Annotated in this window: 48 protein-coding genes (1 of these 48 only partly in view); 21 read left to right on the forward strand and 27 right to left on the reverse strand. The window is 63.2% G+C overall.

The window, feature by feature from the left end; all coding sequences use genetic code 11:
• Positions 1 to 221: the 5' end (the start) of a class I SAM-dependent methyltransferase gene (locus BLT65_RS15680; RefSeq protein WP_091778993.1), read on the reverse strand. The gene continues 973 nt to the left of window position 1, outside the view; only the first 221 of its 1194 coding nucleotides appear in the window; its start codon is at positions 219 to 221; its stop codon lies beyond the left edge, outside the window.
• A gap of 13 nt (positions 222 to 234) precedes the next feature.
• Between BLT65_RS15680 and BLT65_RS15685 the strand changes: the two genes are divergently transcribed.
• From BLT65_RS15685 to glmS, 5 genes are all read left to right on the forward strand, one after another.
• The gene (locus tag BLT65_RS15685; RefSeq protein WP_042314068.1) at positions 235 to 1065 is read left to right on the forward strand and encodes an SDR family oxidoreductase; all 831 of its coding nucleotides are present in this window, start codon (positions 235 to 237) and stop codon (positions 1063 to 1065) included.
• Between the two features lie 107 nt (positions 1066 to 1172).
• Positions 1173 to 1568 carry a dihydroneopterin aldolase gene (locus BLT65_RS15690; RefSeq protein ID WP_042314071.1) on the forward strand — a complete coding sequence of 132 codons (396 nt, stop codon included), beginning with the start codon at positions 1173 to 1175 and terminating at the stop codon, positions 1566 to 1568.
• A gap of 3 nt (positions 1569 to 1571) precedes the next feature.
• The gene (ttcA, locus tag BLT65_RS15695; protein WP_091778932.1) at positions 1572 to 2576 is read left to right on the forward strand and encodes a tRNA 2-thiocytidine(32) synthetase TtcA; all 1005 of its coding nucleotides are present in this window, start codon (positions 1572 to 1574) and stop codon (positions 2574 to 2576) included.
• Positions 2577 to 2706: 130 nt separating this feature from the next.
• Positions 2707 to 4068: a bifunctional UDP-N-acetylglucosamine diphosphorylase/glucosamine-1-phosphate N-acetyltransferase GlmU gene (gene glmU / locus BLT65_RS15700; protein ID WP_091778934.1), complete on the forward strand. Its 1362-nt coding sequence runs from the start codon at positions 2707 to 2709 to the stop codon at positions 4066 to 4068.
• A gap of 60 nt (positions 4069 to 4128) precedes the next feature.
• The gene (gene glmS, locus BLT65_RS15705) at positions 4129 to 5946 is read left to right on the forward strand and encodes a glutamine--fructose-6-phosphate transaminase (isomerizing) (RefSeq protein ID WP_042314078.1); all 1818 of its coding nucleotides are present in this window, start codon (positions 4129 to 4131) and stop codon (positions 5944 to 5946) included.
• Between the two features lie 137 nt (positions 5947 to 6083).
• Here the strand turns inward: glmS and BLT65_RS15710 are convergent, their stop codons facing one another.
• The gene (locus BLT65_RS15710) at positions 6084 to 6896 is read right to left on the reverse strand and encodes a class I SAM-dependent methyltransferase (RefSeq protein WP_042314080.1); all 813 of its coding nucleotides are present in this window, start codon (positions 6894 to 6896) and stop codon (positions 6084 to 6086) included.
• A gap of 679 nt (positions 6897 to 7575) precedes the next feature.
• Here BLT65_RS15710 and BLT65_RS15715 point away from each other — a divergent pair.
• Positions 7576 to 7842 carry a hypothetical protein gene (locus BLT65_RS15715; protein WP_035991600.1) on the forward strand — a complete coding sequence of 89 codons (267 nt, stop codon included), beginning with the start codon at positions 7576 to 7578 and terminating at the stop codon, positions 7840 to 7842.
• A 575-nt stretch (positions 7843 to 8417) separates the two neighbouring features.
• On the opposite strand, the gene BLT65_RS15720 is transcribed toward BLT65_RS15715, so the two are convergent.
• Both BLT65_RS15720 and BLT65_RS15725 read right to left on the reverse strand, forming a co-directional pair.
• A complete protein-coding gene (locus BLT65_RS15720; protein WP_091778936.1) occupies positions 8418 to 9569 on the reverse strand; it encodes a Gfo/Idh/MocA family protein in 1152 nt (383 codons plus the stop codon).
• A gap of 30 nt (positions 9570 to 9599) precedes the next feature.
• A complete protein-coding gene (locus BLT65_RS15725) occupies positions 9600 to 10790 on the reverse strand; it encodes a phytanoyl-CoA dioxygenase family protein (protein ID WP_091778938.1) in 1191 nt (396 codons plus the stop codon).
• Between the two features lie 128 nt (positions 10791 to 10918).
• Here BLT65_RS15725 and BLT65_RS48415 point away from each other — a divergent pair, with 128 nt between their 5' ends.
• Positions 10919 to 11044, forward strand: coding sequence for a hypothetical protein (locus tag BLT65_RS48415; RefSeq protein ID WP_279634453.1), 126 nt, complete (start codon positions 10919 to 10921; stop codon positions 11042 to 11044).
• A 60-nt stretch (positions 11045 to 11104) separates the two neighbouring features.
• A complete protein-coding gene (locus BLT65_RS47220; RefSeq protein ID WP_167306491.1) occupies positions 11105 to 11269 on the forward strand; it encodes a hypothetical protein in 165 nt (54 codons plus the stop codon).
• A 10-nt stretch (positions 11270 to 11279) separates the two neighbouring features.
• Here BLT65_RS47220 and BLT65_RS15730 read toward each other — a convergent pair whose 3' ends face one another.
• Together BLT65_RS15730 and BLT65_RS15735 are read right to left on the reverse strand one after the other, a co-directional pair.
• A complete protein-coding gene (locus BLT65_RS15730) occupies positions 11280 to 12230 on the reverse strand; it encodes a GGDEF domain-containing protein (protein ID WP_042314092.1) in 951 nt (316 codons plus the stop codon).
• A 296-nt stretch (positions 12231 to 12526) separates the two neighbouring features.
• On the reverse strand, positions 12527 to 14113 hold the full coding sequence (locus tag BLT65_RS15735; protein WP_091778940.1) for a sensor domain-containing diguanylate cyclase: 1587 nt from the start codon (positions 14111 to 14113) through the stop codon (positions 12527 to 12529).
• Positions 14114 to 14335: 222 nt separating this feature from the next.
• On the opposite strand from BLT65_RS15735, the gene BLT65_RS15740 reads away from it, so the two are divergent.
• From BLT65_RS15740 to BLT65_RS15745, 3 genes are all read left to right on the forward strand, one after another.
• Entirely contained in the window at positions 14336 to 15649 is a 1314-nt protein-coding gene (locus BLT65_RS15740) for a YbfB/YjiJ family MFS transporter (protein WP_425273129.1), read from the forward strand.
• A gap of 269 nt (positions 15650 to 15918) precedes the next feature.
• Positions 15919 to 16113: a hypothetical protein gene (locus BLT65_RS46460; protein ID WP_143036518.1), complete on the forward strand. Its 195-nt coding sequence runs from the start codon at positions 15919 to 15921 to the stop codon at positions 16111 to 16113.
• The gene (locus BLT65_RS15745) at positions 16110 to 16376 is read left to right on the forward strand and encodes a hypothetical protein (protein WP_042314100.1); all 267 of its coding nucleotides are present in this window, start codon (positions 16110 to 16112) and stop codon (positions 16374 to 16376) included. The genes BLT65_RS46460 and BLT65_RS15745 overlap by 4 nt, the downstream gene beginning before the upstream one ends.
• Positions 16377 to 16434: 58 nt before the next feature.
• On the opposite strand, the gene BLT65_RS15750 is transcribed toward BLT65_RS15745, so the two are convergent.
• On the reverse strand, positions 16435 to 17388 hold the full coding sequence (locus tag BLT65_RS15750) for a DMT family transporter (protein WP_091778942.1): 954 nt from the start codon (positions 17386 to 17388) through the stop codon (positions 16435 to 16437).
• A 340-nt stretch (positions 17389 to 17728) separates the two neighbouring features.
• Between BLT65_RS15750 and BLT65_RS15755 the strand changes: the two genes are divergently transcribed.
• A complete protein-coding gene (locus tag BLT65_RS15755; protein WP_009769951.1) occupies positions 17729 to 17938 on the forward strand; it encodes a hypothetical protein in 210 nt (69 codons plus the stop codon).
• A gap of 137 nt (positions 17939 to 18075) precedes the next feature.
• On the opposite strand, the gene BLT65_RS15760 is transcribed toward BLT65_RS15755, so the two are convergent.
• On the reverse strand, positions 18076 to 18363 hold the full coding sequence (locus tag BLT65_RS15760) for a hypothetical protein (protein WP_007747873.1): 288 nt from the start codon (positions 18361 to 18363) through the stop codon (positions 18076 to 18078).
• A gap of 99 nt (positions 18364 to 18462) precedes the next feature.
• The gene (locus BLT65_RS15765) at positions 18463 to 19218 is read right to left on the reverse strand and encodes a Mut7-C RNAse domain-containing protein (RefSeq protein WP_091778944.1); all 756 of its coding nucleotides are present in this window, start codon (positions 19216 to 19218) and stop codon (positions 18463 to 18465) included.
• A 101-nt stretch (positions 19219 to 19319) separates the two neighbouring features.
• Here BLT65_RS15765 and BLT65_RS15770 point away from each other — a divergent pair, with 101 nt between their 5' ends.
• Complete coding sequence (locus tag BLT65_RS15770) at positions 19320 to 20189, forward strand: NAD(P)-dependent oxidoreductase (RefSeq protein ID WP_091778946.1); 870 nt, start codon at positions 19320 to 19322, stop codon at positions 20187 to 20189.
• Between the two features lie 127 nt (positions 20190 to 20316).
• The gene (locus tag BLT65_RS15775; RefSeq protein ID WP_091778997.1) at positions 20317 to 20964 is read left to right on the forward strand and encodes a LysE family translocator; all 648 of its coding nucleotides are present in this window, start codon (positions 20317 to 20319) and stop codon (positions 20962 to 20964) included.
• A gap of 53 nt (positions 20965 to 21017) precedes the next feature.
• On the opposite strand, the gene BLT65_RS15780 is transcribed toward BLT65_RS15775, so the two are convergent.
• Complete coding sequence (locus BLT65_RS15780; RefSeq protein ID WP_091778948.1) at positions 21018 to 22307, reverse strand: MFS transporter; 1290 nt, start codon at positions 22305 to 22307, stop codon at positions 21018 to 21020.
• A 94-nt stretch (positions 22308 to 22401) separates the two neighbouring features.
• On the opposite strand from BLT65_RS15780, the gene BLT65_RS15785 reads away from it, so the two are divergent.
• The gene (locus BLT65_RS15785) at positions 22402 to 23331 is read left to right on the forward strand and encodes a LysR family transcriptional regulator (protein ID WP_091778950.1); all 930 of its coding nucleotides are present in this window, start codon (positions 22402 to 22404) and stop codon (positions 23329 to 23331) included.
• Positions 23332 to 23542: 211 nt separating this feature from the next.
• Here the strand turns inward: BLT65_RS15785 and BLT65_RS15790 are convergent, their stop codons facing one another.
• From BLT65_RS15790 to BLT65_RS15815, 6 genes are all read right to left on the reverse strand, one after another.
• Positions 23543 to 24403 carry an OmpW/AlkL family protein gene (locus tag BLT65_RS15790; protein ID WP_091778952.1) on the reverse strand — a complete coding sequence of 287 codons (861 nt, stop codon included), beginning with the start codon at positions 24401 to 24403 and terminating at the stop codon, positions 23543 to 23545.
• A 155-nt stretch (positions 24404 to 24558) separates the two neighbouring features.
• Positions 24559 to 25806: a DUF2957 domain-containing protein gene (locus tag BLT65_RS15795; protein ID WP_091778953.1), complete on the reverse strand. Its 1248-nt coding sequence runs from the start codon at positions 25804 to 25806 to the stop codon at positions 24559 to 24561.
• Positions 25807 to 25938: 132 nt separating this feature from the next.
• Complete coding sequence (locus BLT65_RS15800) at positions 25939 to 27348, reverse strand: DUF2957 domain-containing protein (RefSeq protein WP_091778954.1); 1410 nt, start codon at positions 27346 to 27348, stop codon at positions 25939 to 25941.
• A 486-nt stretch (positions 27349 to 27834) separates the two neighbouring features.
• Positions 27835 to 28782 carry an N-acetyl-gamma-glutamyl-phosphate reductase gene (argC, locus tag BLT65_RS15805; protein WP_042314117.1) on the reverse strand — a complete coding sequence of 316 codons (948 nt, stop codon included), beginning with the start codon at positions 28780 to 28782 and terminating at the stop codon, positions 27835 to 27837.
• Positions 28783 to 28950: 168 nt separating this feature from the next.
• The gene (locus BLT65_RS15810; RefSeq protein WP_091778956.1) at positions 28951 to 29526 is read right to left on the reverse strand and encodes a flavodoxin family protein; all 576 of its coding nucleotides are present in this window, start codon (positions 29524 to 29526) and stop codon (positions 28951 to 28953) included.
• 137 nt (positions 29527 to 29663) lie between these two features.
• The gene (locus tag BLT65_RS15815; RefSeq protein ID WP_091778959.1) at positions 29664 to 30290 is read right to left on the reverse strand and encodes a YbhB/YbcL family Raf kinase inhibitor-like protein; all 627 of its coding nucleotides are present in this window, start codon (positions 30288 to 30290) and stop codon (positions 29664 to 29666) included.
• Positions 30291 to 30554: 264 nt separating this feature from the next.
• Here BLT65_RS15815 and BLT65_RS15820 point away from each other — a divergent pair, with 264 nt between their 5' ends.
• Positions 30555 to 31262, forward strand: a complete 708-nt coding sequence (locus BLT65_RS15820) for a response regulator (protein WP_042314124.1) — start codon at positions 30555 to 30557, stop codon at positions 31260 to 31262.
• Between the two features lie 117 nt (positions 31263 to 31379).
• Here the strand turns inward: BLT65_RS15820 and BLT65_RS15825 are convergent, their stop codons facing one another.
• Positions 31380 to 32066 carry an orotate phosphoribosyltransferase gene (locus BLT65_RS15825; protein WP_035991642.1) on the reverse strand — a complete coding sequence of 229 codons (687 nt, stop codon included), beginning with the start codon at positions 32064 to 32066 and terminating at the stop codon, positions 31380 to 31382.
• A gap of 343 nt (positions 32067 to 32409) precedes the next feature.
• On the opposite strand from BLT65_RS15825, the gene BLT65_RS15830 reads away from it, so the two are divergent.
• Complete coding sequence (locus BLT65_RS15830) at positions 32410 to 33642, forward strand: MFS transporter (protein ID WP_091778961.1); 1233 nt, start codon at positions 32410 to 32412, stop codon at positions 33640 to 33642.
• A 297-nt stretch (positions 33643 to 33939) separates the two neighbouring features.
• Positions 33940 to 36225 (forward strand): NADP-dependent malic enzyme, encoded by a 2286-nt coding sequence (locus BLT65_RS15835; protein WP_091778963.1) that lies wholly within the window; start codon positions 33940 to 33942, stop codon positions 36223 to 36225.
• Between the two features lie 70 nt (positions 36226 to 36295).
• Here the strand turns inward: BLT65_RS15835 and BLT65_RS15840 are convergent, their stop codons facing one another.
• Entirely contained in the window at positions 36296 to 39901 is a 3606-nt protein-coding gene (locus tag BLT65_RS15840) for an indolepyruvate ferredoxin oxidoreductase family protein (RefSeq protein WP_091778965.1), read from the reverse strand.
• Between the two features lie 344 nt (positions 39902 to 40245).
• Between BLT65_RS15840 and BLT65_RS15845 the strand changes: the two genes are divergently transcribed.
• The gene (locus tag BLT65_RS15845) at positions 40246 to 40431 is read left to right on the forward strand and encodes a hypothetical protein (RefSeq protein ID WP_091778999.1); all 186 of its coding nucleotides are present in this window, start codon (positions 40246 to 40248) and stop codon (positions 40429 to 40431) included.
• 154 nt (positions 40432 to 40585) lie between these two features.
• On the opposite strand, the gene hppD is transcribed toward BLT65_RS15845, so the two are convergent.
• Positions 40586 to 41683 carry a 4-hydroxyphenylpyruvate dioxygenase gene (gene hppD / locus BLT65_RS15850; protein ID WP_091778967.1) on the reverse strand — a complete coding sequence of 366 codons (1098 nt, stop codon included), beginning with the start codon at positions 41681 to 41683 and terminating at the stop codon, positions 40586 to 40588.
• Positions 41684 to 41833: 150 nt separating this feature from the next.
• On the opposite strand from hppD, the gene BLT65_RS15855 reads away from it, so the two are divergent.
• Entirely contained in the window at positions 41834 to 42349 is a 516-nt protein-coding gene (locus BLT65_RS15855; protein ID WP_042314137.1) for an Lrp/AsnC family transcriptional regulator, read from the forward strand.
• 76 nt (positions 42350 to 42425) lie between these two features.
• On the opposite strand, the gene BLT65_RS15860 is transcribed toward BLT65_RS15855, so the two are convergent.
• The 8 genes from BLT65_RS15860 to paaA all read right to left on the reverse strand — a co-directional run bounded on the left by BLT65_RS15860 (position 42426) and on the right by paaA (position 48837).
• The gene (locus BLT65_RS15860; RefSeq protein WP_091778969.1) at positions 42426 to 43091 is read right to left on the reverse strand and encodes a GNAT family N-acetyltransferase; all 666 of its coding nucleotides are present in this window, start codon (positions 43089 to 43091) and stop codon (positions 42426 to 42428) included.
• A gap of 262 nt (positions 43092 to 43353) precedes the next feature.
• The gene (locus tag BLT65_RS15865; RefSeq protein WP_091778971.1) at positions 43354 to 43983 is read right to left on the reverse strand and encodes a TetR/AcrR family transcriptional regulator; all 630 of its coding nucleotides are present in this window, start codon (positions 43981 to 43983) and stop codon (positions 43354 to 43356) included.
• Between the two features lie 17 nt (positions 43984 to 44000).
• Positions 44001 to 44816 (reverse strand): DUF1835 domain-containing protein, encoded by an 816-nt coding sequence (locus tag BLT65_RS15870; protein ID WP_208545772.1) that lies wholly within the window; start codon positions 44814 to 44816, stop codon positions 44001 to 44003.
• A gap of 203 nt (positions 44817 to 45019) precedes the next feature.
• On the reverse strand, positions 45020 to 46108 hold the full coding sequence (gene paaE, locus BLT65_RS15875; protein ID WP_042314144.1) for a 1,2-phenylacetyl-CoA epoxidase subunit PaaE: 1089 nt from the start codon (positions 46106 to 46108) through the stop codon (positions 45020 to 45022).
• 1 nt (position 46109) lies between these two features.
• On the reverse strand, positions 46110 to 46673 hold the full coding sequence (gene paaD / locus BLT65_RS15880) for a 1,2-phenylacetyl-CoA epoxidase subunit PaaD (RefSeq protein ID WP_091778975.1): 564 nt from the start codon (positions 46671 to 46673) through the stop codon (positions 46110 to 46112).
• A gap of 28 nt (positions 46674 to 46701) precedes the next feature.
• A complete protein-coding gene (paaC, locus tag BLT65_RS15885) occupies positions 46702 to 47505 on the reverse strand; it encodes a 1,2-phenylacetyl-CoA epoxidase subunit PaaC (RefSeq protein WP_091778977.1) in 804 nt (267 codons plus the stop codon).
• Positions 47506 to 47514: 9 nt separating this feature from the next.
• On the reverse strand, positions 47515 to 47799 hold the full coding sequence (gene paaB / locus BLT65_RS15890; protein ID WP_007733491.1) for a 1,2-phenylacetyl-CoA epoxidase subunit PaaB: 285 nt from the start codon (positions 47797 to 47799) through the stop codon (positions 47515 to 47517).
• A gap of 39 nt (positions 47800 to 47838) precedes the next feature.
• Positions 47839 to 48837, reverse strand: coding sequence for a 1,2-phenylacetyl-CoA epoxidase subunit PaaA (paaA, locus tag BLT65_RS15895; RefSeq protein ID WP_042314150.1), 999 nt, complete (start codon positions 48835 to 48837; stop codon positions 47839 to 47841).
• Positions 48838 to 48996: 159 nt separating this feature from the next.
• Between paaA and BLT65_RS15900 the strand changes: the two genes are divergently transcribed.
• Positions 48997 to 50259 carry an SGNH/GDSL hydrolase family protein gene (locus tag BLT65_RS15900; protein WP_091779001.1) on the forward strand — a complete coding sequence of 421 codons (1263 nt, stop codon included), beginning with the start codon at positions 48997 to 48999 and terminating at the stop codon, positions 50257 to 50259.
• The last annotated feature ends 374 nt before the right edge of the window (positions 50260 to 50633 follow it).

Here is a 50633-nt window from a genome sequence, read left to right on the forward strand (position 1 = left end):
TCGCTGCCATCCTCCGCGCGTCGTCCGAACTTGATCGCGCCGCCGCTGTAATAGCCCAGTCCCGGCGCGTACAACGCGCGCTCCATGTAGCGATCGAACGGCATCCAGCCGCCGTTTGCGTCGATCTCCGCGCGAATCTGCGAAACCAGCGCTTCCGACTGCGCGAGCGCGGTCGGGCCGGGAGCAGGTAAACTATCGGGTTGGTGAGCTTTCGGATTCATCCCCGCATTGTAAATGACCGCCTCGAACGATACTTTCGCCGCCAGCGGCCGTCCCGACCGGCCCGCCCGCACCGTGCTCGTCACGGGCGGCGGGCACCGGATCGGCCGTGGACTGGCGCTGGGCTTTGCCGCGGCGGGCTGGGACGTGGCCGTGCATTACGGCTCGTCGAAGGCGAAAGCCGACGAGGTCGTCGCGGAAATCGCCGCGCTCGGGCGGCGCGCCGTCGCGCTGAAGGCGGATTTGTCCGTCGAGGCGGAAGTGGAGCGGCTCGTCCCCGATTGCACGGCGGCGCTTGGGCGTCCGTCGTGCATCGTGAACAACGCGTCGATGTTCGACGAGGACACCGCGCTCGACGTCGGCTATGCGAAGCTGCTGCATCTGACGTCGATCAACGTCGGCGCACCGCTCGTGCTCGCGCGGATGTTGCATGAGGTCACTCCCGAGGCGGCGCGTCACGACGAGTCGCTGCGCGCGGCCGTCATCAACGTGCTGGACCAGAAGCTGTACAACATGAATCCGGATTACCTGTCATACACGCTGTCGAAGGCCGCGCTCGGCACGGCGACCGTCGCGCTTGCGCAGGCGCTGGCGCCGAAGGTGCGCGTGGTCGGGCTCGCGCCCGGCCTCACGCTGCAATCCGGCGATCAGACCCCGGAAAGCTTCGCGGCCGCGCACAAGGTGACGCCGCTCGGCCATGCGTCGCGCGTCGAGGATCTCGTCGCGGCGGCGCTGTATCTCGCGGATGCGCGCGGCGTCACAGGCACGACGCTGGTTGTCGACGGCGGCCAGCATCTCGTGCCGCTGCCGCGCGATGTGATGTTTTTGACGGGCGCCGACCGCTGACCCACGGTTAGCCGTCGTTAGACGTTGCGCCCTCCGGCGCGCTGCACAGCGCGCCCAATTGCAACTGCGTGCGGGTTCGCACGCACCATTTTTGTACTGGAACGAACATGTCTGCCGCTTTGCTTCATCCCCGGCTCGCTGATTGCCGCCGGCTCTTTCTGCGCGATTACGAGGTGCACATCAACATCGGCGTGCATGACTTCGAAAAGCGCGGCGAGCAGCGCGTGGTGATCAATGTCGAACTGTTCGTGCCGCTCGCGCTGTCCACGCCCGTCGAAGACAAGCTGCGCGAAGTCGTCGATTACGACTTCATGCGCTCGACCATCGCAAAGCGCGTGAGCCAGGGGCATATCCATCTGCAGGAAACGCTCTGCGACGACCTCGCGAAAGCGCTGCTCGCGCATCCGCAAGTGCGCGGCGTGCGTCTGTCGACGGAAAAGCCCGATGTTTATCCCGACTGCGATGCCGTGGGCGTCGAAGTCTTCCATATCAAAGAGGTCTGAGCGATGAACGCTCCCGAAACGCTGACGGGCGTCGACGCGGCCGCGCCCATTGCCGAAGCTCAAGCTGAAACCGCCGAACCCAAACGCGCGCTCACGCGTCGCGAGCAGAAAGAGGCGTACGAGAACAACAAGCTGTTCAAGCGCCTCGCGCGCCAGGTCGGTCAGGCAATCGGCGACTTCAACATGATCGAGGACGGCGACAAGGTGATGGTGTGCCTGTCGGGCGGCAAGGACAGCTACGCGATGCTGGAGATCCTGATGCGGCTGCGCGAGCGCGCACCGATCAACTTCGACATCGTTGCGGTGAATCTCGACCAGAAGCAGCCGGGCTTTCCCGAGCACGTGCTGCCCGAGTACCTGAGCAAGCTCGACATTCCGTTTCATATCGAGAACCAGGACACCTACAGCATCGTCAAGCGGCTCGTGCCCGAGGGCAAGACGACGTGCTCGCTGTGCTCGCGCCTGCGGCGCGGCATTTTGTACCGCGTGGCGGGTGAACTCGGCGCGACCAAGATCGCGCTCGGCCATCATCGCGACGACATCCTGCAGACGCTGCTGCTGAACATGTTCTACGGCGGCAAGCTGAAGGGCATGCCGCCCAAGCTGCAATCGGACGATGGCAAGAACGTCGTGATCCGGCCGCTGGCGTATGTGAAGGAAACCGATCTCGAGAAATACGCGGAACTGCGTCAATTCCCGATCATCCCGTGCAACCTGTGCGGCAGCCAGCCGAATCTGAAACGCGCGGAAATGAAGGCGCTGATCCGCGAATGGGACAAGCGTTTTCCGGGGCGCGTCGACAACATGTTCAACGCGTTGACGAACGTCGTGCCTTCGCATCTGATGGATCACAAGCTGTTTCCGTTTGCATCGTTGCGCGCCACGGGCGAAGCCGATGCGCAAGGCGATATTGCTTTCGACGAAGAGCCGTGTTCGACCGATTCCGCACCAGAAGGGATAGAGCCGACATCGCAAACGATTTCCTTCGTGCAATTCGACGATATTTGACGTTTTACCCATCCCGCAAATCCTTTTAAAACAGGCATTTGCGGGGTGATTTCGATCTGGAGGGCCACGTTGCAGTCACACTCAGCGTGCTAGAATCGCCCACTCCAAACTCGTCAAATACGCCCACGTCATGAACATCGTGATTCTGGCGGCAGGCACCGGCAAGCGCATGCGCTCTGCACTGCCAAAGGTGCTTCATCCCCTGGCCGGTCGGCCGCTTCTTGCTCATGTCATCGACACCGCTCGCACACTGAATCCGACGCGTCTCGTCGTCGTGATCGGTCATGGCGCGGAACAGGTGCGCGAAGCCGTCGCGGCGCCTGATGTGCAGTTCGCATTGCAGGAACAGCAGCTCGGCACGGGACACGCGGTACAGCAGGCGTTGCCGCTGCTCGATGCGTCCGCGCCGACGCTCGTGCTGTACGGCGACGTGCCGCTCACGAAAACGAGCACGCTCAAGCGTCTGACTGATGCGGCGGGCCACGACGGCTACGGCGTGCTGACCGTCACGCTCGACGATCCCACCGGTTACGGCCGCATCGTGCGCGATGCGCAGGGCAAGGTGGAGCGCATCGTCGAGCAGAAAGACGCGACGCCGGAACAGCAGCAGATCGCCGAGATCAACACGGGCATCGTCGTGATGCCGACGAAGCGCCTCGACGGCTGGCTGTCGTCGCTGAAGAACGACAATGCGCAGGGCGAGTTCTATCTCACCGACGTGGTCGAACTGGCGATCGAAGCGGGCATCGAAGCCGTCACCGCGCAGCCTGACGAAGAATGGGAAACGCTGGGCGTCAACAGCAAGCAGCAACTCGCGGAACTCGAACGCATCCATCAGCGCAACGTCGCTGACGAACTGCTCGTCGCGGGCGTGACGATCGCCGATCCGGCGCGTATCGACGTGCGCGGCACGCTCGAATGCGGCCGCGATGTATCGATCGATGTGAACTGCGTGTTCGAAGGCAAGGTCACGCTGGCCGACAACGTATCGATCGGACCGAACTGCGTGATCCGTAACGCAACGGTTGGCGCGGGCACGCGCATCGACGCGTACACGCATATCGAAGGCGCGCAGGTCGGCGCGCAGGCCGTGCTTGGTCCGTACGCGCGGTTGCGTCCGGGCGCAACGCTTGCGGACGAAACGCACGTCGGCAACTTCGTCGAAGTAAAGAACGCGGTGCTCGGACGTGGCTCGAAGGCGAATCACCTGTCGTATATCGGCGATTCGGACGTCGGCGCGCGAGTGAACATCGGCGCGGGCACGATCACCTGCAACTACGACGGCGCCAACAAATTCCGCACGGTCATCGAAGACGATGTGTTCGTCGGCTCGGATACGCAACTGGTGGCGCCCGTGCGCATCGGCCGCGGCGTGACGATCGCGGCGGGCACGACGGTCTGGAAGGATGTCGAAGAAGGCCTGCTGGTGCTCAACGAAAAGACCCAGATAGGCAAGACGGGCTACGTGCGCCCGACGAAAAAGAAAAGCTGAAGGGAACCGCGCGTGCGAGGCGCGCGCCTCGACCCCTAACTCTGCAAAGGACCATTGAATATGTGCGGCATTGTCGGCGCTGTTGCGCAGCGAAACATCGTTCCCGTTCTGATCGAAGGACTGCGTCGCCTCGAATATCGCGGCTATGACTCATGCGGCGTCGCCGTGCTGGCGAACGGCGAGCCGAAGCGCGCGCGCAGCGTAGCGCGCGTCGCCGATCTCGACGACCAGGTGCGCGAGACGCGCCTCGAAGGCGCGACAGGCATCGCCCACACGCGTTGGGCCACCCACGGCGCGCCCGTCACGGACAACGCGCACCCGATCTTCTCGCGCAACGAACTGGCGCTCGTACACAACGGCATCATCGAGAACTACGAGTCGCTGCGCGAGATGCTGCGCGGCAAGGGCTACGAGTTCGTCTCGCAGACCGATACGGAAGTGATCGCGCATCTGGTTCATAGCCTGTATCGCGGCGATCTGTTCGCGGCCGTGCGCGAAGCGACGGCGCAACTGCATGGCGCATACGCAATCGCCGTGCTGCACAAGAACCAGCCGCATACGGTGGTGGGCGCGCGTCAAGGTTCGCCGCTCGTCGTCGGCCTCGGCGAGGGCGAGAACTTCCTCGCATCCGACGCGCTCGCGCTGGCGGGCAGCACCGACCGCTTCATCTTCCTCGAAGAAGGCGACGTCTGCGAACTGACGCTGGAAAAGGTGCGCGTGTTCGATCGCGACGGCAATCCCGCCGATCGCGAAGTGCGCCAGGTGGCAGCCTACGGCGGCGCGGTCGAACTCGGACCATATCGCCACTTCATGCAGAAGGAAATCTTCGAGCAGCCGCGCGCGATCACCGACACGATCCCGCAAGCCGATGCATTCGATGCGTCACTGTTCGGCGAAAACGCGCAGAAGGCGTTTTCGGAAATCGACAGCCTGCTGATTCTCGCGTGCGGCACGAGTTACTACTCGGGGCTGACGGCGAAGTACTGGCTCGAATCCGTCGCGAAGATTCCGACGCAGGTTGAGATCGCGAGCGAATACCGTTATCGCGATTCGGTGCCGAACCCGAAGGCGCTCGTCGTCGTGATTTCGCAATCGGGCGAAACGGCTGATACGCTCGCAGCGTTGAAGCACGCGCAGTCGCTGGGACACAAGCACACGCTGTCGGTGTGCAACGTCGGCACGAGCGCGATGGTGCGCCTGACGGAACTGTCGTTCCTCACGCACGCGGGCCGCGAAATCGGTGTCGCGTCGACGAAGGCCTTCACGACGCAGCTGGTCGCGCTGTTCGTGCTCGCCATGACGCTCGGCAAGATGCGCGGTCATGTCAGCGCAGCGCAGGAAGCGGACTATATCCGCCAGCTGCGTCACTTGCCTGCGGCGCTCAATAGCGTGCTGGCGCTGGAGCCGCAGATCATCGCGTGGTCGGAAGAGTTCTCGCGCAAGGAAAACGCGCTGTTCCTCGGCCGTGGCCTGCACTATCCGATCGCGCTGGAAGGCGCGCTCAAGCTCAAGGAAATCTCGTACATCCACGCCGAGGCTTATCCGGCGGGCGAGCTGAAGCACGGGCCGCTGGCGCTCGTGACGGAAGCGATGCCGGTGGTGACGGTCGCGCCGAACGATGCGCTGCTCGAGAAGCTCAAGTCGAACATTCAGGAGGTGCGCGCGCGCGGCGGTCAGCTGTACGTGTTCGCGGATGCCGATACGAAGATCGTCAACGATGAAGGTATCCACGTGATCCGCATGCCGGAGCATTACGGCTTGCTGTCGCCGATCCTGCACGTCGTGCCGCTGCAGTTGCTCGCGTATCACACGGCTTGCTCGCGGGGCACGGATGTGGATAAGCCGCGTAATCTCGCGAAATCGGTGACGGTGGAGTGAGGTAAGTGGCTTTGTGTTGATGTTGTTGTTGCTGTAACCGCCTCACCTGCGTTCTGGATACGGTGCCGCGTTCGCGGACGTATCCAGAACCAGTCAAATCTCCTTTCTCTTCCCCTGGTGTTTCCCTCGCGCGGCCCTCAAGGCTTCGTCGCATAGGCCAGCACGCACGGCATCGGTATGCGTACCTCATCCTCACTGGCATAGGCCGCCGCGCCTTCGCGCACCGTCTTGCTGATCGCGGCCAGCGCATCCGGCGTCTGCGCATTCAGAATCGCCGAAACCCGCACGCCGCCGCGCAACAGCATCTCGAACAGCGCATCGGGCGAGGGCGCATGCAAGGTCTGCTCCACTTCCTCGATGCGCGGCTCGCGAAAGCCCGCCGCCAGCAGTACACGCTCGCACTCCGCCCAGTCGCTGAATCTGAAGAACGGCGGCCCGGGGGGCAATTGGACGTCCATCCGGCCGTGCGCCTCGATCGCCTTCAGCACGATCGAGAAACCGACGGCCTTGTCTTGCGACGCCCATACCGTGAAGCCGACCTTGCCACCCGGCCGAAGCACGCGGAACGCTTCCTCGATCGCCTTCTCGGGATGCGAGAAATGCAGCATGCCGAAGCTGATGCCGACGGCATCGAAATCATCGTCGGGAAACGGCAGGTCTTCCGCGCTGCCGATGCGAAACGTCAGCGCGGGATAGATGCGCCTCGCCTGATCGACCATCGAATCCGCGAAGTCCACCCCGACGACATCCGCGCCGCGCTGCGCAGCCGCAGCGGCGAGATAGCCCGGGCCTGACGCGACATCGAGCAGACGCACGCCACGGCGCACGGCCAGCGCATCGAGCAAGGCGCAGTGCGACTGGATGGTCAGGTTGCCGAAAAACGTGTGATAAGGCTGCGCGACGCGCTCCCATCCCCGATGTTCGAAGGCACTGAACTGGTCTTCTTTCATGGCCGTTCCCCCTTGGTGCTTCAAGTCACTTCCGTTATAGGACCCTCGCGTCAGAGGTCAACGACCAATCGTCACGAGACCGTCCCAGCTGACCTCTGCACATCCAGATGTCCACACGATCCTATGGACAACATGGGGATATCACGGAGGCGATTGCTGTGGGCAGATTCTGGGTAAACACGAGGTGTGCTCGAACATGGGACAAGTTATTCAAACTTGCGGCGAACGGTCCCATGCTTATGCGCAAGGGTATACGTTTCGCAATCCGTTGAGTGCAAAGCGGATTTGGCGCTTGTCCACAGAAAGTGGATGCCCTTGTTAACTGCTACTACGTATACATATTTATAACTTCAAAGACAGTAAACAAACCGCGCGCGGCGCCTGCATGTACGGCAGGGCGATGATCTGCCTGTCCGGTGAACAGCGCGATGAACGGCATCAGTCTGAAAAAACGCGTTGTCGGAATTCGTATCCGGCGAAGCGATTCATGTGTATGGCGTGAGCCAACACTTCTGCGCCCGGATTCGTTCGCCGCGCTCGATCGCACGAGCCTGATTCGCCGCCAAAGCACACGTGGCAAGCCGCGAGGTCAGCGAGCCGCAAACGGGCATACACATTGCTGTTAGAAAGCGCGCCCGCTCAATGAAGCGGACCTCACCAAAACACCCCGGAGGCGATCGTGCTGGCAACAAAACCGTGTACCGCGACATGTGTCATTGATGGAATCGCGGTCACACTGACCTTTTTCCCCGACACCGGCGTTCTGCGCATCACCGACAGCACAGGCAGCCGTCTAAGAGAAACACGCTGGTCCGCGTCGTGGCAAAGCCTCGTCGCAACATTCCGCGAGCTGAGTGAGACGCCCGTCGAAGAACGCGCCGATCCGGATGTGCTGTTCGGCAGCTACTATCGATCGAACGCGATCAGCAGCCGCTACGCGAACTGAACACGACACGGTGCCTTGCCGGCGTACTGGCGGCCGTACGGACAAACGGCCGAACTGAGCCACGAATCGCCCTCGCTTCCGCCGATTGAATGCGCGTGCTGGCTCCTATACTTCTTTCCATGGCGCGACGATTCAACAGCCCATCGACGCGGTTCCCCTCCGCGTTGCGCAAGACCGCAGGTTGCCAGCAGTCGTAACAGAAGTAGCAGAAGTAGCAGAAGCACCGGCAGTGGCAGTCAACGAAGTGGCAGTACGCGCAGCAAACGGAAGTCGATGTAACAAACGAAGTACTCGCAGCAACGGGATCAGCAGTTTGAATTGGCAGTTTGAAGTTGCAGTCGCAATACAAGCAACGCAAGCAACAGGCAGTCGAAAGACCGGTTCATCAAATGCAGTTGGGGTTAGCAGCAAGGAGTAGGCGCGGGACCAATTGAAGCGAAAAGACGTTTTACTAATAACAGCTTCTCGTGATGAGCAGCAGTCGGCAAGCATCCACGCGCCTGTTCGATATGACTCATCCACCGAGCCCTGTTCCCCGCGGAACAGGGCTTTTTTTTTCGTGCAGCGAGCGCTTCTCACATGCGCTCGACGTCCTGCCATCCGCCCGTCGCCATGCTTTTCACCGATGCGGCAACGAATGCCAGTCCCTTCACACCATCGCTGACGCTGGGGAAGCGCGTCGGCTGGTCGTCACCGGGTGTGCCGGCTATCCGTGTCGCAACGCGCTGCGCGAACTCCGTATAAAGATTCGCGAACGCTTCCAGATAACCTTCGGGATGACCGATCGCGATACGTGTCGAACGCTGCGCGCCTTCGCTCGTCGCGGGGCCCAGCCGGCGCGTGATGATTTCTTCAAACGCATCCTGCCGCCGATGGATCAGCCGGTTCGGTTCCTCCTGATGCCACTCGAGCCCGCCCTTGTCGCCGTGAATGCGGAAGCTCAATCCGTGCTCCGAGCCCGCCGCGGCATTGGTGACCCACAGCGAGCCGCGCGCGCCGTTCTCGTAGCGCAGCAACGCGGAAACGTAGTCGTCGACGGGGCGGCCTGGAATCGCGGACCCGACGTCCGCGCACAAGCGAGTCACGTCCAGCCCCGTCACGAACGCGCCCAGATGAAACGCATGCGTGCCGATGTCCATCAGCACGAGCGAACTGCCCGCGCGCCCTTCCGTACGCCAGCCTGCGGGCAGATCGTGGCCGGCCAGATAGCTCTGCACGTATTGCAGATGCACCTGGCGAATCTCGCCGAGTTCGCCCGCGCGAATCATGTCGCGCGCCTGGCGCACCATCGGAAAGCCTGTGTAGCAATAGGTCACGCAGAATTCGGCGTTCGTCGTCTTCACGCGCGCGGCAATCTCGCGTGCTTGCGCGAGATCGTTGGCCAGCGGCTTGTCGCAGATCACGTGAAAGCCACGGTCGAGTGCCAGCATGCAGATCGGATGATGCGAGTCGTTGGGCGTCATCACCGCGACGGCGTCGATGCGATCGGGGCGCGCCGCTTCCGCTTCGAGCATCTGTTGCCACGACGCATACGCGCGTTCCGCGCCGATGCCGAGGTCGAGCGCCGCCTGCCGCGCGCGTTCAGGATTCGACGACAGCGCGGCTGCAACGATGTCGTACTGGCCGTCCAGGCGTGCCGCAATGCGATGCGTCTCGCCGATGATCGAGCCCGGCCCACCACCGATCAAGCCCAGCCGGATGCGCCGGCCAATCGTACTTGTCACCATGTCGTCTCCGTCGTTATCGAATGTGCGGGGCTAGTGTGTCGCGTTGCGGAACTCGAGGTTGCGCAGCGCATCGGCGAATTGCTCGTCGGACCAGCTTTCGGCGAGCGCGGTCGCGAGGATCTGCTGCTGACTTGCCGGCGCCAGTCCGCCCACGGGCGGATTGCGGTCGAGGTTCGTCGGGAACGCATAGCCTTCCGCGCACGATGCGATGACGGCTGCCATTTGCGCCGCGTCGAGGCGCTGTTGCGCGTGCATCGCCCGCAGCACGGGATACACGGCGTTGCACATGCGCGTCCGGTCGAGCGATTCCATCGCGCGCCCATACGCCGACGACACCTGCAGCAGGTTCGCCATCCGTTGCACGTCGCGCGTGCGGTTCGAGCCGGCAGCGTGAAACAGCGCGGGGTTGAAGAACAGGGCGTCGCCCTTTTGCAGCGGCAACTGCGCGTAGTGCGATTCGAAATACGCGCGGAAGTCCTCGCGGCGCCACGCGACATAGCCTTGCGGGTAACGCTGCGAAAACGGCAGCAGCTTGGTTGGACCGCTCTCGACGGGCATGTCGGTGTGCGCGACGGCGCCTTGCAGCGTCAGAAGCGCCGACATCGCGTGTACATGTGCGGGAAAACGCTGCGCTTCGTCGACGGTGAGAAAGCCGAGATGGAAATCGCGGTGTGCCTGCTGCGCTTCGCCGCCCGGCCGCACGACGTTCACCTGCGACGTCATCTGATACGCGGGCCCGAGCCAGGCTTCGGCCGCCGCCACCAGAACGGGATTCGCGAAGTAGCGGACAAAGACATCGGGTGCCGCGAGACACAGCTTTTCCTGTGCGTTCCAGATGCGGTCGTTGGCGCCCGCCTTCGCGAAGTGATCGGCGCCGCCGCCTGCCTTGCGCTCGCTGCGAATGATCGATTCAAAGATTGCGGTCGCGTCGTCGATGGCGGTCGTGTCGTCGTACGCGCGCCGCAGCACGAACACGCCGGCGCCGTCGAGCAGGACGCTGGCCCATTCGGCAAGCAGCTCGGGACGGCGCGCCGCGTCGGCCACGATGGGCCGCAACGCATCGCCGTCGTAGACCGGTATGGCGTGCGCGAGGTCGGCGGCGAGGCGCGGCCTTGGACGCATTTCACGTGAGGTTTCGATCAGCGTCGCGAAGTCGTCGACGGAACAGTCGGCCTCGCGAAACCAGGTCTGTCCGCCTGAAGGCAGATGCTGTGGGTTCATCTCGTCTCCTCCGATGCCATCGGGTGGTCCGATGCTGGAAACCAGCTTATCCGCAATCTCCGTCGCTGAGTGATCAACGAAACATCAAAAACACATCAAAAGCGAGCGGCGGATTTGCTCAGTGAGCGATGAGGTATCCCTTTCTGATCAAGGAAATCACGTTGCAGGAGGGCCTCGCATGGCGACCGTCGGCGGTGTGCCGAATGGACGCGCGCACGTGCGCGAGCATGCGCGGCGGCGCGCTCGGCAAGTGATCAGGGAATTGGTGAGGAGCAACTGACGACGCGACGGGTGGTCGCAAGCTCGTAGTCGACGTGGCGGTTGAAGCATCGCGCCGTTACGCCGCCGGCGAGATCCGCGAAGCGCCGGAAGGCGCCGTGCCGGACCTGCATTGGTCGCGCTTTCAGATGCAGGAGACTACGACAACGCCGGAGAACATTCCGCACGATGTCATCGCGCGGTTCGCGGCGCGTCCCTAGCGGCCGTGCTTCACTGCAGCGGCGCCGACCACGCGATCGTGCGGTTGCGCCCTTCGCGTTTTGCCGAGTAAAGCGCGCTGTCGGCGCGCGCGAGCGTCGTGTTCAGATCGTCGCTCGTTTCGACCTTGCATACGCCCGCCGAAAACGAATAACGGATCGCACAGTCGCCAGCGACCTGCACACGGCGGCTCATCACCTGACGGCGCATCCGCTCGACAGCCGACACGCCATGCTCGACCGACGTCGACGGAAACACGACCAGAAATTCCTCACCGCCAATGCGCCCCGCGATATCCGTCTGACGCGTCGCATGCCGGCAGACTTCGCCGAAGTCGCGCAGCACGGCGTCGCCGGCGGCGTGGCCGTGCGAGTCGTTGATCTGCTTGAAATGATCGAGGTCGACGAGCGCGACCGTGAGCGGCGTCTCCGTGCCCACGGCAGCCGTGATCGCGAGTTCGAGCGCCGACATCGAATGACGCCGGTTAGAGAGGCCGGTCAGCACGTCGGTGCGCGCTTCCTGCACCGCGCGTTCGTGCGCGCCGATCCACGCCTGCTCGCTGGAACGCAACGCCGAGATGTCCGTGCCGGTCAGCACGATCCAGTCGTTCTCCAGCAGCGACTCCGTCATCCAGAACCAGCGCCCGTCGATCAGCTCCGTCGCGAAGCTGCGCTGCCCGGCGCGTTCGCGGCGCACGGCGATCGCGTCGCCGATCACGGCTGCGGCGTTGTCGCCCTCGATACGCGTGCCGCATTGACCGAGGATGCCGCGCATCACGAGATCGGCGAACGTGATTTCGCCGCGCTCGCGGTTGAGTCGGAACGCGTGCTTGAATGCGCTGCTCGCGAATACGAGCCGGTCGCTCGTATCGTAGATCGCGACCAGCGTGTTTTTGCCGTCGAGGGCGCCGAGCAACGCTTCACATGCGATGTCGTCGGTACGCAGATCCTGGATCGATTTCATATCGGTGCAGATGGGTCTCCGAGCTGGCCGCGTCGTCGGAGCGCGGCCTCGGTCCCAGGTTCGCCGTGTCGCTCAAGAAAAGCGCCACGGACGAAGCCGTGGCGCGAAGCGTTCCAATGATTCCGACTGCGTGAAGAATCACGGAGAACGTGGAGACAGGATCAAGTCTACGTCGGGCGAATGCTCGGCCATCGCGTGAACAGTGAGCAGTTTTGCCCGCAATTCTGCGGGTCGTGCAGGTTTCTGGGAGTCGTGCAGCGTTCTTCAACCTTGCAAGGTTCGGCGCGCCGTGATGCTCACGCGTGGCGCTTCGCCTGATCCGTGTGATCGATCAGGCTGTCCGGCTGAGCTTGCGTCCAGTCCACCCCTTGCACCTGGTTGCGACCGGCCGCCTTCGCCGCGTAAAGCTGCGCGTCGGCGGCTGCGAGCAGTTCCGGGGCGTTGCGGCCGTCGGCAGGCCGGCCCGTCGCGCAACCGACGCTCACCGTCACGGTCGGCAATTGCCTGATGCGCAGCGCCTCGACGCCGCGGCGGACTTTCTCGGCCGAGTTGGCAGCAGCGTTCGATCCCATATCGGGCAGCACGACCGCGAATTCTTCGCCGCCGTAGCGCGCGACCACGTCGATCGAGCGCCGCGCCACCGACGCGATGCAGTCAGCCACGGCGGCCAGCACTTCGTCACCAGCGGCGTGGCCGTAGGTGTCGTTGAAGCGCTTGAAATGATCGATGTCGATGAACAGCACCGACAGCACCGCGCCGTTGCGCCGCGCTCGACGCCATTCTTCGTCGAGGTGCCGGTCGAGCGTGCGGCGGTTGCTGAGCCGGGTGAGGGGATCGGTGGCCGCGAGTTCGGCGAGGCGCGCCTGCGCGCGCACCTTGTCGCGCAGCGCAAACGCGAGCGTCCAGCAGACCAGCACGACGACGGCGCCCAGCGTGAGCGTCAGCGCGCCCGCAACCGCGCTGCGCTTGCGCCACGGGGCGAGCACGTCGTCGAGGGCGGGCGCGACGATCACGACGAGCGGCGTGTCGGGCACATGCGCGTACGAATAGATGCGCCGCACATGATCGATAGGAGAGTCGTCGATGAACGATCCCGCCGTCCCCGAGTGCGTGACCTGATATTGCGGATACTTGTCCACATCGACGCCGATGATGGCTTCGGCGTAAGGCTTGCGCGCGAGCACCGTGCCGTCTTCGAGCAGGATGAACGCGGTGCCGTCGCGGCCCGTGTTGACCTTGTCGAGCAGCCGTTGCAGATAGGCGATGCGTACGGCGAGCAGCGCGACGCCCGCAAACGAGCCGTCGCGCGCGGTGATCCGCCGTGACAACGCAAACGAAAGCTCGTGCTCGCGCAGCCGCGAGCGGTACGGATGCGAGACGAACAGACCCGCGTTCGGATTGCGCTGATGAACGACGAAGTAGTCGCGGTCGTCGAACCGGACATTCTTGTTGACGGGGCCTTCCTGCGTGGCCTTCAGCGTGCCATGCTCGTCGACCACGTAGGCTCCGCCGAGGTAAGCGGCGAGCGTCGCGCGATCGAACAACACGGTGCGGCGCAGATCGTCGGGCAGATGCCAGACCGTCGGCTCCTGCGACCGATGGACGATTTCCTGCAGAGACAGATCGTAGATCTCGACGTTGCGCGCCAGATCGCTCGAAATCAGCGAAACCAGGTTGGCCGAGGTCTCGCGCGCGTGATTCAGCGCATCGGTGCGTCCCGAGTACAGCGTGGCGAGCGTCAGCCCCGCCATTGCCGTCGCGATCACCGTGCCCGCGATGCCCGTCAGGAACGGGCGGTTGCCGACCGCTTGCGACACGGCCGCTCCGCGCTTGCGCGCAAGATGGCGAAACCGTTGACGCAGGACGAGAAGCGGATTGAACACGAGCGTCGTCTCCGTCGTGATTGTGCCGCTACGCTAGCAGGGTTGCGAAGCGCGCGGCAAGCATGGCGCGTGGTTCCGTTGTGGACGATGCATCGTGGATGGCGTTTGCGGCGCGCGCTTCACGGCGCGACGCGCACGCTGAACGAAAGTTCGCGATGTACAGTGATAGCCCAATCGATCGATACAAACAACGACATGACGACTGGTTTCGCCCAACGCGTGATGGCCTGGACCTATGTCCTGAGCGGTGTGACGGCAAGCAACCCCCGACAGACACCACGCGCGACGCCACCGGCTAGCGAACACGCCGATGCCACCGGCTCGCCGGGGCGCGCACCGACGCTCTGGCTGGCCGTGAGCCTGTCGATGGGCAGCGCGATTGCGCTGGGGCTTGCGCGCTTTTCCTATGCGTTGCTGTTGCCGCCGATGAAAAGCGACCTCGGCTGGAGCTTCGCGCAGGCGGGCGCGATGAACACCGCGAACGCGCTCGGCTATCTGCTCGGCGCGCTCGCGTTTCCACGTTTGTCGCGCCGCTGGTCGGCGGGGACGCTATTCGTCGGTGGATGCGTGGCGACAGCCCTGCTGATGGCCATCACGGGCATGTTGTCGGATACCGGCGCGCTGCTCGTTCAGCGCGTCGCGACGGGCATCGCGAGCGCATTCATTTTCGTCAGCGGCGGCGTACTGGCGGCGCGCCTCGCAACTTCGCGTCCGCGCGATGCGGGCCTCGTGCTCGGCCTGTACTACGGCGGCACCGGATGGGGCATCGTGGCGTCGGCGCTGCTCGTTCCCGCTTCGCTCGCTTCCTTCACACTCGTGCATCGCACGCATGACTGGCAGATGGCGTGGTTCGCGCTCGCTGTGGCGTGCGTCGCGTTGTCGTTGGTCGCGGCGCGTGCCGCGCTGCGCATCGACAGGCAGCACGTGATACACGCAGGCACAGGCGACGCCACGGCGGCCGCGCCGCGCGCCACGCCGATGCTGCGCTATGCGTTCGTGCTCGCCGGCTACGGGCTGTTCGGGGTCGGCTATATCGGCTACATGACGTTCATCATCGCGCTGCTGCGCAACGGCGGCATGAGCGAAGGCGTCGTGACGGGGTTCTATCTGCTGCTCGGTGTTGCGACGATCGTGTCGGCGCGCATCTGGTCGAAGCTGCTCGACCGCATGCGCGGCGGCCAGGCGCTCGCGTTGCTCAATGCATTGCTCGCGCTGGCAACGCTGATGCCCGCGATCGTCGCGCATCCTGTCGTCGCGTTCGCGTCGGGTGTGCTGTTCGGCGCGACGTTCCTGTCGGCTGTCGCGTCGACGACGGCCTTCGTGCGCCACAATCTTCCCGCCGCGCATTGGGGCCGCGGCATCAGCGCGTTCACGATCGTGTTCGCGTTCGGACAGATCGTGGGGCCGACCGTGATCGGGTGGGTGTCCGACGGCGTCGGCCTGGAGCGTGGACTCATCTATTCGGCATGCCTGCTTGCCGCTGGCGCGGTACTTGCTGCATTGCAGACAAGCTTGTCGCAAACACCCATTCGGTGAACTGATCTTTTCGACGAAAGCATTGCACAACGCGCGACCGCATATTCGGTGCCAATCCAGGCGCCATTTGGGTCACGCAGTTGCTGCGTTGCGGTCGCCAGCGCACAGATCGGGCGCGCAGCCGGGAGCAGGATGAAAACCGATGAAATACTCAGTCATCCAATTCGAATTTGACTGTTGCTATTTCGTCAAAACAACTAGAGAGACGCGAGATCAACGCCTAAAGTTAAAGTGCTTTCTCAAGTCTTTTGTGCGGTGCGGGGGTGCTTATGAAACGCAGGAACGCGCGACAACTGGTCCGGATGCTGACGGACATACGGCATGCGGCAGATTGCAGGGCGCTGCGCGCGGCTGCAACGCAACGGGCGATCGAGCTTGCTGCGCAAGAGGCGGAAGAGGAGCAGGAGAAGCCGGACACCGCACGCGAAAGCACCCGCGACAAGACGACGTGGAGAACGTCATGAGAAACGCCACCGAACAGTCGCTGCGTTTTCTGGTCGAGAAATGGCTTGGGCCCGTTTCCGCGCCTGTGCATGTCACGCAGTTCGGCCGCACCAAATGGGACCACACGCGCTACGTGCGTGTCGAAACGTCCGCGCCGGATGGTCTGCGTTCGTTGTTCTTCTTTCGTCACGACGACGGATGCTGGTGCGTTTTCCCGCCAACGTCGAACCGCCGTCGTCCCGTCGAAAGCTGGCGCCAGGTGGCGGCGCAGGCGGCCGCGTAGCATCGGTCGCGACGGCTGGCTGGCCCATGCGAGCCCGAGCCAGCCCACCGACCGCGTTTCAGGCCGGTTCCGCCGAGTCCGACGAGACTTCGCGCCGCGCCGTCCACATCGGCATCACCTGACAGACGATCAATCCCGCCAGCATCAGCGCGCAGCCGAGCAGCGCGCGCGTCGCCAGCGTTTCGCCCAGCACGAGCCAGCCGGCGAGCGCGGCGAACACACCTTCCATGCTGAAAATCACGGCCGCGTGCGCGGGCGCCGCATCCTTTTGCGCGACGACCTGGATCGTGTACGCAACGCCGACTGAAAGCGCGCCGCCGTAAAGAATGGTCGGCGCGGCGCGGACGATGTCGGCGATGCGCAACGGATCGACGACAAGTCCCACCGCGAGGCTGACCACGCCGCACACGATGAACTGCACCAGCGCGAGCGCCAGCGGATCGTGACGGCGCGCAAAGCGGCTCACGAGCACGACCTGCGCTGAAATGACGATCGATCCCGCGAGTTGCAGCCAGTCGCCGTACAGGATTGAAAAATGTTCATCGACACTCAGAAAATACATGCCGAGCGCGGCCAGCAGCGCGCCGAGCCATACGCCGATGCCCGTCTGATGACGCAGCACCACGCCGATCAGCGGCACGATCACGACGTACAGCGAACTGATGAAGCCCGCGTTGGCCACCTTCGTGTATTGCAGGCCGATCTGCTGGCAGGAGATCGACACGGCGACGAGCAGGCCGAGCAGCGCGCCGTCGCGCCATAGCGTCGATGCGCGGGACGGCACAAGAGAAGCGGGTGCGTCATCCGCGCCCGCCAGCTTGCGACGCCGCCGCACAACCGACCACACGATCAGGACAACGAACGCGCCCAGCAGAAAGCGCAGCCCCGTGAAGAGAAACGGACCGATCGAATCGAGGCTCAGGCGTTGCGCGACGAATGCGCTGCCCCAGATCATCGCGGCGACGAGCATCAGCAGATTCGCGCGCAGGTGTTGGCGGGTGGCGGTTTTCAAGCGGAAATTCCTGACAGGACAGATCGTTTCGCGCGGCAAGCTTGCAGAGCTGCGCAAGGCGTATCGCGCGCCTTCTGCTCAGACGAAACGACGGTCATTGAATGGCAGCCGACATGATACCTGTATGGCCGTCGGCGAAGCGTCGAGATGATGAAAGCAATCAGTAAGAAAGCTGTCTCCCGGAAAATACATATCGAAGCTTATGGGATGACAAACCGCCTACGCTGCGTGATACTCCCCGCGGGGAGCCGCCGGGCGCTGTGTGGCCCAGCAGGCTTCGCCATCATGCGGTTCCAATTCAACATTTGACTTACAGTCGTCAGGTTTGGGGATAACACACATGAAGAAGATCATCGCCTCGCTCGTCACCGCCTCGCTCGCGCTGGTGTCCGTTCAAGCTTTCGCACAGGCATCCGACGCAGCGCCGGCAGCAGCTAGCGCCGCGAAGCCGAAGCATGCTCACAAGCAACTGAAGACGCACGGCAAGCGCGCTGGTGTGTCGTCGGCAGCATCGGCTGCAGGCACGAACGACAAGGGCACGCAGAACTAAGCAGCCCGTTCGCGCAGCAACAAGAAAGGCCGAAGCTATGCTTCGGCCTTTTGCATTTAGGGCGCGTTTGCAGCCCATTCGACGCGCCTTTACCGCACTTTCGAGCCGCTCCCGCGCCATGAAGCGCGCAGCGCCGCTCAAACGCCCGCTGCGAGTCCGTTGACCAGCAGTTCGGCGATCAGCCCGTTCATGCCTTCGGGATGACTCGCGGCGCGCTCCTTCAACTGATCGACCAGCGAATCCGGCAACTTGCACGCGAACGGCACGAGGCCTTTGGCCTGATCGAGCTTGCGCTGCTCACGGCGGTCGAGTTGCGGCTGTAGCGACGACGCCTTGCCGAAGCGATCGGCGGAGAGCGACTGTTTCATCTCGTTGCCGAGTTTCAGCGCCTTGTTTTTCTCAAGGTCGAATTTCTTCATTGCCATGCGGAAAGGCCTCTAAACAGGTAAGCAATTCATCATTGTACGCATCGCGCGACGCGTGAATGCCGGACTCAAGCCGAATCGCCGCGCGAGATGCCGCAGCTATTTCGCCGGCGCTTCCGCGTTCGTCACGCTGTCCATCAGCGCGCGCATGCGTCGCCAGTGCGTGCCTTCCCAGAAAACGCGCCGGCACACGTCGCAGGTCACGAACTGCGCATGCCGTTCGAGCACGCCTTCCGGCGCGCGCCCAATCACTTCGTCTTTCGGAATGCGCCGCAGCGGCGCGTTGCACGTGAGGCACAGGCGAAACGGCCGCGCGCTGCCCGCCAGATCGAGCCGGTCGAAAATCTCGCGCAGCTGCGCCTCGGGTTTCAGCGCGCGGACATAGCAGCCGTGTGTGATCGTGCGGCGTTTCAGCAGTTCGCGGTCGCGCGTCAGCACGATGCGGTTTTCATCGGATGCAATCGACTCGATATGCGAATCGGCGTAGTGATTGTCGTAAAGTGTGTCGAAGCCGGCGAGCCGCAGCAGTTGCGCGAGTCCGCCGAGGTGCGCGTCGGCGACGAAGCGCACCACGCGCAGCGGGCGTTCGCGCACGCGCAGCAGCGGTTGAATGTCGAGCGCCTCGAATTTAGGGTAGACGGCCACGCGGTCGCCTTCCTGCAACGGGTGATCGAAGCCGACCGATTCGCCGTTCACGAGGATCAGCTCGACTTCCGTATGCGGGACGCCGAGCGCCTCGATCATGTGTTTCGCGCTGGCGGCGCGCGCACACTCGCAACTGAACGACTGCCGGCGCAGCGGCCGCGCCAGGAAGTCGTTCAATTCTTCGTAGAAGCGGAAGGTGGCCGTAACCATGACGCCAGTATGGCACTGCGCCTCACGCAGCGCCGATGGGCAATTACCTGCACGACGTGCGCGGCTATGCTCTACTTCGGGTTCTTGAACAGGAGTCATTGATGGACATCGGTTTTATCGGTCTCGGCGAAATGGGTGCCGCGATGGTCGCAAACATGCTGAAAGCTGGGCACAGCGTGCGCGTCTGGAACCGCTCGCCGGACAAGGCGCGGCCGCTCGTCGAACTGGGCGCGCAGATCGTCGCTTCACCCGCTGAGGCTTTCACTGGCGACGCCGTCTTCTCGATGCTCGCCGACGATGCCGCGCTGCGCGACGTCATCAGCGCGTCGCTGCTGGAACACGCGCCGCGCGGACTGATTCACGTGAACATGGCGACGATCTCCGTCGCGCTGGCGGAAGAACTGGCGACGGCGCACGCCGGGCGCGGCCTGAACTACGTTGCGGCGCCCGTGATGGGCCGGCCGGACGTCGCGGCGGCCGCGAAGCTGACCATCGTCGCCGCTGGGCCCGCCGAAGCGATCGACCGTGTTCAACCCGTGTTCGATTCGATCGGCCAGAAAACGTGGCGCATCGGCTCGCTGCCGCAGCAGGCCAACGTCGTGAAGCTGGCGGCGAACTTCATGCTGGCGTCGGCGGTGGAGTCGCTGGGCGAGGCGTCGGCCTTGCTCGGCGGTCACGGCGTCGCGATGCAGGACTTTCTCGATGTGATCACGAACAGCGTGTTCCCCGGTCCCGTGTATCAGGGCTACGGCAAGATGATCGCTGAACAGCGCTACGAACCGGCGTTGTTCAAGGCGCGTCTCGGCCTGAAGGACGTGCGTCTCGCGCTGGCGGCTGCCGAGTCGGTGTCGACGCCGCTGCCGGTGGCGAGCGTGGTGCGCGACAGCCTGATCGAAGCCGTCGCGCACGGCGACGGCGAGAAGGATTTTGCCGTGCTGGGCCAGGTCGCATCACGCCGCGCAGGGCGTTGAGGGCGCGGGCGCTCGTCTTTGCTTGCGCTCATACGCGCGGGCCAGCGTTGCGAACTGCATGAGAGCGGGTGGGGCGAGCATAATGCTCGTTCCGCCCGTTTTTCATTTTCATCGAGCAATACGCATCATGATTCTGCATACCTGGTGGCTCTACGTGGCCACGATTTTCGTTGTCTGCGCGATTCCCGGCCCGAACATGCTGTTGATGATGACGCACGGCGCCCGTTACGGCATGCGTCAAACGACGGCCACGATGGCCGGCTGCCTGATGTCGCTGATGCTGATGCTGGCCGTTTCCGTCGCCGGCCTCGGCGTGCTGCTGAAAGCATGGCCGGCGACCTTCGACACGCTGCGCCTGCTCGGCGCGGCTTATCTGATCTGGCTCGGCGTGAAGGCGTGGCGCGCGCCCGCGAGCGAAGCCGCGGCGACACAAGCCGACGCTTCCGCTGGTGTCATGGGCGGCAAGCGCGCACCGTCGCGCGGTGCGTTGATGCGCATTGGTTTTCTGGTCGGCAGCAGCAACCCGAAGGCGATTCTGTTTTCGGCCGCGCTGTTGCCGCAATTCATCGACGCCTCGCGCCCGACGCTTCCGCAGTTCGCGGTGCTCGTCGCCACGACGGCGGTGATGGAAGTCAGCTGGTACATGGTCTACGCGGGCTGCGGCACGCGGATCGGCGCGAAGCTGAAGAGCAGCAGCGTCGCGAAGGCGTTCAACCGGTTGACGGGCGGCGTGTTCGTCGGCTTCGGCGCGATGATGGCGCTGGTGCGGCACTGAACGCCTGCCTTTCAGCGCACGCCGCGTCTCATGGCGCGGCGTGCGCTCCTTCGTCACTGACGGCCGGCTTGCGCGGCGCGATCGGTGAAACCGAACAGAAACACGGCAACCGCGAACCCCAGCGCGACTGCGCACACACCGCTCCATCCGGCCCTTGCCCACGCAACGCCTGACAGCGCGGCGCCAATTGCCCCGCCGACAAAGAAAATTCCCACAAAGAGCGCATTCAACCGGCCGCGTGCAGCGGGGTTGATGAGATTGATCGCGCGACGTCCGAGCGTTTGATCGGCGATGACGCCGGCGTCGAGCGCTGCCGCGCCGGCGACCAGCAGCGCGAGCGCCACCACAGGATGCGCCGTCGGCGAGAATCCACCCCAGCCCGCACCCGCGACGCCTAGCACGAGGACGGCCGCAATCATCACCAGATGCGCGACGATCTGCGTCGCGCGGCCCGCGCCGCGATCGCCGAGATAACCGGCGAGCGGCGTGACGATCGCGCCCGTCGCGCCCGCCAGCGCGAACGCGGCGACGCCTTGCATGCCGAGCGAGAACGGCGGCTGCGCGAGCCGCAGCGCAATGGCCGTCCAGAATGCACTGAACGCGCCGAGCGCGAGGGCGGCCAGCGCAGCGCGCCGTTGCAGTACGGGCTCGGTGCGCAGCAGCGTCCAGAGCGAGCGCAGCAGTTCAGGGTAGCGCGCGGTGGCCTGCGGCGCGTGGCTCGGCAACTGGACGTACAGCACGACGGCGAGCAACGCGTCCGCAAACGCTTCGATGCCATAGAAAGCGCGCCAGCCAAACGTTCCGGCGATCACGCTCGCAAGCGGACGTGAAAGAAGAATGCCGAGCATCAGTCCGCTCATCACGTTGCCGACGGCGCGCCCGCGTCGGTTTTCGGGCGCCATCGACGCCGCCATCGGCACGAGCATCTGGATCACGCTCGACGTCGCGCCCGCCATGAACACTGACGCCAGAAACATCCAGCCGGAGCGCGCGAACGACGAAAGCGCGAGAAACGCGGCACAACAGACAAGCGTCTGGAAAATGAGCCGGCGATTTTCGAGCAGATCGCACAACGGCACGAGCAGCAGCAAACCTGCCGCGTAGCCGAGTTGCGGCAGCATCGCGATCAGCCCGGCCAGTTCGGGCGGCAGATCCAGCGCGCGGCTGACCGGCCCCGTCAACGGCTGCGCTGCCGTCAGATTGACGACGATCACCCCGACGGCTGCGGCAAAGAAAAGCGTCAACGGCGTGCTCAACGTGGCGCCGGGCGGCGCGGCGGACTGTGGCGGCGGCGGTGATGTGGCGGCGAGGCTGCGCGGACAGGTGTCGGCGGGCTGGTTCATGGTTCGGTCCGGAAGGTTTCGATCCGGCCCATCGTAGGGATGCCGACGTTATGCGACAATTGAATTATCTCGATAATGTTTATGCGAGGTTGTTTTGAATACGCGTGACTTGCAGGCTTTTGTAGCGGTGGTCGAAAGCGGATCGATGGTGCGGGCGTCCGAGAAGCTGTTTTTGACGCAGCCGGGTCTCACGCGCCGCGTGCAGAACCTCGAAACGATGCTCGGCATCGAATTGCTCGACCGGCAGAGCAAGCCGCTGAAGCCGACGGCAGCGGGCAACGAGGTGTACGGCCTCGCGCGCACGGTGCTGCGCGCCGTCGACGATCTGATGTCTGTTGCGTCGCCGGACAGCGAGCCGACAGGCGAATTCAAGATCGGCGTGCCACCGTTTCTTTCCGAGCTGGCGCTGGAGCAGCCCATCGACCGTTTGCGCAGCGCCTTTCCGAACCTGACGCTGCGCGTGACGGCGGGCTGGTCGCCGGGTCTGTTGCAGATCGTCGAGCAGGCGAAAGTGGATGCCGCCGTGGTGCTGCTGCCGGAAAGTGTGCCGTTGCCGGAAGGGCTGACATCGACGCTCCTTGCCTACAAGCCGACCGTCGTCGTCGCGCCACGCTCGTTCGGCATAGTTGACGAGCCGGCGACGCTCGCGACCTTGTCAGGCTATCCGTGGGTGCTGAATCAGGACGGCTGTGGGATGCGCTCCGCGCTAAGTCGCGCGATGGCGGCTGCGGGATTGCCATTCAACGTCGCCGTCGAGGCGTTCGGCTCGGAACTGCAACTGTCGCTGGTGACGCGCGGGCTGGGCGTGGGTCTCGCGACGCCGGAAGTGCTCGCGCGCAGTCCGCACCGCGAGGCGCTGCAGGTCATCGACGTGCAGGACTTCCGGAACGGCCTGAACGTGTGGCTCGTGCATGGCGCGCTGCCCGGACGCCTCGTGCGTCCCGTCGAGTTGATGCGCGACGCGCTGGTCGAAAAGCTGGAAAAGGATGCAGCTTGTCTGGCGCTGGCTCATTCTGTCGGATGATGCAGAGCACAAAAATACTTCCGAAAGGATTCATGCGACGTTTTGTCACCCTTTGGTAACGTAGAACTAGCGCTCTAACGCATCATGTTGCAACGCACCAAGTGATTTGCTATAGTTCGTCTTGTCTCCTCCATGTCTCCTCTGATATGGATTCAGCCCGCCACCTTGGCGGGCTTTTTTTTCGCCTCGCTTTTGCCCATCCGCCGCGCGCTCAGAATTTGTACGACAGCGCGAGGTACGTGATGATCGGATCGGCCTTCAGTTCGGCCTTCGACACAGCCAGTTCGGTGCCGTCCGCGGCCTTGATGATCGTGGACGAAGTCGTCTTCAGCGGAATGTAGGTAACGGACGCCGTGACGCCCCAACGGTCGGTGATGTTGTAGATCGCGCCCACATTGAAGACCGGTTGCCACGACGACGACGCCTTCGCCTCTACGGTTGTCTTCCCGGTCTTGCCTGCGCCCGCGGCCAGAATCGCGCCGAGGTTGTTCTGGGTCTGTGTGACGAAATTCTCATTCAGCTGGATGTCGCTGAACCAGTTGTATGACACGCCGATGCCGACAAACGGCCGGAACTTCGCCGTCGACTCGCCGAAGTAATACTGGAAAATCAGCGCCGGGCTCCATTGCCGCACGCTCTTGACGATCGGGTTGACGGCCGGGTCGCCGATATCCTGCTTGCCGAGCGCGCCCGCCGGGCCGGGCGGCTGGATCGTGCCGTGGCCGTACAGCTCGAACTTCGGCGGTACGCCCGCTACCGACGTCACCGCGAAATGGTCCGTGACGAAGTGCGAAAACACGAGGCCGAGCGTATTGGCGCTGTTCGTCGACAGGCTCGTGCCGGCCGACGTGAACGAGTTCGGCAGATGCAGCGGCGTGTTGATCGGCACGGGTGCGACGTGCGTCGTGAGCGGCGTGCTCGAATCCTGCGGCATCACGTGAAACCAGCCGAGTGAGACAAGGTTGTCGCCCGCCTTTTGCGCATGGGCATTCGGTATCGCGAGTGTGGCCAAGGCAGCCGCGCATACAGCGGCGAGTGCATTGGGCATCGCCGCGTCCAAGAGCTTTCTCATTCTGTTCCTCCTGAGCGGGCGGCCTGCCTCGCGCGCGACGGCGTTATCCGTGCCGTCTGCTGCGCTTCCCGGTTGCCCGCTTCCCTGCGCGCGGGCAGGGAAGCGGCCGGGCGGCGGTCGCCTCGTTGCGTTCTATGCGGTGGACGTCGCGCCCATTACTGGACGAAGGCGCCGATCGTGAAGTACGGCGACGACGCGTTCGACAAGTCCAGGAAGCCGAACACGCCGCCCGTGAAAATGAACTTGCCGGTCGGCGCGCTGCCCGCAGCCGCGCTCGTGTACGTCGATGTCACGACGCCAGGCACGGTCTGCGTGAAGTCGAGATTCAGCGCCTTGGTCAGCGACGCCTGCGACGGGTTGAACGGATCGAGCAGCGTCGCCTGCGTGCCGACGAGCGCGTTGGTGCGGTAGTTGAACTCGCTGTCGACGCCGATGTACTCACCGTTCTGCGAGTTGACGGCGATGTTCGACTGCGGCGCGAGGATCGAGATACCCGATTCATCATCGGCGACCGGGCCGCTGATGCCGTTCTGCGGGTTCGGCGTGAGTGTCGAGTTCGCGACGCCCGTGCGGACGAGGATCGGCACGTTCTGGTTGCGCAGCTTGCCGACGATCATGAAGCCCTTGCCGACGGGCGACGTCGCGAGCGTCGGCTTGCCCTGGCCCTGGAAGTTGTCTGTTTCGAACGCGCCGCTGCCATTCGACGATTGCGTCCAGTTCGTGCCCGGCTGCTGACACTTGCCGGCATTGACACCAGCGTTGTCGCACTCGGTCCAGGTGCCGTCGGCGTTGATCGTGATCTTCGTATCGACGACAGTCGGCGCGAAGTTTTGCGACGGAATCTGGTGATAGCCGAGCTGGTTGTACGTGCCGACGATGTTCGCCAGATTCGTCTCGATCGTCGAAAAGCCGATGAACGGGTAGTACGGGAATTTCGTGTCGGGGACCGCGCCTTGCCCGAGAATGCCGCCGAACGAAATTTCGGCGCCCGGAATCGTGCCGCCCGCCACGCCTTCGCCGACAAAAATGCGCGCCGGCCGGTTCGGGTCGAGGCTCGCGCCGTTCAGACGGAACGCGCACTGGTTGAGCTTGTTGGTGGGAAGCAGCGTTTCCTGGGTCAGCGTGCCCGATGCCGTCTGACCCTTGCGAGTCGGCGCTACCGTGCCCGTCGTGGCGGGAATCGGCGACTCGATGTAGGCGACCTGCCAGGTCATCTTCGTCGTGTCGAGTTGCAGCTTGACGAGTTCGCCGTCGCCGCCACCGCCCGTGAAAGTCGTGCCATAGTCGAGCGACGCGGGGCACAAGCGCGCTTCCACCGGCGGCGGGCCTTCGCTGCCCGAGCCGCCGCACGCGCCGAGCAAGGGCGCTGCAAAGGCCAGCGCCGAAAAGATCTTCCAGTTCATCGTGCCTCCAGTCTTGTTATGGGCGGCCAGCTCCCAGTCCAGCCGCCTCTAGGTCTTGTTCATCTAGCGATGCTGCTTCTGCCCGTGTTGCCTCCTGCCATGCACGGCCCTTTCTGTTGATTCGGGTGAGGCTTATTTGCTGATCTGCGCGCCGACGCTGAAGTACGGCGAACTGGCGGTGTCGGAATTGGCAGAGCTCGGCGTGAGGCCGCCGTTTTCGGTGCCGTTGATGAAGATCGCGTAAAGGCCGCCGCCCGCGATTGCGAAGCCCGTGTTGCCTTGCTTGTCGGTGACGTTGACGAGGCCCGGATTGCCAGCGCCGTATCCGAGGCCGAAACCGCTTTCGGCCGCCTGCGTGGACGGATTGATGAAGGTGCCGACACCGCCCTGGATCAGCGACGCCGTGTACTTGAAGTTCGAGTCCGCGCCGACATAGCCGCCGTCGAAGCCGCCCGAGGCGAGCGAAGTCGCGCTTTCCAGCAGCGCGATGCCGGATTCGTCGTCGACTTCGGCGTCGAGTGGAATCGCGCCGGTGCCCGTAAACACGTGTCCCGTTCTGACGACGACCGGGACGGTCGCGCCGTTCAGCTGACCGAGGATCATGTGGGCTGACGAGCTGCCCTTCGCTCCCAGCAGCGGCAGCACCAACTGGCTTTCGATGCGTGGCGCGTTGGTGCTGTCGAAATAGCCGTTCGCGTTGAGCGTCGGCGTATCACCCATCGACAGGCAGTGCGTGGGGCTTGCGTTGCCATTCGCGGGCGGGGTGTTCGTCGCGGACGAGCAGGCGCCGTTGGCGTCGAACGTTTCCGATGTCTGGGCGGCAGCCGCCGCGTAATTGCCCGACGGAACGATGTGATAGAGCAGCCCGTTGTAGTTGCCGGCGAGCTTCGAGAGGTCCGTCGTCGTGCTTGCGAAGCCGAGGAATGGATAGAAGTCGAAATGTCTTGGCGTGACGGCGCCGACGTTCTGGAACGTGAGAATCGTCTTGCCTGCGTACGCGACGTCGGCGCCCGGAATGCCGCCGCCTGCCACGCCCTTGCCGACGAAGACGATCGGCGGATTGGTGGTCGAAAAGGGCGTCGTATAGGTTGCGCCCGTCGAAGGCGCGGTGCCTGACGCGGGCGTCAGCATGAACGCGCAGCGCGTCTGCTCGGCGTTCGGCAGCATGCCCGCAGGCGGATGCATGACGGCGCCCGTGACGGTCGTGCCTGCGCGCGTATTGTCGACCTGGCCCGCCGATACCGGGATCGGCGACTCGAGAAACTTCAGCGTGTACGTCATCTTCACCGCGTCGATGTTCAACGACACCACTTCGCCGCTGCCTGCGCCGCCCAGATAGGTGCTCGCGCCGATGTCGGCGTTGGCGGGGCAGAGCGAGCCCGCGGTGGCCGTCGACGCAGGCGGCCCTTGCACGCCGCAGCTCGATCCCGAGCACTGGTTCGCGTTGATCGCGCCGGGATCACCCGCATTTCCTCCTCCGCAGGCGAACAAAAACGGCACGCTGGCAATGGCACATGCCAGCCATTTTGAATTGGCGTACATGCTGCTGTCTCCCTGATTCGTGTAATTTGCGAGCTAATTTCGCCGCGCGATTTAGGGCTGTCAATTGAACGAACCGTCTAAAAAACCCGATTCAAACAGCGCATTTATCGCGGAGAGTCGCATGGCGCTTCGAAGCGCGCCTTTTAAAACAAAACAGTTTTTTTGCATCAGACGGATTTGTCGTGTCGCCGCTGAGCCTTTATCGGCGGGCGACTCCGAAAAGCGCATCTATCATCTTCGAACGCTCGTTCGTAAAAAAATCCGGAATATCCCTATGCGGTAATAGATGCCCAAGAGGATAAAAGGATGAGCAGTAAATACCTGCTATAAGGACTGCTGGAGATAGTGAGAAAATCGAAAGGTATTAATCCGCGTTTGAATGAGGCGTTTTAAATCACGGATTAGCAAGCGTAAAAAGAAAAAGCCGGCGTTTGAATGCCGGCTTTGTGACGCGCAGGACGGGGGGCGCCGTCCGCTAGCGAAGTGTCAGCGCTTGAGGCCCGTGGCCTCGTCTGTGCCGATCGCGAGATTCATGCACTGGATCGCCGCGCCCGATGCGCCCTTGCCCAGGTTATCGAGCCGCGCGACCGTGACGAAGCGCTCTTCGTTGCCGAACACGAACAGGTCGACACGGTTCGTGTCGTTGTTCGCCTGGACGTCGAAGAAGCCGCTGTCGAGGTTGTCGTCCGCATTGAACGGCGCGACGCGCACGAACTGCTCGCCGCTGTAGTACTCGGCGAACAGCGCCTGTACGTCTTGCGGTGTGGTCGGTTTGGACAACTGGCCCGGCGTGAAGTACGTCGTCACGGCCAGACCCTTGTAGAAGTTGCCGACGATCGGCGTGAAGACAGGCGCGCTCTTCAGGCCCGTGTGCGCGGCCATTTCCGGCAGATGCTTGTGCGTGAGACCGAGCGCGTAAGGACGCGGGCTGTCGAGCTTCGCGTTGCCGCCCGCTTCGTAGTCCGCGATCATTTTCTTGCCGCCGCCGCTGTAGCCGGTGATCGAGTAGCTGTGCGCAGCGAAATCCGCCGACACGACGCCCGCTTCAACGAGCGGACGCATAGCCAGCACGAACGCCGACGCGTGGCAGCCCGGCACGGCAATGCGCTTCGCCGTGCGCAGGCGCTCGCGCTGCGCGCGGGCCAGCTCGGGCAGGCCGTACGCCCAGTCGGCGCTGGTGCGAAACGCGGTGCTCGCGTCGATCAGCACGGTGCGGTCGTTTTCGACCAGCGACGCCGATTCGCGTGACGCAACGTCGGGCAGACACAGGAAGGTGACGTCCGAAGCGTTGATGAGACGACGGCGCTCGTCGATATCCTTACGCTTCGCTTCTTCGATGCGGAGGATTTCAACGTCTGCGCGCTGCGACAGGTACTCAAAAATCTTCAGGCCGGTCGTGCCTTCCTGTCCGTCGACAAAAACTTTCGTGCTCATCTCGATCTCGCTGGCTGATAAAAACGGCGGGAAAACGCGGCGCTGGCTGCGCCGGAACGATATTTTAAGACCGTGAGGCGGCGCGTGCGCGAAATTGGCCGAAAAACACGTTGCGCCGCAACAGTGACAGCGGCATGACAAGCTGCGTTTGCGCGCGCCCCGGCGCGTTCACGTCGGCTGTCCCGCCTTCCAGCGCGCCGTCACGGCCGCGATGCGCGCGCCGAACACCTTTGCCGTGTCGAGGTCGCCGGGCGGAGGCGCTTCGTCAGGCGTGGCGTCCGCAGGCGACTGCGAGAGCAGGCCCGCGAATCCGCCAATGAAATTCAGGTCGTTGCGCGTCGCCGCCTTCGTGTTGGCGGGCATCATGCCCATGCCTGCCCAGATCATGCCGTGCTGCATCGCGAGGGTGATGAAATACTGGATCGTCGAGAACTTGTCGCCGTTCATCGACCCCGAGTTCGTGAAGCCCGCCGCCACCTTGTCCTTCCACTTTTGCGCGAACCAAGGTTTCGAACTCGCGTCGGCGAACTTCTTGAAGTCGGCGGACGGGCCGCCCATGTAGGTCGGCGCGCCGAAGACGATGGCGTCGGCCGTGTCCAGCTCGGCCCAGGCCGCGTCGTCCAGCTCACCGACCGCGATCATCCTTGCATCGGCGCCACCGTCGAGCGTGCCCGCGAGCACGGCTTCCGCAAGCTTCTTCGTATGCCCATACCCGCTGTGATAAACGATGATGATTTTTGACATAGACAGCTCCCTTGTTGCAAATCACGATTCGATCCCGAATGGGCGGAGTTGAGCCTCGCTCATTCTGTCACCGTGCCTGGGTTGTTCGAGACGCGGTGAGACAACTGCGGCATCGCTCTTATCGCTGATGAGAAAGACTAGCGGCCGTAGGTGACGGTCATGCGTGCGTAGCCGAGCGTTGCCGTGCTGATCTCGTGGTCGAACATCAGCGACGGCCGTCCTTGCGCGAGCCTGAGGTTCGACGTGTTCAGCGCGTACACGGTGATCACGTAGCGATGCGGCTTGCCGGGCGGCGGGCAGGGGCCGCCATAGCCGTCGATGTCGAAGTCGTTGCGTGCCTCGACGGCGCCGAGATTCTTAAGAAAGCCGGACGCGCTCGCGTTTTCCGGCAGCCGGTCGATGTTGGCAGGAATGCCGACGACGGCCCAATGCCACCAGCCGCGTCCGGGCGAATCGGGGTCGAACATGGTGACTGCGAAGCTGCGCGTGCCGTCGGGCGGGTTGTGCCAGTTCAGCTGGGGCGAGCGGTTAAGGCCTTTGCAGTCGCCGCGGTCGAACACCTGCGCGTTGTCGACCGTGCCGCCTGTGCGAAGGTTGGCGCTCGTCACGGTGAACGCGGTGTCGGCAGAGGCCGCGCTTGCATGAAGTGCGAACGAAAAAACGATGAGCGTAGCAACGCGCGATCGCGCGAAAAACAGAAACGGCAGCAACGAACGGCACGAACGAGACGACGGGGGCGGAACGACCGGGCAACGCAAGTGCATGTGCCGAATCTCCTGTCAGGCTCGTAAAGAAATGTCCTTACGAGGGATTGTTGTCCTTTTTTGTGCCCAAGGGACAAATCGAGTCTAACATTACATCGTATGAGGCCATTTGTGCTTTGCGAGGGGCCAGTACGGCGCGAAATCAGCTATAGTCGCTGCAATCGTCTGCGTTGTTCACAAGCAGACAAGTCCTAGAAATTTAGAACTAAGAACGGTTGCATGACTGAAGTTTCAGAGCGTGGATTGTCAGCTGAAGGAGGGGCCATGCAAGATCCCATCAGGGTCGTGGTCGCCGATGACCATCCAGTCATTCTGTTTGGTGCCGAACAGGCGTTGCTCAAGTTTCAGGGCATTCGCGTGGTCGCGCGCGCCAAGCAGTCCACTGAGCTGGTGAAGATATTGCAGACCACGCCTTGCGACGTACTGGTCACGGACCTCGCAATGCCTGGCGGGCAATATGGCGACGGCTTACCGTTGATCGGCTATCTGCGTCGGAATTTTCCTGACCTGCCTATAGTCGTCCTGACGATGCTCGAAAACGCTGCGCTGTTGAAGCGGCTGAACGAGCTCGGTGTGACCTCGGTCGTCAACAAATCAGATGACCTAAGCCATATCGGTCTTGCGGTGCAACACGTCAGCCGGCATATCGAGTACATGAGCCCGTCGGTGAAGGCATCGCTCGATACATTACGCATGAACGCAGGCGGCAAGAGCGACGAGGTGATTCTGTCGAAACGCGAACTGGAAGTCGTACGGCTATTCGTTTCGGGCATGACCATCAAGGAAATTTCCGAGCAACTGAACCGCAGCATTAAGACGATCAGCACGCAAAAGAACACCGCAATGCGCAAGCTCGGACTCGAAAGGGATTCCGAACTATTTCAGTATGCGCAGAGCAATGGCTTGATGAATCTGTCGTCGTATGCGCCGGGTGAGTTGGATACCGGCAGCCCTCCGCAGGGAAGTTCTTAAGCGCTACCTCGGAAGCTGGCTGTCGGATTCTCAAGCCGGGAAAGCGGATCAAATAAAAACGCCGCCTGTCGTAAGACAGGCGGCGTTTTCGTATGCTCGCTGAATCAGGCTGCTCGCTTATTGCGGTGCCGCCGTTGCGCCGCCGTGAGCCGCCGACCACTCGGCAGGCGCGTGCAGGAATTTCTCAACTTCGTCGAGCGTCTTCGTTTCGAAGTAGCCCTGTTGCTTCGCGACGCGCAGCACGTCCCACCACGTGGCAAGAGCGTGCAGATCGACGTCGATATCTTTCAGCACCGACACGCTTTCCTTGAAGATGTTGTAGTGGAACAGCACGAAGCAGTGATTCACCTGCGCGCCCGCCGTGCGCAGCGCGTTGATGAAGTTGATCTTGCTGCGGCTGTCGGTGGTCAGATCTTCGACCAGCAGCACGCGCTGACCTTCCGTCAACAGACCTTCGATCTGCGCATTGCGGCCAAAACCCTTCGGCTTCTTGCGCACGTATTGCATCGGCACCATCAGGCGGTCCGACAGCCAGGCGGCGAACGGAATGCCCGCCGTTTCACCGCCGGCGACGGCGTCGATCTGCTCGTAGCCGACGTCGCGCAGAATCGTCGCTTCTGCCATTTCCATCAGGCCGCGGCGCACGCGCGGATACGAAATCAACTTGCGGCAGTCGATATATACCGGGCTCGCCCAGCCGGAAGTGAAGATGTACGGTTTTTCCGCGTTGAAATGCACTGCCTGGACTTCCAGCAGCATTTTGGCGGTCGTGTCGGAGATCGTCTGGCGATCGAAGCCTGTCATGGGCGAATCCTTCGGTGTGGTGAGCTTGGAGGGCGGGCGCGGGGCCCTGTGGCGCAGCAGGCGTAACGTTTCGCGCCTGGTGGGCGAAACATGCCGGACGAGTTGAGAAACAGGCCGGTTTGCTGCGCGCGTAGCCCGATATTTTACCCGATTCGGACTGTTCCCAGGGCGGTAGGCGGCGAAAGCGGGTAGGCGCCGGGTAGGCACGGTCGTCGGACGTGCGTTTCGCCTATGCATTCTGGCCAGGTTGTGACGCCAATCTGGCGCCTTTACACTCACGGCAAATTTTCGCAGACGGCCTTCGGATGGCCTTCTGCTCACGTCTGCTGCAAGGTTGCCGCCCATGAACATCGCCCCTTCTACGACCCAGGCCGCGCAGGACGTCCGTCCCGGCTATGCGGCTCGCGCGCTGATCGCGTCGGTGCTTGGCTATGCGATGGACGGCTTCGACCTGCTGATCCTCGGCTTCATGCTGCCCGTCATCGCTGTCGACCTGCACCTTTCGTCGACGCAAGCCGGGTCGCTGGTGACGTGGACGCTGGTCGGCGCAGTCGCGGGCGGCGTGATTTTCGGCGTCTTGAGCGATTACTTCGGCCGCGTGCGCATGCTCACGTGGACGATTCTCATCTTCGCGGTCTTCACGGGCCTGTGCGCGCTCGCGCAAGGTTACGGCGATCTGCTCGCGTACCGGACGATAGCGGGCATCGGGCTGGGCGGCGAGTTCGGTATCGGCATGACGCTCGTTGCTGAAGCTTGGCCGGCGGCACAGCGGGCACGCGTGTCATCGTATGTCGGGCTTGGCTGGCAACTGGGTGTGCTGGCGGCGGCGCTGCTTACGCCTTTGCTGCTGCCTGTGATCGGCTGGCGCGGGATGTTCGCGCTCGGGCTGCTGCCGGCCGTCGTGTCGTTTTTCGTGCGGCGGCGCGTCGAGGAGCCAGCGCTGTTCACGGAGCGCGTCGCGCGCGGCATGCGCAAGGCGCCAATGAAACTGCTCGTCGCCGACGCCCGCACGACCCGCGCTAGCCTGGGCGTCGCGATTCTCTGCTCGGTGCAGAACTTCGGCTATTACGGCCTGATGATCTGGCTACCCACTTATCTGTCGAAAACCTTCGGCTACTCGCTGACCCGCTCCGGCCTATGGACGGCCGTCACGGTGCTCGGCATGGCCGCCGGCATCTGGCTGTTCGGCGTCGCGGCCGACCGCTTCGGCCGCAAGCCCGCGTTCCTGTTCTACCAGGCGGGCGCCGTGGTGATGGTGTTCGTTTACTCGCAGTTGAGCACGCCGTTCGCGCTGCTGATTGGCGGCGCGGTGATGGGTATGTTCGTGAACGGGATGATTGGCGGCTATGGCGCGTTGATCTCCGAACTGTATCCGACCGACGCCCGCGCCACCGCGCAGAACGTGTTGTTCAACATCGGCCGCGCGGTTGGCGGGTTCGGGCCGGTTGCCGTCGGTGCGCTGGCCGCGCGATTTTCGTTCGCGGCGGCGCTCGGCGCGCTCGCTTCAATCTATCTCCTCGATATTCTCGCGACGCTCTTTCTGATCCCGGAACGCCGCGGCGCAATGCTCGATTGAGGCCTTGCCGCCATGCGGCGGCGGGCGGGATGGAAGTGTTTCCATGCGGCGCTGCAGCAAGCACTGGCGCGGCTGCGGCTTATCCATCCGGTACAAAACCTACTCTGAACCGTCGCATCCGGGGTGTACACTGGTCGGCCCGAAAAAGCTCAGCGTCGTTTGCTTTCCGCTGAGGTTTGACGCCGCGCCTAACCGGCGCACGCGAGAATCGCCGCCGTCGAGCAACCCGTCGACATTGGCCAGCGCAGCACGTGACATTGAGCCGGGCCCAATTATCAACGTCTCGCAGGTTAGAAAATGGACGAACAACTGAAGCAAAGCGCTCTCGCATATCACCAGAACCCGAAACCCGGCAAGATTTCGGTCACCCCGACCAAGCCGCTTTCGAACCAGCTGGATCTGTCGCTGGCGTATTCGCCGGGTGTCGCAGCCGCGTGCATGGCCATCTTCGACGAGCCGCTCGACGCGCAGAAGTACACGTCGCGCGGCAACCTCGTCGGCGTGATCACGAACGGCACGGCCGTGCTGGGTCTCGGCAACATCGGGCCGCTCGCCGCGAAGCCGGTGATGGAAGGCAAGGGCTGTCTCTTCAAGAAGTTCGCCGGCATCGACGTGTTCGATATCGAGCTGAGCGAGTCCGATCCCGACAAACTCGTCGACGCGATCGCGATGCTGGAGCCGACGCTCGGCGGCATCAACCTCGAAGACATCAAGGCGCCCGAATGCTTCTACATCGAGAAGAAGCTGCGCGAGCGCATGAAGATTCCCGTTTTCCACGACGACCAGCACGGCACGGCGATCATCGCGTCGGCGGCGATTCTCAACGGCCTGAAAGTGGTCGGCAAGAAGCTCGAAGAGGTCACGCTGGTGTGCTCGGGTGCGGGCGCGGCGGCGATCGCCTGTCTGGACCTGCTCGTGAATCTGGGCCTGTCGAAGAAGAACGTGCTCGTCGTCGATTCGAAGGGCGTGATCTACGAAGGCCGCGGCAACCTGGACCCGTCGAAGGAACGCTACGCGGCGAACACGGAAGCGCGCACGCTGGCTGACGCGATCAAGGGCGCGGACGTGTTCCTCGGCTGCTCGAGCGCGGGCGTGCTGAAGCCGGAAATGGTCAAGGAGATGGGCACGCAGCCGCTGATCCTCGCCCTCGCGAACCCGGAGCCGGAAATCCGCCCCGAAGAAGCGAAGAAGGTGCGCCCGGACTGCATCGTCGCGACGGGCCGTTCGGACTATCCGAACCAGGTCAACAACGTGCTGTGCTTCCCGTTCATCTTCCGTGGAGCGCTGGATGTCGGCGCAACGACGATCACGGAAGAAATGAAGCTCGCGTGCGTGCGCGCGATCGCCGAACTCGCGGAAGAAACCGATCAGGGCGATGAAGTCGCGAAGGCGTACGAAGGCCACTCGCTCGAATTCGGCCCCGACTACCTGATTCCGAAGCCGTTCGATCCGCGTCTGATCATCAAGATCGCGCCCGCCGTTGCGCAGGCCGCGATGGACTCGGGCGTCGCGACGCGTCCGATTCAGGACATGGACGCGTACCGTGAGCAGCTCGGCGCAACCGTCTACCGCACGGGCATGGTGATGCGCCCGGTGTTCGCGGCAGCGAAGGCGCAACCGGCGCGCATCGTGTTCGCGGAAGGCGAAGACGAACGCGTGCTGCGCGCCGCGCAATTCGTGCTGCTCGAAAAGATCGCGAAGCCGATTCTGGTCGGCCGCCCGAGCGTGATTGAGATGCGTCTGAAGAAGATGGGCTCGAAGCTCAAGTGCGGCGAAGATGTCGAGATCGTCAATCCGGAAGACGATCCGCGTTATCAGAAGAGCTGGCAGGCCTATCACGAGATCGGCGCACGCGAAGGCGTCACGCCGGAAGTCGCGAAGGCCGCGATGCGCAAGTTCAACACGCTGATCGGCGCGATTCTCGTGCATCTCGGCGACGCGGACGGCATGATCTGCGGTCTGATTGACACGTATCACGAGCATCTGAAGTTCGTCGAGCAGGTGCTGGGCAAGGCACAGAGCGTCGACAACTTCGCCGCGATGAACCTGCTGATGCTGCCGGGCCGCAACCTCTTCATCAGCGACACGTACGTGAACGAAGTGCCGACGGCCGAACAGCTCGCCGACATGACGATCCTCGCTGCGCGCGAGATCGAGAAGTTCGGCATCGCGCCGAAGGTCGCGCTGCTGTCGAACTCGAACTTTGGCAGCGTCCCGTCGTCGTCTTCGGCACGTATGGCGGCTGCGCGCAAGCTGATCGCAGAACGCGCGCCGCATCTCGAAGTGGACGGCGAAATGCACGGCGACGCCGCGCTGTCGGAAGCGGTGCGCAAAGCCGCGTTCCCCGGCACGACGCTGACGGGCGAAGCGAACCTGCTGATCATGCCGAACGTCGAAGCGGCGAACATCACGTACAACCTGCTGAAGATGATCGGCGGCGAAGGCGTGACGGTCGGTCCGTTCCTGCTCGGCGCGGCCAAGCCGGTGCATATCCTGACGCCGGCAGCGACGGTGCGCCGGATCATCAACATGACGGCCGTCGCTTCGGCGAATGCCAACGTGGAACGAAACGTCGCGAAGTAAGCTTCGTTCGTTGATGAGATAAAAAAAGGGCACCGCGAGGTGCCCTTTTTACTTCGGGAGTGACAGAAGGTCAGGCGACGTGCCGCTCAACCCCACCCATCGTCGCGCGCCACTTCGCGAGCAACGACGCCCACTTCGCCCGCACGCCCTTCAGGTTGTTCTCCTTGACGTGGCCATAACCGCGAATCGCATCCGGCAGATTCGCGAGCTCAACAGCCAGCGCACGCTTCTCCGCCGTCAGCCCGCCGACCAGTTCATGCACCAGCGTCTCATACTCGACGATCAGCGCCCGTTCGGTGCGACGCTCTTCCGTCTTGCCGAACACATCGAGCGCCGTGCCGCGCAGGAACTTCATCTTCGCGAGCACGTGCATCGCATTAAGCATCCACGGACCGTACTGCTTCTTCACCAGATGCCCATGCGCGTCCTTCTTCGACGTCGCCGGCGGCGCGAGGTGGAACTTGAGCTTCCAGTCGCCCTCGAAATTCGCCTTCAGCTTCTCGACGAACGCCGGGTCCGAATAGAGACGCGCCACTTCGTACTCGTCCTTGTACGCCATCAGCTTGTGCAGATTCTTCGCGACGGCTTCCGTCAACGGCATTTGACCGTCGAAGGTGTCGAGCTTCGTTTCGGCGGCCCGCACTGTTTCGATCAGCTTGCGGTAACGCGTCGCGTACGCTTCGTTCTGATACTGGGCGAGGTACTGCGCGCGCTTGTCGATCAGCGTATCGAGCGCCTTCGGCGTATGCAGCGAAACGATCTTGCTGCTCGCGGCATTCGCCGTGTTGCCATCATCGATACGATCTTGCATCTGCGCGAGCTTGCGCACGGCGGCCAGATCGTGAGCCGCGCGACGGCCCCATTCGAACGCCGCGAGATTCTTCTCGACCTGCACTGCGTTCAGCTCAATCGCGCGAACCAGCGACTCATGCGTGAGCGGCAGCCAACCCTTCTGCCACGCGTAGCCGAGCACGAACGGGTTCGTGTAGATGGCATCGCCGAGCAGCGCAACCGCGAAGTGATTCGCGTCGACGGCGGCGACTTGCTCGTCGCCCGCTGCCGCGCGCACGTCCGCATCCGCGTTCGCGCCAGGGAAGCGCCAGTTCGGGTTCTTGATGAACTCCGCGGTCGGCGTCGGCGCGCTGTTCAGCACGACGTGCGTTTGACCGGCCTGCATCCGCGACACGCATTCGTCGCTGGCCGTCACGAGCGAGTCGCAGCCGATCACCAGGCTCGCTTCGCCCATCGCGATACGCGTCGCGTGGATGTCGGCGGGCTGGTTCGCGATCTGCACGTGGCTCATCACGGCGCCGCCCTTTTGCGCGAGGCCTGTTACGTCGAGCACGGTGACACCCTTGCTTTCGAGGTGCGCAGCCATGCCGAGCAGCGCGCCGATCGTCACGACACCCGTGCCGCCGACGCCCGTCACCAGCACGCCATATGGCTTCGCGATGGCGGGGACTTCAGGATCGGGAACCGGCGGCATCGCGTCGCCCGCGACACCCGACGCCTGCGGCTTGCGCAATTGCCCGCCTTCGACCGTCACGAAGCTCGGGCAGAAGCCCTTCAGACACGAGTAGTCCTTGTTGCAGGTCGACTGGTTGATCTGCCGTTTCGTGCCGTACTCGGTTTCGAGCGGCTCGACGGACAGGCAGTTCGACTGCACCGAGCAATCGCCGCAACCTTCGCAGACTGCCTCGTTGATGACGACGCGCTTCGCAGGATCGGGATACGCGCCGCGTTTCCGACGGCGGCGCTTCTCGGTCGCACAGGTCTGGTCGTAGATCAGGATCGTCGTGCCTTCGATCTCGCGCAGTTCGCGCTGCACGTCGTCAAGCTGGTCGCGATGGTGAATCGTGATGCCGGGCGCAAGACCGACGTTCGCGTTGTACTTCTCCGGCTCGTCGGTGACGATCACGATCTTCTTCGCGCCTTCGGCGGCGAGCTGATGCGTGATCTGCGGCACCGTCAGCACGCCGTCGACGGGCTGGCCGCCCGTCATCGCGACAGCGTCGTTGTAGAGAATCTTGTACGTGATGTTCGCCTTCGACGCGATCGCCGCGCGAATCGCGAGCAGGCCGGAGTGGAAGTAGGTGCCGTCACCCAGGTTGGCGAACACGTGCTTGTCGTTCGTGAACGGCGCCTGGCCGACCCACGCGACGCCCTCGCCACCCATCTGGCTGAACGTGCTGGTGCTGCGGTCCATCCACACGGTCATGTAGTGGCAGCCAATGCCTGCCATCGCGCGCGAGCCTTCCGGCACATTCGTCGACGTGTTGTGCGGACAGCCGGAGCAGAACCACGGCTTGCGCTCCGCCTGAACGCGCGGGCGCGCGAGCGCCTTTTCCTTCGCTTCGATCACTGCGATGCGCGTGGCGATGCGCGCGCGCACGTCGGACGGCAGGTCGAACTTGTCGAGCCGCGTTGCAATCGCCTTCGCGATCAGCGCGGGTGAGAGTTCATAGTGCGCGGGCAGCAGCCAGTTGCCCATCGGCACCGACCATTCGCCGCCTGCGCCGTCCTTCTCGTCGAACTTGCCGAACACGCGCGGACGCTGAGCGTCGGGCCAGTTGTACAGTTCTTCCTTGATCGCGTATTCGAGAATCTGGCGCTTTTCTTCGACCACCAGAATCTCTTCGAGGCCGCGCGCGAAGGCATGCGCGCCTTGCGCTTCGAGCGGCCACACGCAGCCGACCTTGTAGAGGCGAATGCCGATGCGCGAGCACGTTTCGTCGTCGAGGCCGAGATCGGTCAGCGCCTGGCGCACGTCGAGATACGCCTTGCCGCCCGTCATGATGCCGAAGCGCGCATGTGGCGAATCGATCTCGATGCGATCGAGCTTGTTGGCGCGCACATAGGCCAGCGCGGCGTACCACTTGTAGTCGAGCAGACGCGCTTCCTGCACGAGCGGCGGATCGGGCCAGCGAATGTTGAGACCGCCTTCGGGCATCGCGAAGTCGGTGGGCAGAATGATTTGCGTGCGGTGCGGATCGATATCGACGGAAGCCGATGATTCGACCACGTCGGTCACGCACTTCATCGCGACCCACAGGCCGGAGTAACGGCTCATCGCCCAGCCGTGCAGGCCGAAGTCGAGATATTCCTGCACGTTCGACGGAAACAGCACGGGCAGGCCGCATGCCTTGAACAGGTGCTCGGACTGGTGCGCGAGCGTCGACGACTTGGCGGCGTGATCGTCGCCGGCCAGCACAAGGACGCCGCCATGTGGCGACGAACCGGCCGAGTTGCCGTGCTTGAACACGTCGCCCGAACGGTCGACGCCGGGACCCTTGCCGTACCACATCGAGAACACGCCGTCGTATTTGGCGCTTGGGTAGAGATTGACCTGCTGCGAGCCCCACACGGCGGTGGCGGCGAGGTCTTCGTTGACGCCTGGCTGGAACACGACCTGGTGCGCGGCGAGATGCTTCTTCGCCTTCCACAGCGACAGGTCGAGACCGCCGAGCGGCGATCCGCGATAGCCCGAGATGAACCCGGCTGTATTGAGCCCGGCGGCCTGGTCGCGTTCCTGTTGCAGCATCGGCAGGCGGACCAATGCCTGGATGCCGCTCATGTACGCGCGGCCGCGTTCAAGCGTGTATTTGTCGTCGAGCGTGACGGAAGTCAGCGCGGCTTCGAGCGAGGCTCGCTGACCGGCGTCTAGCGGGGCATTCATTATGTGTACTCCTCCACCCAGTTTGGGATCACCAAAATCTGCTTGGCCTCGGCATCTTGTGAATGCTTCGGCCGGGGTCGCCATGTTGACGGCTTTTGATCGATGGTAGCACTGGTGAAAACCCGCCGCCTATCGTCGGAAACACCACGATGCGGGACAGGACACGAACAAAATGTCGTTCGTATGACCGCGGGCGAGCTTTTTCGTTTGCCGCTGTTACAGGGTGTAAAAGCTTGCAACGTGCGGAACTGGTCTTGAAATGTCGGTCTAAACTCCCCAACTGCATGAATCGCAACGTTCCGCATGCGGCGGAGCTTCGCTGTGCAGTCGAAAAAGGAGTACGCATGAACACGAAACACATCCAGACCTTCCTGATGGTCTCGGCAGCATTCTTCGCGATGAGCGCGCCGATGCGCCCCAATAGCGCCAATGCGCTCGCGAATGCCGTCACGCGCACCACGCAGGTCGCCGCGACGACGGTCGCCGTGAACCAGCGGCGCGAATCCGACGACACGGAGCAGCGTGGCTGACGCGCTCGGGCGGGTGATCGGCTGATCGTCCGCGGCGTATGAACAGATGAGAACCGGTTGAGGGAGAGAAAAGCCGGTTCTCAAAATGCAAAAGGCGAGGATCGTACGATTCCTCGCCTTTTCTTATTTGGCTCTAACTTTTAGCCGCAGCGTGTTAGGCCTTGTCCTGCACGACACCGCGACGAATCTGATCCAGTTCGATCGATTCGAACAGCGCCTTGAAGTTACCCTCGCCGAAACCCTGGTTGCCCTTGCGCTGGATGATCTCGAAGAAGATCGGTCCGATCTGGTTCTCGGTGAAGATCTGCAGCAGCAGGTCTTCGCGCGCGCCGTCGATGAGAATCTTGCGCTTGCGCAGTTCGTCCAGCGGCTCGCCGTGATTCGGCACGCGGCGATCGACGAGTTCGTAGTACGTGTCGATCGTGTCGAGCAGCGAAATGTTCGCGCCGCGCAGGCCGTCGACCGTCGCGTAAATGTCGTTCGTGCCGAGCGCGATATGCTGGATCCCTTCGCCGTGATACGCGTCGAGATATTCCTGGATCTGGCCCGCCGTTTCCGAACCTTCCTCGTTGATCGGAATGCGGATCTTGCCGCACGGCGACGTCATCGCCTTCGACTTGACGCCCGTCACCTTGCCTTCGATATCGAAGTAGCGCACTTCGCGGAAATTGAACAGGCGCTCGTAGAACTCGGCCCACTCTTGCATGCGTCCGCGATGGACGTTGTGCGTCAGGTGATCGATATAGGTGAGGCCGTGGCCGACGGGATTCGGGTTCGCGCCCGGAATCGGTTCGAAGTCGACGTCATAGATGTTGATGTCGCCGACGCTGTTCGGCGCCGCGCCGTTCTTGCCGCGCCAGCGGTCGACGAAATAGATCAGCGAATCGCCAATCCCCTTGATGGCCGGAATGTTCAGCTCCATCGGGCCGGTCTTGTTGTCGAAGCCCCATGCGCCGAGTTCGAGCGCGCGCTGGTACGCCTTTGCCGCGTCCTGCACGCGGAACGCGATCGCGCAGATCGACGGACCGTGCAGACGCGCGAAGCGCTGCGCAAACGAGTCGGGCTCGCCATTGACGATGAAGTTGATCTCGCCTTGACGGTACAGCGTCACGTTCTTGTGGCGATGCTTCGCGATGGCCGTGAAACCCATGCTCTCGAACAGCTTGCCGAGCGCGACGGGGTCCGGCGCGGTGTATTCGATGAACTCGAAGCCGTCGGTGCCGACGGGATTCTCCCAGGTAGAAACCTTCATGTCTGTCTCCTCGACTGTGTGCGGGGCGCATCGCGCGATCTGATGAAGAACAGTGTAGTTGCCGGTTCAGGAAGAAAACTTGCGAAGTTAATCGGCGAACACTACGCTTGCGCTATCTTCTGGCGCTTGATTCGTATTGGACGGCAGAACATGGCTCAAATTGAGATAGACGCGATCGACCGGCGCATTCTCGCGATTCTTCAGGAAAACGGGCGGCTGTCGAATCAGGAGATCGCCGAGCGGGTGAACCTGTCGCCGAGTCCATGTTTGCGGCGCATCCGCAGGCTGGAGGAAATCGGCGTGATTCGCGGTTATGTCGCGCTGTTGGATTCGCAGATGCTCGGGCTCGATCTGCTCGCTTACGTCAATGTGCGGCTGGAGAAGCGCGGCGGCCCGGCGCTCAGCGCACGCGCGGACGGCACGCCAGGGCGTGCGGGCGCAACGCATTCGGAACTGTTCCGAGTGGCGGTGCAGGGCTGGCCGGAAGTCGTCGCGTGCTACGCAATGACGGGCGACATGGACTATCTGCTGCGCGTGCAGGTGCGCGACATGGCGCACTTTTCGCGGTTCGTGCAGGACCAGTTGCTGCGGCATCCGTCGGTGATCGACGTGAAGTCGAGCTTTTCGCTGGAGAAGTTCAAGGAGACGACCGCGCTGCCGCTTTGACAACGAGCGTGATGCGCAAAAGAAAAGGGCGGCTCGGTGAAGAGCCGCCCTTTGGCGATGTTTTTTGCGCTGAAGCTTACGCGGCGATCGCGGTCGGAATGAACGATTCAATCAGCTTCGACGTGTTGCGCGCCTGGCGCTTGAGCACATAGTCGAACACGGCGGCTTGTTCCTGCAGCATCTCCGAGATGATGCTGTTCTGATCTGCGGGCGTGAGCGTCAGATAGGCGTCCGCTTCACCGTACGCATATTCGATCTTCATGCCGGCCTTCTTGGCGATGTGCATCATCGTCGTGTTGCGCGACAGGCAGTGGATGTACAGCGTTGTGACGTGCGTGTTGCGGCTGCGGATGGCGGCGCGCTCGAAGAGCTTCGTGCCGATGCCCTGACCGCGCACGCTTTCCGACACCGACACGCCGAATTCAGCGGTACGCGTATCGCCTTCAGCCGGCAGATAGGCCAGATGGCCGACGCCGACCAGTTCAAGATGACGGTCGAACACGCCGAACACGGTGTCGCGGCTGAAATCCAGCATGCGAACGTAGTTTTCGATGACGTGATCAGGCGTGACCTGACCAAAGCGCAGCAGGCGATCGTCTTCGTCGAGTTCAAGGAAGTGAGCGAGCAGACGCTCGCGGTCTTTCTCGCTGAGTTCCCGGATCAGAACAGGCGCGCGGCCGGCGACATTCAGCAAGCGATCGACAACGATCGGCTCGGCGGCGCGGACGGTTTGCAGATTCATGGTGGGTTCTCCTTTTAGCTATGCGGCATGATGCGCCGCAACAAGCATTCTAATGGAAAACCCGAAGTCTCACTGGGGAAAACCCTGAGTCAAGTCGAGGACAAGGTCTAAAATTGTGCGCGATGACTCTTATATTATTGATTTTTAAGGAAAATATATGAGGCGGTCGCGCGCCGTGGCTGCGTCGTCTTGTCACAACGACGGCACGGTAATTGCTGCGTGACGGCATCCATTCGAGGCCGGGCGCGTGGCGGCGCGGACCTCAGTGACCGCCAGCGCCACCATCCGATGCACGCACGGTCAGCCCATGATCCACCATCGCGACCACCTGTTCGGCGAATTCCCGATAGCCCATCGGGCCGCCCGGCTTCAGCCAGGTGAACGTCCAGTTGATCATCCCGAACACCATCATCGTGAGGGCGGTCTGGTTTTCGCGCGCCACGCTCTCGGGGTACGCGCGCGCCAGTTGCCGTGCGAACGCGGCGACCACGTCGCGCTGACGGTTCAGGATGATCTCGCGCTGCGCTTCGACCAGATATTTGACGTCGTTCAATAGCGCGACGTGCCGGCTGTGCGACGTCTCGTACTCGGAAAGGAACGCGCGGATCAGCTCGGCGAAGGTTTCGCGTTCGGTGAGTCCGCGCCGCTGGCTCGCGCCTTCTACCTCGGCGATGATCAGCATCAGTCGCTTCGTGTAGCGGTCGAGCAGGTCGAAGAGAATCGCTTCCTTGCTCTCGTAATAGTGATAAAGGCGCGCTTTCGACGTGCCGCTCGCCGCAGCCAGATCGGCCATCGACGTGCTGGGATAGCTCGTTTGAGCGAATTTTTCGGCGGCCAGATCGAGGATCTGGTCGCGCTGGCTTTCATGGTCTGGGGCTCGTGTACGGGCCATGATTATTCTGGTTGGTCTTATACGGGAGAAAGGGTTGTGCGCGTGACGTGCATTTCTAGCGAACGCCAGTCATCCGCGTCGCCGCGCAACTGCAACTGGCCAGCGGCCGCCAGCTCGCGCAGTCGCCACAGCACGAGGCTGTCGCTGACCAGCAAGCCGTTATCCGCCGCCATCACGCAAGCGGCAACGCGCCCGGCGGGCTGCCAGCCTTCGACGGCGTGTTCAAGGATCAGCGCGTCCAGTTCGGCGAACGTGCCAGTCGTAAAGGTATTGTCGTGCCAGCGGCGCAGCTCGGCGTCGACGACTTTCACTTCCTGCCATTCGAGCGCGAGCCTGCCGATGCGCAGCACCGAAATCGGCGCAACGCCGGGCAGGCGTTTTTGCAGCAGATCGGGGGCGAACATGCTGACTGAGGTCGCGCGATCGGGGCGATGTAGCGGGGCGCTTGCATCGCCCGTCAGTTCGTCGATCGACAGACGCACTTCGTTGAGTCGCTGCGGCATCTCGCGCAGATGGAAGCACACGCGGCGCAGCGTCAGCTGATCGGCGGCGCTCTGGCCGTGCCACACGACCACATGGGTCGTACCGTCGACCACTGCTTTCAGCTCGTCCGCCTGCTGTTCTAGCTCGGCGAGAAAATCGCGCGCGGTGTCGCCGATGACGCCTCCCCAGAAGTCGGCACGTACCTGCGGCGTGTCGTCGATGCCTTGCAACGGGCCGACGGCCAGATCGTCGCGCAGGGGCAGCACGATATCCGTGCGGCGCGCCTGGTCGAGCGCCTTGCGCAGAGAATCGGCGGCGACGTCGCCATTGGTGATATGGATCGTGCTCATGGTCATTGACGGGCGGTTCTCGCGCGCTTCGGGCGCAATGCGAAGCGCAGTTCGAGCACGCAGTTCGGTCAGGTAACGGAAAAGGCCGCCCGTCCGAGGAATGCGTTTCCCCTGACGAGCGGCCCCTAGTGTAAGCGGATCGCGTGTGTGCCGAAAGCGACGATGCGCACGTTCGGTGCATGGCGCACTGCGCCATGCGGGCATCAGCGTTCGTCGTAGCTGACCACGACCTTGTCGCTGACCGGATGGCACTGGCAGGTCAGCACGTAGCCGTCGCGGATTTCGTGCTCTTCCAGCGTGTAGTTCTTTTCCATCTTCACTTCGCCTTCGAGCACCTTCGCGCGGCACGTGCAGCAGACGCCGCCCTTGCACGCATACGGCAGCGCCAGTCCGGCGCGCAGGCCGACGTCGAGCACGCTCAAGCCCTGATACGGCAGCCGCAGCTTGCGCTTCTTGCCGTCGAGGACGATTTCGAGGTCGGCGGCCGGCGTGTCGTCCGTAATTTCCACGGTGGGCACACCGGCCTGCGGCAGCGGCGTGCCGAAACGCTCGACGTGTACCTTCGCCTGCGGCACGCCCGCTGTCTTCAGCGCGGCTTCGGCGGCATCCATCATCGGCCCGGGGCCGCAGATGAAGGCTTCGTCGATCGAGTCCACAGGCACGAGCGTCTCGAGGAACGACTCGCACTTCGCCTGGTCGAGCACGCCGTTGAACAGCTCGACGTCCTGGATATCGTCGGACAGCACGTGATACAGCACGAAGCGGTTCATGAACCGGTTCTTCAGGTCTTCGAGCTCTTCGGCGAACATGATCTGATCGACGCTGCGGTTGCCGTAGATCAGCGTGAACGTGCTGCGCGGTTCGATTTCGAGCGTCGTCTTGATGATGGCCAGCACGGGCGTGATGCCCGAGCCGCCCGAGAACGCGACGTACTGCTTGCCGTGATCGGCGTTCAGGTGCGTGAAGAAGCGGCCGTCGGGCGTCATCACTTCGAGCGTGTGGCCGGGTTGCAGCGTATCGAACGCGAAGTTCGAGAAGCGGCCGCCGCGCACGCGCTTGATGCCGATGCGCAACTCGCCGTCGCGGTCGTAATCGGTGACGCCGACACAGATCGAATACGAGCGGCGCGTTTCCTCACCGTCGATATGCGTCTTCAGCGTGACGAACTGGCCCTGCGTGAAGCGATACTGCTCGCGCAGTTCGGCGGGGACTTCGAAGGCGACGGAGACCGCATCGGCGGTTTCGGGCCGCACTTCCCGGATGCGCAGCGGATGAAATTGCGGGGTAGCCATATCAGTACGGTTTGAAATAGTCGAAGGGTTCGCGGCAGTCGACGCAGCGGTACAGCGCCTTGCAGGCTGTCGAGCCGAATTGCGCGAGGCGTTCGGTGTGCTTCGAGCCGCAACGCGGGCAGGCAGGCGCGGGCAGCGAGCGCGGGACGAAGCGGATCACTTTTTCTTTCGATCCAGCGTTCGCGGTGGGCTCGCCGCTGCCGCAGTTGCCCGTTGGCGGCGCGATGCCGTAGGCGCGCAGCTTGTCGCGGGCGTCGTCGGTGATCCAGTCGGTGGTCCAGGCGGGCGCGAGCACGGTTGCCACGCGATACGGCGTGAAACCCGCCGCGTCGAGCGCATGACCGATGTCTTCCGCGATCTGCGACATCGCCGGGCAACCCGAGTAAGTCGGCGTGATGACGACTTCGAGCGCGCCGTCGGCGGCGTGGCGCACGTCACGCAAAATGCCCAGTTCGCGGATCGACACGACAGGGATTTCCGGGTCGGGCACGGCTTCGAGCACGGCCCACGCCTGGGCGAGCGCGTGATCCGGTGCAATGGCGGCTGTTTGAGCGGTCGACATCATCGTGGGTTTCACCTGTTGGATCGACGGATTACCAGCTTGCGCCCGGATGCTGGCGCGCGAGGCTTTGCATTTCGGCAAGCAGGAAGCCCATGTGCTCCGAATGCTCGCCGTGCTTGCCTGTCGTGATGTGCTTGACGGGCTCGGGCAGTTTCAGCGTCGCTTCGTCGAGCGCGGCGCGCAGGTCTTCGAGCCACACAGCTTCAATTTCGGACGTCTTCGGGCCGACACCGGCAGCGGCGATCGCGTCTTCTGTCGCGTCGGCGCTGAAAAATTCGCGCGTGTACGGCATCAGATAGTCGAGCGCAGCTTGTGCGCGGCTGTGGGATTCGTCCGTGCCGTCGCCGAAACGCACCAGCCACTCGTGCGAGTGATGCACGTGATACTGCGTTTCCTTGATCGACTTGGCAGCGATGGCGGCCAGCTGTTCGTCCGACGAACCCGTCAAAGCCGACCACACATGCAGCATCAGCGTCGAGTAAAGGAAGTTGCGAACGATCGTGACCGCGTAGTCCTTGTCGGCGCGCGCCGTGCCTGCGAGCGGCCCGACATGCGGCAGCTCGGCAAGCGTATAGTTCGCGAACTCGCGCTCGGCGCGGAAGAACGCGTAGTCGTCTTCCGTGCGGCTCTGGCCGGTCACCGTCTTTTCCAGATCGGCGGCGTGCGTGTACAGCAGGCGCGCCTGGCCGACCAGGTCGAGGCTCATGTTCGACAGCGCGATGTCTTCTTCGAGAATCGGGCCGTGGCCGCACCATTCCGCGTTGCGCTGACCGAGGATCAGCGCAGTGTCGGCGAGGCGCAGCACGTAGGCGAGGTGTTGGGGTGTGATATCCATGACTCGCGCTTACATGTGGTTGACTTCGTCGGGCAACTGATAGAACGTCGGATGGCGATAGATCTTGTCCGCCGCCGGTTCGAACAGTTCTGCCTTGTCGTCAGGCGCCGATGCCGTAATCGCCGACGACGGCACCACCCAGATGCTCACGCCTTCCTGCCGGCGCGTGTAGACGTCGCGCGCCATGCGCAGCGCCATCGACGCGTCCGACGCGTGCAGGCTGCCGCAATGCTTGTGGTCGAGTCCCTGCTTGCTGCGCACGAAGACTTCCCAGATCGGCCATTCCTTGTTCATTGCTATCTCCTTCCAGTCCTTCCAGATTCGGGGCGCCACTCAGGCGGCGTGTTGCTGCGCGCGCTGGCGCTGTTTTTCGGCATGGGCAAGGGCGGCTTCGCGGACCCAGGCGCCGTCGTTGTGCGCCTTCACGCGCGTGGCGAGGCGTTCCTTGTTGCACGGGCCGTCGCCGTTGACGACGCGCCAGAACTCATCCCAGTCGAGGTCGCTGTAATCGTAGTGGGCGCGTTCTTCGTTCCACTTCAGATTCGGGTCCGGCAGCGTGACGCCCAGCACCTTCGCCTGCTCGACGGTCGCGTCGACGAATTTCTGACGCAGGTCGTCGTTCGTGATGCGCTTGATGCCCCACTTGGCCGACTGGTTGCTGTGGACGGAATCCTTGTCGCTCGGGCCGAACATCATCAGCACGGGATACCACCAGCGGTTCACCGCCTGCTGGACCAGCTCGCGCTGCGCGTCGGTGCCTTTCATCATTGCGAGCAACGCGTCGAAGCCCTGGCGTTGGTGGAACGACTCTTCCTTGCAGATTCGGATCATCGCGCGCGCATACGGACCGTACGTGCAGCGGCACAGCGGAATCTGGTTCATGATCGCCGCGCCGTCGACCAGCCAGCCGATCACGCCGACGTCCGCCCAGGTCGGGGTCGGGTAATTGAAGATGCTCGAGTACTTCGCCTTACCGGAGTGCAGCCCGTCGATCATCTGGTCGCGCGTGACGCCGAGCGTTTCGGCCGCGCTATACAGATAGAGGCCGTGGCCGCCTTCGTCCTGCACCTTGGCGAGCAGGATCGCCTTGCGCTTCAGGCTCGGCGCGCGCGTGATCCAGTTTCCTTCCGGCAGCATGCCGACGATTTCCGAGTGCGCGTGCTGTGATATTTGACGGACCAGCGTCTTGCGGTACGCGTCGGGCATCCAGTCTTGCGGCTCGATCTTGCCGTCGGCGGCCATGACTGCGTCGAAACGGGCCTGCTCGGGCGAACTGGCGGCCGCGTCGAGCGGGGCGACATTGCCGGGGATGTCGAGGGATTGCGTGTACATATGAACGCTCTCGTCATGAGTAAGTGTGTGTTCGGCAGTATAAACCAACCGTCCGGTCGGTTAATAAATTTTTCGAGATAGACCAGTAGGGGTTTGCACTATGCAATCATGCACAATGAGCGGCTCGTGTTCTCAACCATTTTTCACCAATCAGTCGCAATGACCACTCGTTCTCTTGCCGTCGTGTGTGGCGCGGTTCTGTCTTCCTTCCTGCTGGCGTCAGTTCCCGTTTCCGCTGCCGATAACTCGCCTTGGGTTACCACCTGGGCGACCGCGCTCCAGCCGATACCGCAAATATCCAATCCGCCGCCGTTGTACCGGGCGCCTGACGTCGCGGGGCGGACGCTTCGGCAGATTGTGTATCCGACGCTTTCGGGCGAGGTCGCACGCATCCATATAAGTAATGCGTATGGGAAAGCGCCGCTTGTGATCGAAGAGCTGCGGATCGCGCGGTCCGGTGCCGGCGCGGGCGTTCAGATTGGGACGGAGGCGCGGGTGACTTTCGGCGGAAAGCCGGCCGTTAGCGTGCCGCCGGGCGGAGAAATCGATAGCGATCCCGTCCGTGTCGCGATTTCAGCCGGAATGCCGTACGCGGTCAGCAGCTTTATGGGGCGCGAGCAAAAATTGATCGCGTGGCATCGCGTGTCGAGCCAGGTCAACTATCTGTCGATGCCGGGCAACCATGCCGGCGACGCCTCAGCCGACGCTTACCGGCAACGGATCACCCAGTTCGCGTGGGTGACGGGCGTACAGGTCGAGGCGCCTTCGTCGTCGACGATTGCTGCGATCGGCGATTCGATTACGGATGGGATGCGCTCGAGCCTGAATGAGAACCAACGCTGGCCGGATGCGCTGGCGCGAAGGGTGGCGCGGAGCGGCGACAAGTCGGTGGCGGTCGTGAATCTGGGGATCAGTGGAAACCGGCTGTTGACGGATTCGAGCTGCTACGGGGACGCGCTCGCGTCGCGCTTCGGGAGGGACGTGCTGGCTCAGCCGGGCGTGAAGACGGTGATTCTGCTGATCGGCATCAATGACATCAACTTCGCAGCGATGCCGGCGCATGGCGGGCTGGATTGCGATGCTCCGCATACGCAGGTGACGGCGGATGGCCTGGTCGCGGGCTACAAGCGTGTGATTGCGGCGGCGCATGCTCGCGGGGTGCGGATTTTCGGCGCAACGCTGACGCCGGCGGCGCTGCCGCCGCAGCGCGAGGCGATTCGCGCGGAGGTGAATCAATGGATCCGGACGAGCCGGGCGTTCGATGGGGTCGTGGATTTCGACGCCGCGCTGCGCGACCCGGCTGATCCGACGCGCCTGCGGCGCTCGTTCGACAGTGGAGACCAGATTCATCCCAGCGACGCAGGCTATTCGGCGATGGCGGACGCGATCCCGCTGCAGCCGGTGGTTGGCGGTTTGAAGTGACCCTTGAAAAAATCTTTGCGTCACACCCTTGTCACGGGGCACGGGATGGCCTAAGATTCGCGTCCTCGTTGAGCAGCAGGCAGTTGGGTGCGACGCAACGGGGCCGCGGCAGAAACGGCGCGGTCGTGAAGTCGGCAGGGTTTTTCAGGCGATGCTAAAAAAACCGGTTGACGAAACGAAAGAGGTTCTTCATAATCTCGTTTCTCTGCTGCTGACGCAGCAACGTGGTGAAAGCAAGGCGCTTCCCGCGAATGTTCTTTAACAATCAACAGCCGATAAGTGTGGGTGCTCGATGGCGGCGCGCGGTGATCTTCGGGTCACCGAATAGCGAAAGTAATCGAGTCTCACACAGAAGTAATTGAGGAAGGTTTGAG

It is taken from the genome of Paraburkholderia steynii, assembly GCF_900100565.1.
Classification (GTDB): domain Bacteria; phylum Pseudomonadota; class Gammaproteobacteria; order Burkholderiales; family Burkholderiaceae; genus Paraburkholderia; species Paraburkholderia terrae.

Bases quoted from the DNA above. Each gene is read 5' to 3' on its own strand.
- BLT65_RS15685 (WP_042314068.1), top strand. From the start codon at position 235: ATGACCGCCTCGAACGATACTTTCGCCGCCAGCGGCCGTCCCGACCGG.
- BLT65_RS15690 (WP_042314071.1), top strand. From the start codon at position 1,173: ATGTCTGCCGCTTTGCTTCATCCCCGGCTCGCTGATTGCCGCCGGCTC.
- ttcA (WP_091778932.1), top strand. From the start codon at position 1,572: ATGAACGCTCCCGAAACGCTGACGGGCGTCGACGCGGCCGCGCCCATT.
- glmU (WP_091778934.1), top strand. From the start codon at position 2,707: ATGAACATCGTGATTCTGGCGGCAGGCACCGGCAAGCGCATGCGCTCT.
- glmS (WP_042314078.1), top strand. From the start codon at position 4,129: ATGTGCGGCATTGTCGGCGCTGTTGCGCAGCGAAACATCGTTCCCGTT.
- BLT65_RS15710 (WP_042314080.1), bottom strand. From the start codon at position 6,896: ATGAAAGAAGACCAGTTCAGTGCCTTCGAACATCGGGGATGGGAGCGC.
- BLT65_RS15720 (WP_091778936.1), bottom strand. From the start codon at position 9,569: ATGGTGACAAGTACGATTGGCCGGCGCATCCGGCTGGGCTTGATCGGT.
- BLT65_RS15725 (WP_091778938.1), bottom strand. From the start codon at position 10,790: ATGAACCCACAGCATCTGCCTTCAGGCGGACAGACCTGGTTTCGCGAG.
- BLT65_RS48415 (WP_279634453.1), top strand. From the start codon at position 10,919: ATGAGGTATCCCTTTCTGATCAAGGAAATCACGTTGCAGGAGGGCCTC.
- BLT65_RS15730 (WP_042314092.1), bottom strand. From the start codon at position 12,230: ATGAAATCGATCCAGGATCTGCGTACCGACGACATCGCATGTGAAGCG.
- BLT65_RS15740 (WP_425273129.1), top strand. From the start codon at position 14,336: ATGGCCTGGACCTATGTCCTGAGCGGTGTGACGGCAAGCAACCCCCGA.
- BLT65_RS46460 (WP_143036518.1), top strand. From the start codon at position 15,919: ATGAAACGCAGGAACGCGCGACAACTGGTCCGGATGCTGACGGACATA.
- BLT65_RS15745 (WP_042314100.1), top strand. From the start codon at position 16,110: ATGAGAAACGCCACCGAACAGTCGCTGCGTTTTCTGGTCGAGAAATGG.
- BLT65_RS15755 (WP_009769951.1), top strand. From the start codon at position 17,729: ATGAAGAAGATCATCGCCTCGCTCGTCACCGCCTCGCTCGCGCTGGTG.
- BLT65_RS15760 (WP_007747873.1), bottom strand. From the start codon at position 18,363: ATGGCAATGAAGAAATTCGACCTTGAGAAAAACAAGGCGCTGAAACTC.
- BLT65_RS15765 (WP_091778944.1), bottom strand. From the start codon at position 19,218: ATGGTTACGGCCACCTTCCGCTTCTACGAAGAATTGAACGACTTCCTG.
- BLT65_RS15770 (WP_091778946.1), top strand. From the start codon at position 19,320: ATGGACATCGGTTTTATCGGTCTCGGCGAAATGGGTGCCGCGATGGTC.
- BLT65_RS15775 (WP_091778997.1), top strand. From the start codon at position 20,317: ATGATTCTGCATACCTGGTGGCTCTACGTGGCCACGATTTTCGTTGTC.
- BLT65_RS15780 (WP_091778948.1), bottom strand. From the start codon at position 22,307: ATGAACCAGCCCGCCGACACCTGTCCGCGCAGCCTCGCCGCCACATCA.
- BLT65_RS15790 (WP_091778952.1), bottom strand. From the start codon at position 24,403: ATGAGAAAGCTCTTGGACGCGGCGATGCCCAATGCACTCGCCGCTGTA.
- BLT65_RS15795 (WP_091778953.1), bottom strand. From the start codon at position 25,806: ATGAACTGGAAGATCTTTTCGGCGCTGGCCTTTGCAGCGCCCTTGCTC.
- BLT65_RS15800 (WP_091778954.1), bottom strand. From the start codon at position 27,348: ATGTACGCCAATTCAAAATGGCTGGCATGTGCCATTGCCAGCGTGCCG.
- argC (WP_042314117.1), bottom strand. From the start codon at position 28,782: ATGAGCACGAAAGTTTTTGTCGACGGACAGGAAGGCACGACCGGCCTG.
- BLT65_RS15810 (WP_091778956.1), bottom strand. From the start codon at position 29,526: ATGTCAAAAATCATCATCGTTTATCACAGCGGGTATGGGCATACGAAG.
- BLT65_RS15815 (WP_091778959.1), bottom strand. From the start codon at position 30,290: ATGCACTTGCGTTGCCCGGTCGTTCCGCCCCCGTCGTCTCGTTCGTGC.
- BLT65_RS15820 (WP_042314124.1), top strand. From the start codon at position 30,555: ATGCAAGATCCCATCAGGGTCGTGGTCGCCGATGACCATCCAGTCATT.
- BLT65_RS15825 (WP_035991642.1), bottom strand. From the start codon at position 32,066: ATGACAGGCTTCGATCGCCAGACGATCTCCGACACGACCGCCAAAATG.
- BLT65_RS15830 (WP_091778961.1), top strand. From the start codon at position 32,410: ATGAACATCGCCCCTTCTACGACCCAGGCCGCGCAGGACGTCCGTCCC.
- BLT65_RS15835 (WP_091778963.1), top strand. From the start codon at position 33,940: ATGGACGAACAACTGAAGCAAAGCGCTCTCGCATATCACCAGAACCCG.
- BLT65_RS15840 (WP_091778965.1), bottom strand. From the start codon at position 39,901: ATGAATGCCCCGCTAGACGCCGGTCAGCGAGCCTCGCTCGAAGCCGCG.
- BLT65_RS15845 (WP_091778999.1), top strand. From the start codon at position 40,246: ATGAACACGAAACACATCCAGACCTTCCTGATGGTCTCGGCAGCATTC.
- hppD (WP_091778967.1), bottom strand. From the start codon at position 41,683: ATGAAGGTTTCTACCTGGGAGAATCCCGTCGGCACCGACGGCTTCGAG.
- BLT65_RS15855 (WP_042314137.1), top strand. From the start codon at position 41,834: ATGGCTCAAATTGAGATAGACGCGATCGACCGGCGCATTCTCGCGATT.
- BLT65_RS15860 (WP_091778969.1), bottom strand. From the start codon at position 43,091: ATGAATCTGCAAACCGTCCGCGCCGCCGAGCCGATCGTTGTCGATCGC.
- BLT65_RS15865 (WP_091778971.1), bottom strand. From the start codon at position 43,983: ATGGCCCGTACACGAGCCCCAGACCATGAAAGCCAGCGCGACCAGATC.
- BLT65_RS15870 (WP_208545772.1), bottom strand. From the start codon at position 44,816: ATGAGCACGATCCATATCACCAATGGCGACGTCGCCGCCGATTCTCTG.
- paaE (WP_042314144.1), bottom strand. From the start codon at position 46,108: ATGGCTACCCCGCAATTTCATCCGCTGCGCATCCGGGAAGTGCGGCCC.
- paaD (WP_091778975.1), bottom strand. From the start codon at position 46,673: ATGATGTCGACCGCTCAAACAGCCGCCATTGCACCGGATCACGCGCTC.
- paaC (WP_091778977.1), bottom strand. From the start codon at position 47,505: ATGGATATCACACCCCAACACCTCGCCTACGTGCTGCGCCTCGCCGAC.
- paaB (WP_007733491.1), bottom strand. From the start codon at position 47,799: ATGAACAAGGAATGGCCGATCTGGGAAGTCTTCGTGCGCAGCAAGCAG.
- paaA (WP_042314150.1), bottom strand. From the start codon at position 48,837: ATGTACACGCAATCCCTCGACATCCCCGGCAATGTCGCCCCGCTCGAC.
- BLT65_RS15900 (WP_091779001.1), top strand. From the start codon at position 48,997: ATGACCACTCGTTCTCTTGCCGTCGTGTGTGGCGCGGTTCTGTCTTCC.